This is a genomic window from Candidatus Tisiphia endosymbiont of Ditula angustiorana, assembly GCF_964026425.1.
Lineage (GTDB): Bacteria > Pseudomonadota > Alphaproteobacteria > Rickettsiales > Rickettsiaceae > Tisiphia.
Genome location: NZ_OZ032143.1, coordinates 1 through 57,671, shown reverse-complemented (window position 1 = coordinate 57,671; position 57,671 = coordinate 1). Strand labels below are relative to the sequence as shown.

Annotated in this window: 54 protein-coding genes, 1 tRNA gene and 1 pseudogene (1 of these 56 running past the window's edge); 30 read left to right on the top strand and 26 right to left on the bottom strand. The window is 32.0% G+C overall.

Annotated elements, in window-relative coordinates:
• The 3 genes from AAGD29_RS00280 to AAGD29_RS00270 all read right to left on the bottom strand — a co-directional run.
• Window positions 1–6,949: the 5' portion of a non-ribosomal peptide synthase/polyketide synthase gene (locus AAGD29_RS00280; protein WP_341758081.1), read on the bottom strand. 33,047 nt of this gene lie to the left of the window's left edge; the window shows 6,949 of its 39,996 coding nt (coding positions 1–6,949); its start codon is at window positions 6,947–6,949; the stop codon falls past the left edge of the window.
• Window positions 6,950–7,048: 99 nt separating this feature from the next.
• A complete protein-coding gene (tnpA, locus tag AAGD29_RS00275; protein ID WP_341758080.1) occupies window positions 7,049–7,480 on the bottom strand; it encodes an IS200/IS605 family transposase in 432 nt (143 codons plus the stop codon).
• A 96-nt stretch (window positions 7,481–7,576) separates the two neighbouring features.
• Window positions 7,577–8,323 (bottom strand): 4'-phosphopantetheinyl transferase family protein, encoded by a 747-nt coding sequence (locus AAGD29_RS00270; RefSeq protein ID WP_341758079.1) that lies wholly within the window; start codon window positions 8,321–8,323, stop codon window positions 7,577–7,579.
• Window positions 8,324–8,897: 574 nt separating this feature from the next.
• Here AAGD29_RS00270 and AAGD29_RS00265 point away from each other — a divergent pair.
• The 14 genes from AAGD29_RS00265 to AAGD29_RS00200 all read left to right on the top strand — a co-directional run bounded on the left by AAGD29_RS00265 (window position 8,898) and on the right by AAGD29_RS00200 (window position 27,218).
• Window positions 8,898–11,906, top strand: coding sequence for a LuxR C-terminal-related transcriptional regulator (locus AAGD29_RS00265; RefSeq protein WP_341758078.1), 3,009 nt, complete (start codon window positions 8,898–8,900; stop codon window positions 11,904–11,906).
• Window positions 11,907–12,176: 270 nt separating this feature from the next.
• Window positions 12,177–12,554 (top strand): hypothetical protein, encoded by a 378-nt coding sequence (locus AAGD29_RS00260; RefSeq protein ID WP_341758077.1) that lies wholly within the window; start codon window positions 12,177–12,179, stop codon window positions 12,552–12,554.
• Window positions 12,555–13,122: 568 nt separating this feature from the next.
• Complete coding sequence (gene ltrA / locus AAGD29_RS00255; protein WP_341758076.1) at window positions 13,123–14,658, top strand: group II intron reverse transcriptase/maturase; 1,536 nt, start codon at window positions 13,123–13,125, stop codon at window positions 14,656–14,658.
• Window positions 14,659–14,711: 53 nt separating this feature from the next.
• Window positions 14,712–15,119, top strand: coding sequence for a hypothetical protein (locus AAGD29_RS00250; RefSeq protein ID WP_341758075.1), 408 nt, complete (start codon window positions 14,712–14,714; stop codon window positions 15,117–15,119).
• A 414-nt stretch (window positions 15,120–15,533) separates the two neighbouring features.
• On the top strand, window positions 15,534–16,775 hold the full coding sequence (locus AAGD29_RS00245; RefSeq protein ID WP_341758074.1) for a hypothetical protein: 1,242 nt from the start codon (window positions 15,534–15,536) through the stop codon (window positions 16,773–16,775).
• A 632-nt stretch (window positions 16,776–17,407) separates the two neighbouring features.
• Window positions 17,408–18,457 (top strand): MobA/MobL family protein, encoded by a 1,050-nt coding sequence (locus AAGD29_RS00240; protein WP_341758073.1) that lies wholly within the window; start codon window positions 17,408–17,410, stop codon window positions 18,455–18,457.
• A 131-nt stretch (window positions 18,458–18,588) separates the two neighbouring features.
• Window positions 18,589–19,404: a hypothetical protein gene (locus tag AAGD29_RS00235; RefSeq protein ID WP_341758072.1), complete on the top strand. Its 816-nt coding sequence runs from the start codon at window positions 18,589–18,591 to the stop codon at window positions 19,402–19,404.
• 63 nt (window positions 19,405–19,467) lie between these two features.
• Window positions 19,468–20,529 carry a zinc-dependent alcohol dehydrogenase family protein gene (locus tag AAGD29_RS00230; RefSeq protein WP_341758071.1) on the top strand — a complete coding sequence of 354 codons (1,062 nt, stop codon included), beginning with the start codon at window positions 19,468–19,470 and terminating at the stop codon, window positions 20,527–20,529.
• Window positions 20,530–20,800: 271 nt separating this feature from the next.
• Entirely contained in the window at window positions 20,801–20,989 is a 189-nt protein-coding gene (locus AAGD29_RS00225) for a hypothetical protein (RefSeq protein WP_341758070.1), read from the top strand.
• 289 nt (window positions 20,990–21,278) lie between these two features.
• Window positions 21,279–22,385, top strand: a complete 1,107-nt coding sequence (locus AAGD29_RS00220; protein WP_341757404.1) for an ISAs1 family transposase — start codon at window positions 21,279–21,281, stop codon at window positions 22,383–22,385.
• Between the two features lie 86 nt (window positions 22,386–22,471).
• Entirely contained in the window at window positions 22,472–22,666 is a 195-nt protein-coding gene (locus AAGD29_RS00215) for a hypothetical protein (RefSeq protein WP_341758069.1), read from the top strand.
• Between the two features lie 276 nt (window positions 22,667–22,942).
• Window positions 22,943–24,685 carry an ABC transporter ATP-binding protein gene (locus AAGD29_RS00210; protein ID WP_341758068.1) on the top strand — a complete coding sequence of 581 codons (1,743 nt, stop codon included), beginning with the start codon at window positions 22,943–22,945 and terminating at the stop codon, window positions 24,683–24,685.
• 249 nt (window positions 24,686–24,934) lie between these two features.
• On the top strand, window positions 24,935–25,102 hold the full coding sequence (locus tag AAGD29_RS00205) for a hypothetical protein (protein ID WP_341758067.1): 168 nt from the start codon (window positions 24,935–24,937) through the stop codon (window positions 25,100–25,102).
• Window positions 25,103–25,409: 307 nt separating this feature from the next.
• Window positions 25,410–27,218, top strand: coding sequence for an AAA family ATPase (locus tag AAGD29_RS00200; protein WP_341758066.1), 1,809 nt, complete (start codon window positions 25,410–25,412; stop codon window positions 27,216–27,218).
• Here the strand turns inward: AAGD29_RS00200 and AAGD29_RS00195 are convergent.
• Entirely contained in the window at window positions 27,215–28,792 is a 1,578-nt protein-coding gene (locus AAGD29_RS00195) for a recombinase family protein (RefSeq protein WP_341758065.1), read from the bottom strand. The genes AAGD29_RS00200 and AAGD29_RS00195 overlap by 4 nt on opposite strands.
• 372 nt (window positions 28,793–29,164) lie before the next feature.
• A complete protein-coding gene (locus AAGD29_RS00190) occupies window positions 29,165–29,362 on the bottom strand; it encodes a hypothetical protein (RefSeq protein ID WP_341758064.1) in 198 nt (65 codons plus the stop codon).
• 237 nt (window positions 29,363–29,599) lie between these two features.
• Here AAGD29_RS00190 and AAGD29_RS00185 point away from each other — a divergent pair, with 237 nt between their 5' ends.
• The 5 genes from AAGD29_RS00185 to AAGD29_RS00165 all read left to right on the top strand — a co-directional run bounded on the left by AAGD29_RS00185 (window position 29,600) and on the right by AAGD29_RS00165 (window position 32,359).
• Window positions 29,600–29,860 (top strand): hypothetical protein, encoded by a 261-nt coding sequence (locus AAGD29_RS00185; RefSeq protein ID WP_341751286.1) that lies wholly within the window; start codon window positions 29,600–29,602, stop codon window positions 29,858–29,860.
• 491 nt (window positions 29,861–30,351) lie between these two features.
• Window positions 30,352–30,816: a DUF1376 domain-containing protein gene (locus tag AAGD29_RS00180; RefSeq protein ID WP_341758063.1), complete on the top strand. Its 465-nt coding sequence runs from the start codon at window positions 30,352–30,354 to the stop codon at window positions 30,814–30,816.
• A gap of 23 nt (window positions 30,817–30,839) precedes the next feature.
• Window positions 30,840–31,100 carry a hypothetical protein gene (locus AAGD29_RS00175; RefSeq protein ID WP_341758062.1) on the top strand — a complete coding sequence of 87 codons (261 nt, stop codon included), beginning with the start codon at window positions 30,840–30,842 and terminating at the stop codon, window positions 31,098–31,100.
• 193 nt (window positions 31,101–31,293) lie between these two features.
• Entirely contained in the window at window positions 31,294–32,109 is an 816-nt protein-coding gene (locus AAGD29_RS00170) for a hypothetical protein (protein WP_341751284.1), read from the top strand.
• Between the two features lie 16 nt (window positions 32,110–32,125).
• The gene (locus AAGD29_RS00165) at window positions 32,126–32,359 is read left to right on the top strand and encodes a helix-turn-helix transcriptional regulator (RefSeq protein WP_341751283.1); all 234 of its coding nucleotides are present in this window, start codon (window positions 32,126–32,128) and stop codon (window positions 32,357–32,359) included.
• 552 nt (window positions 32,360–32,911) lie between these two features.
• On the opposite strand, the gene AAGD29_RS00155 is transcribed toward AAGD29_RS00165, so the two are convergent.
• The 5 genes from AAGD29_RS00155 to AAGD29_RS00135 form a co-directional block, all read right to left on the bottom strand.
• Window positions 32,912–33,400, bottom strand: a complete 489-nt coding sequence (locus tag AAGD29_RS00155) for an IS3 family transposase (protein WP_375332096.1) — start codon at window positions 33,398–33,400, stop codon at window positions 32,912–32,914.
• 31 nt (window positions 33,401–33,431) lie between these two features.
• On the bottom strand, window positions 33,432–34,883 hold the full coding sequence (locus AAGD29_RS00150; RefSeq protein ID WP_341757292.1) for an IS4 family transposase: 1,452 nt from the start codon (window positions 34,881–34,883) through the stop codon (window positions 33,432–33,434).
• 120 nt (window positions 34,884–35,003) lie between these two features.
• Window positions 35,004–36,266 (bottom strand): group II intron reverse transcriptase/maturase, encoded by a 1,263-nt coding sequence (gene ltrA, locus AAGD29_RS00145; protein ID WP_341758061.1) that lies wholly within the window; start codon window positions 36,264–36,266, stop codon window positions 35,004–35,006.
• A 498-nt stretch (window positions 36,267–36,764) separates the two neighbouring features.
• Entirely contained in the window at window positions 36,765–37,064 is a 300-nt protein-coding gene (locus AAGD29_RS00140; RefSeq protein WP_410521217.1) for an IS3 family transposase, read from the bottom strand.
• 160 nt (window positions 37,065–37,224) lie between these two features.
• Window positions 37,225–37,662, bottom strand: coding sequence for a transposase (locus tag AAGD29_RS00135; RefSeq protein ID WP_341758060.1), 438 nt, complete (start codon window positions 37,660–37,662; stop codon window positions 37,225–37,227).
• Window positions 37,663–37,758: 96 nt separating this feature from the next.
• Between AAGD29_RS00135 and AAGD29_RS00130 the strand changes: the two genes are divergently transcribed.
• The 3 genes from AAGD29_RS00130 (at window position 37,759) to AAGD29_RS10165 (ending at window position 38,856) form a co-directional block, all read left to right on the top strand.
• Entirely contained in the window at window positions 37,759–38,067 is a 309-nt protein-coding gene (locus tag AAGD29_RS00130) for an HU family DNA-binding protein (protein WP_341751282.1), read from the top strand.
• 541 nt (window positions 38,068–38,608) lie between these two features.
• Window positions 38,609–38,764 carry a hypothetical protein gene (locus AAGD29_RS00125; protein WP_341751281.1) on the top strand — a complete coding sequence of 52 codons (156 nt, stop codon included), beginning with the start codon at window positions 38,609–38,611 and terminating at the stop codon, window positions 38,762–38,764.
• A complete protein-coding gene (locus tag AAGD29_RS10165) occupies window positions 38,764–38,856 on the top strand; it encodes a Mu transposase C-terminal domain-containing protein (protein ID WP_375331615.1) in 93 nt (30 codons plus the stop codon). Before AAGD29_RS00125 ends, AAGD29_RS10165 begins: the two co-directional genes overlap by 1 nt.
• A 15-nt stretch (window positions 38,857–38,871) precedes the next feature.
• Here the strand turns inward: AAGD29_RS10165 and AAGD29_RS00120 are convergent, their stop codons facing one another.
• The 4 genes from AAGD29_RS00120 to AAGD29_RS00105 all read right to left on the bottom strand — a co-directional run bounded on the left by AAGD29_RS00120 (window position 38,872) and on the right by AAGD29_RS00105 (window position 41,931).
• Complete coding sequence (locus tag AAGD29_RS00120) at window positions 38,872–39,597, bottom strand: hypothetical protein (RefSeq protein WP_341758059.1); 726 nt, start codon at window positions 39,595–39,597, stop codon at window positions 38,872–38,874.
• Window positions 39,598–39,848: 251 nt separating this feature from the next.
• Window positions 39,849–40,463, bottom strand: a complete 615-nt coding sequence (locus AAGD29_RS00115; protein ID WP_341758058.1) for an SCO4402 family protein — start codon at window positions 40,461–40,463, stop codon at window positions 39,849–39,851.
• Between the two features lie 120 nt (window positions 40,464–40,583).
• The gene (locus AAGD29_RS00110; protein WP_410521216.1) at window positions 40,584–41,519 is read right to left on the bottom strand and encodes a recombinase family protein; all 936 of its coding nucleotides are present in this window, start codon (window positions 41,517–41,519) and stop codon (window positions 40,584–40,586) included.
• A complete protein-coding gene (locus tag AAGD29_RS00105) occupies window positions 41,503–41,931 on the bottom strand; it encodes a hypothetical protein (protein ID WP_341758056.1) in 429 nt (142 codons plus the stop codon). The genes AAGD29_RS00110 and AAGD29_RS00105 overlap by 17 nt, the downstream gene beginning before the upstream one ends.
• A gap of 257 nt (window positions 41,932–42,188) precedes the next feature.
• Here AAGD29_RS00105 and AAGD29_RS00100 point away from each other — a divergent pair, with 257 nt between their 5' ends.
• Window positions 42,189–43,055 carry a Dam family site-specific DNA-(adenine-N6)-methyltransferase gene (locus AAGD29_RS00100; protein ID WP_341751276.1) on the top strand — a complete coding sequence of 289 codons (867 nt, stop codon included), beginning with the start codon at window positions 42,189–42,191 and terminating at the stop codon, window positions 43,053–43,055.
• A 141-nt stretch (window positions 43,056–43,196) separates the two neighbouring features.
• Here the strand turns inward: AAGD29_RS00100 and AAGD29_RS00095 are convergent, their stop codons facing one another.
• Together AAGD29_RS00095 and AAGD29_RS00090 are read right to left on the bottom strand one after the other, a co-directional pair.
• Window positions 43,197–43,463, bottom strand: coding sequence for a hypothetical protein (locus AAGD29_RS00095; protein ID WP_341758055.1), 267 nt, complete (start codon window positions 43,461–43,463; stop codon window positions 43,197–43,199).
• Window positions 43,464–43,952: 489 nt separating this feature from the next.
• Complete coding sequence (locus AAGD29_RS00090; RefSeq protein ID WP_341758054.1) at window positions 43,953–44,606, bottom strand: hypothetical protein; 654 nt, start codon at window positions 44,604–44,606, stop codon at window positions 43,953–43,955.
• Between the two features lie 279 nt (window positions 44,607–44,885).
• On the opposite strand from AAGD29_RS00090, the gene AAGD29_RS00085 reads away from it, so the two are divergent.
• Genes AAGD29_RS00085 through AAGD29_RS00075 form a run of 3 tightly spaced genes read left to right on the top strand, consistent with a single transcriptional unit; the run spans window position 44,886 to window position 46,864 of the window.
• Window positions 44,886–45,311 (top strand): hypothetical protein, encoded by a 426-nt coding sequence (locus tag AAGD29_RS00085; RefSeq protein ID WP_341758053.1) that lies wholly within the window; start codon window positions 44,886–44,888, stop codon window positions 45,309–45,311.
• Window positions 45,299–45,631, top strand: coding sequence for an IS66 family insertion sequence element accessory protein TnpB (gene tnpB, locus AAGD29_RS00080; protein ID WP_341758052.1), 333 nt, complete (start codon window positions 45,299–45,301; stop codon window positions 45,629–45,631). The genes AAGD29_RS00085 and tnpB overlap by 13 nt, the downstream gene beginning before the upstream one ends.
• A gap of 36 nt (window positions 45,632–45,667) precedes the next feature.
• Window positions 45,668–46,864: an IS3 family transposase gene (locus tag AAGD29_RS00075; protein ID WP_341758051.1), complete on the top strand. Its 1,197-nt coding sequence runs from the start codon at window positions 45,668–45,670 to the stop codon at window positions 46,862–46,864.
• Here AAGD29_RS00075 and AAGD29_RS00070 read toward each other — a convergent pair.
• Together AAGD29_RS00070 and AAGD29_RS00065 are read right to left on the bottom strand one after the other, a co-directional pair.
• Window positions 46,843–47,352, bottom strand: a complete 510-nt coding sequence (locus AAGD29_RS00070; RefSeq protein ID WP_341758050.1) for a hypothetical protein — start codon at window positions 47,350–47,352, stop codon at window positions 46,843–46,845. The two genes, AAGD29_RS00075 and AAGD29_RS00070, sit on opposite strands and share 22 nt — an antisense overlap.
• A 302-nt stretch (window positions 47,353–47,654) precedes the next feature.
• A complete protein-coding gene (locus AAGD29_RS00065; protein ID WP_341758049.1) occupies window positions 47,655–47,903 on the bottom strand; it encodes a hypothetical protein in 249 nt (82 codons plus the stop codon).
• A gap of 157 nt (window positions 47,904–48,060) precedes the next feature.
• Between AAGD29_RS00065 and AAGD29_RS00060 the strand changes: the two genes are divergently transcribed.
• Window positions 48,061–48,705 (top strand): hypothetical protein, encoded by a 645-nt coding sequence (locus AAGD29_RS00060; RefSeq protein WP_341758048.1) that lies wholly within the window; start codon window positions 48,061–48,063, stop codon window positions 48,703–48,705.
• Here AAGD29_RS00060 and AAGD29_RS00055 read toward each other — a convergent pair.
• The 4 genes from AAGD29_RS00055 to AAGD29_RS00040 all read right to left on the bottom strand — a co-directional run bounded on the left by AAGD29_RS00055 (window position 48,694) and on the right by AAGD29_RS00040 (window position 51,128).
• Window positions 48,694–48,770: transfer RNA gene (locus AAGD29_RS00055), tRNA-Asp, on the bottom strand. The two genes, AAGD29_RS00060 and AAGD29_RS00055, sit on opposite strands and share 12 nt — an antisense overlap.
• A gap of 234 nt (window positions 48,771–49,004) precedes the next feature.
• Window positions 49,005–49,769 (bottom strand): phosphatidylcholine/phosphatidylserine synthase, encoded by a 765-nt coding sequence (locus AAGD29_RS00050; protein ID WP_341758047.1) that lies wholly within the window; start codon window positions 49,767–49,769, stop codon window positions 49,005–49,007.
• 37 nt (window positions 49,770–49,806) lie between these two features.
• Window positions 49,807–50,502, bottom strand: coding sequence for a phosphatidylserine decarboxylase (locus AAGD29_RS00045; protein WP_341748140.1), 696 nt, complete (start codon window positions 50,500–50,502; stop codon window positions 49,807–49,809).
• A gap of 155 nt (window positions 50,503–50,657) precedes the next feature.
• Entirely contained in the window at window positions 50,658–51,128 is a 471-nt protein-coding gene (locus tag AAGD29_RS00040; RefSeq protein ID WP_341758046.1) for an RT0821/Lpp0805 family surface protein, read from the bottom strand.
• Between the two features lie 114 nt (window positions 51,129–51,242).
• On the opposite strand from AAGD29_RS00040, the gene AAGD29_RS00035 reads away from it, so the two are divergent.
• The 3 genes from AAGD29_RS00035 (at window position 51,243) to AAGD29_RS00025 (ending at window position 53,512) form a co-directional block, all read left to right on the top strand.
• Complete coding sequence (locus AAGD29_RS00035; RefSeq protein WP_341758045.1) at window positions 51,243–52,151, top strand: cation diffusion facilitator family transporter; 909 nt, start codon at window positions 51,243–51,245, stop codon at window positions 52,149–52,151.
• A gap of 10 nt (window positions 52,152–52,161) precedes the next feature.
• The gene (locus tag AAGD29_RS00030) at window positions 52,162–52,605 is read left to right on the top strand and encodes a nucleoside deaminase (RefSeq protein WP_341758044.1); all 444 of its coding nucleotides are present in this window, start codon (window positions 52,162–52,164) and stop codon (window positions 52,603–52,605) included.
• 274 nt (window positions 52,606–52,879) lie between these two features.
• Entirely contained in the window at window positions 52,880–53,512 is a 633-nt protein-coding gene (locus AAGD29_RS00025) for a 2OG-Fe(II) oxygenase (RefSeq protein WP_341758043.1), read from the top strand.
• A 284-nt stretch (window positions 53,513–53,796) separates the two neighbouring features.
• Here the strand turns inward: AAGD29_RS00025 and AAGD29_RS00020 are convergent, their stop codons facing one another.
• The 4 genes and pseudogenes from AAGD29_RS00020 to AAGD29_RS10160 all read right to left on the bottom strand — a co-directional run.
• Window positions 53,797–54,438 carry a histidine phosphotransferase family protein gene (locus AAGD29_RS00020; RefSeq protein ID WP_341758042.1) on the bottom strand — a complete coding sequence of 214 codons (642 nt, stop codon included), beginning with the start codon at window positions 54,436–54,438 and terminating at the stop codon, window positions 53,797–53,799.
• A 4-nt stretch (window positions 54,439–54,442) separates the two neighbouring features.
• A complete protein-coding gene (gene sdhA, locus AAGD29_RS00015) occupies window positions 54,443–56,233 on the bottom strand; it encodes a succinate dehydrogenase flavoprotein subunit (RefSeq protein ID WP_341758041.1) in 1,791 nt (596 codons plus the stop codon).
• Between the two features lie 486 nt (window positions 56,234–56,719).
• Window positions 56,720–57,310, bottom strand: a complete 591-nt coding sequence (locus tag AAGD29_RS00010) for a HEPN domain-containing protein (RefSeq protein WP_341758040.1) — start codon at window positions 57,308–57,310, stop codon at window positions 56,720–56,722.
• A 10-nt stretch (window positions 57,311–57,320) separates the two neighbouring features.
• Window positions 57,321–57,671, bottom strand: a pseudogene (locus AAGD29_RS10160) (IS4 family transposase); the annotation flags it as partial.

The window sequence follows — 57,671 nt, the reverse complement described above, 5'->3', positions numbered from 1 at the left end:
TTAAGTTTATATCTAATACATAGCACCTTGCATTAGAAATTGCAGATCCTATTAAATTAATATCTCCATCTATTATTTGTTTACTAGATGCGTATATAGTTTCCGTTGGTCCATAATAATTATATAGTTTATAATTACTTGACCAATATGTACCTGTACCAATATCGCATGGTTCTCCTGCATATATTATTCCATACAATGTTTCATATTCTATTCTTGGTAAAATCGATAATAATACGGGAGGTAAATATACATAATTAATGCCATTATCTATAATGTATTTGCTAATCAGCAATGCATCCGTCCTTACTTTCTCACCTAATAGATAAAGTACTCCAAATCTAAATAATACGGTAAAAATTTCTGATACTGATACATCAAATACATAGGATGTAAATACAGCTACCTTATTTCCTTTACTTAAATCATATACATCATTTAAAGATAATACGGCATTCACTATCCCTCTATGCTCCATCATTACCCCCTTAGGATTACCTGTAGTACCTGAAGTATATATAACACAAGCAAGGTTATTGCTGGTAGTAGAAGTTGCAGGGTTAGATGTTAGATGGGATGCTAGTAAAGTTTGTACTTGCTGATCATCAATTGCTAAGATCGTTGCTTGACTAATTGTGCTAATAGCTAAGCTATCTAATCTTTGTTTATGTACTTCATTAGTCAATACTAAGTTACTATTTGTATCTTCTAATATGTAGCTTATTCTTTCATCAGGATAACTTGAATCCATTGGTACATATGCTCCTCCTACTTTTAATACAGCAAGGATCGCTATTAGCATATGTTCACTCCTGTCTAAACATAAGGCTATCAACGTATCGGGGCTAATCTGATATGTCTCTCTTAAGTAATTGGCTAACTGATTGGCTCTCTCATTAAGTTGCCTGTATGTTAGCTTAGTTTCCTCATAGACTATTGCTATGTTATTTGGTGTCCTTGCTGCTTGTTCTTCGAATAAAGCTTGTATTGTCTTATCGCTTGGATAAGTTTTATCTGTATCATTCCAATTATTAATGATTTGTTGGTATTGTTTTTGATCTAAATAGCTTAAATTCTGTACTTCCTGGTAAGGATTGCTTACTATTTGTTCAAGTAAGCTTTTAGCTATCAATAATAATTGCTCTATACTATCATTACTGAATAACTCCCCAGCATATTTGATCATAAATGTTAATTGATTATTTACTTCATATGCTATTACTGCTAATGGATAATCTAGTTTCTCTACTGATCCTGTAAACCTTATCTTAATTCTACTTTGCTGTTCTTCATTGGCTGGATTAGGATAGTTCTCATAAACAAATAAACTATCAAATAACCGCTCACCTCCTTTTTGTAATTTAACTAAGCTGATATCACTTCTACTATTGATCTCATTAATATCACTTTGAATAGCCTTTATTGACTCTATTACACTTGTTATTGTTTTATTTTGATGCTCTACTATCAATGGTAAAGTATTTATATACAACCCTACTGAACTCTCTATGTCATCTATTGGAAGATTCCTACCTGATACGGTAGTTCCTACTACCGTTTGATTACTATTACCATAAATACTTAATACTTTGTGCCATACATATTGTAATATTGCATTTAATGTTACACCTTCTTCTTGACTGAACTTTTTTAAATTGTCATATAAGTTGCCTGTAATTGTTAATACTTGTTCTGCTGGATTTGTTATATGTTTATGTTCACTTATTCTTAACTGTTTCTGTTTATTGTTACTTAATAACAAGCCACTGAAGTCACTTCGCTCTTCTATTTGAGATATATATTTATTCCAATATTCCTTGTTATCTTCTTGATGCTTTTGTATATATTTCTGTGCTTCTTTATAACTTTGATCTTCCTTTAACAATATTATTTCTTTATCTTGCAATTTTAAGTAAGTATCATGAATATATTCTAATAATATTGGATTACTCCAACCATCTAATATTGCATGGTGATTACTAAAAATACATGTATATAAATCTTCCCTCTGTTTAATTAAATATACTCTAAATAAGTTACCTTGTTGTAAGTCATATATTTCCAGCCGATCTTCTTCTTGAATTTGTTTAATCTCGAATTCTTGAATTGTAAAATCTTGTTCTTTACTTAAGTCAATATATCTCCAATCTAAATTACCTTCTTTATCTATTACTTGGATTAATTCTTCCTCCCAGTTTAACCTCAGCCTTAGGCTACTGAATCTTGCTTGAGCATAACCCCAAGCTTCTTTTAATTTATTAAGTGCTAACTGATTATTATATTGCCAAATAATTTGTACTCTGTATGCATCATCAATATCACCTTGATTTAAAGTATGATAAATAAAACCTTGTTGTAAGCTATTTGCTAAATATACTCCTTCTATCTCTCGATGTTCTTGTAACCTATCTAGATATTCCTGACTTATTACATTATCTATATCACTCACTGTTAAGTAGCTTCTAGTCTGCTTGACTGTATAGCTGATTATATCTTCTAACTTCTGTTGAAATAAATCAGCTAGTTTATTGGTTATATTTGCACCTAACTTACTTGCTATACTAAATTTAAGTTTACCATCTACAACTAAACCATTGATATTAACTATATTGTTGTCTTGGTTAGCGGGATGCATTGATATACCGCTATTCTCACTAATAATATTCCATAAATCTTTATCTGTTGTCGCACCTTGCTTGTCAAACTGTCCTAGATAGTTAAAGCTTATTCTTGGTAAATCACTCTGATATCCTATTACTATCCCGTAACCTATTCCTTTATTTGGTACTTGTCTTAAATTCTCTTTGACAGTCTTAAGACTATTACCTAACTCCTCACTTATCTCTAATCGTATTGGATAGATAGTAGTAAACCAACCAACTGTTCTTGTTATATCAATATTATTATCTATTTCCTCTCTACCGTGACCCTCTAATACTATATGGTTAATTTTATTGCCTGTTATTTCAGCTAAACTATAACCAAGGGCAGTAAGCAAAATATCATTCACTTGGGTATTATAAGCTCTATTACTGTCTCGTAATAACTGACCAGTCTGTTCTTTGCTTAATTGTAGGCTAGCATAGCTATAAGCATCTTCGCTTACTATTAACTTATTTAGTTGATTACTATCATAATCAGATAGGATATTTGACCAGTAAGTTGTTTCACTCTTATGAGTAGTTGCATATTCTCTTACTACATTTACCCATTGTCTATAACTACCTCCTTTACTACCTAAATCTTTAGCATGGTAAAGATTTCTTAAATCTTCAGCAATTATCCGCCAACTTACCGCGTCTACTATTAAATGATGCAATGCACAATATATCCTGCTACTTCCATCTTCATAACCAAAAATATAACCTATACTATAGGTTGGTCCATACTCTAAGTCAAAATCACTCTGCCAGCTAGTTAATATCTCCTGTAGTTTAAACTCAAATTCTTTACTACCTTTTTTAACATCCAATTTGTTTATGTCTAATATCTTTAATTCTTCTACCTTGGCATCATTATTATAATATTGGCAATAACTCTGTACCAAATCTGTAGCTTTCCTGTATCTTAGTCTAAAACTATCATGATGTTGAACTAATTTAGTTATGCTTAGCTGTAGCCTATTTATATCTAAGGTCTCGGTTCTTAACAGAAATGACTGATTCCAATGATTAGGAATTATAAAATTATGCTTAAAGAACCACTGTTGCACTGGTAATAATGGTACTTCTCCACTTAATATACCTTGTTCACTTCTTAAATCTCCTTGAGTACTGCCTTGTCCTTTGCTTAAAACATTATCATAGAGTCTTTCAATAGTTTTATAACCAAAGATATCCTTAACAGTAACATTTAACCCTAGCCTTTGTCTTAACCTACTTACCAACTGGATACTTATTATACTATCCCCTCCTAGTCTAAAGAAATCATCATGGATACTTACTTTATCTTCAGGCAATCCTAACACTTCTGCCAAAACCCTACAAACTTGATTCTCTAATTCATTCCTAGGGGTTACATATGTTTCAATATTAGTAAACTCAGGATCGGGCAATGATTTTCTATCCAACTTACCATTAATGGTTAATGGCAATCTCTCCAAATGCACTAATATAGCAGGTATCATATATTCCGGTAATCTTGCCTGTAGGTAATTTAATATAGCCTCTTCATTTAACTTAGATTCTGATACATAATAACCCGCTAAATACTTACTTCCTAATTCTCCTACTCCTTGTTGTTCTTTAGCTAGCACTACACTTTGTGTTATTCCTTCGTAGCTTGATAAAACACTCTCTATTTCTTCTAGCTCTATCCTATAGCCTCTGATCTTAACCTGAAAATCATTACGTCCTATATATTCTAAATTACCATCTGCTAACCACCTTACCAAGTCTCCAGTTTTGTATAATCTTGCATTCTTCTCTAACTTCTTTTCTGCTGTACTTTGAAATGGGTTAACTATGAACTTCTCTGCTGTTAAGTCAGGGCGATTTAAATACCCTCTAGCTAATCCTGCTCCTCCTATATATAATTCTCCTATCGCTCCTATTGGTAACGGAGTTAAGTTAGTATCTAATACATAGCACTTGGCGTTAGAAATTGCAGATCCTATTAAATTAGTATCACCATCTATTATTTGTTTACTAGATGCATATATAGTTATTTCTGTTGGTCCATAATAATTATATAGTTTATAATTACTTGACCAATATGTACCTGTATCAATATCACATGGTTCTCCTGCATATATTATTCCATGCAATGTTTCATATTTTATTCTTGGTAAAATCGATAATAATACTGGAGGTAAATATAGATAATTAATGCCATTATCTATAATATATTTGCTAATCAGCAATGCATCCGTCCTTACTTTCTCACCTAATAGATAAAGTACTCCAGATCTAAATAATACGGTAAAAAATTCTGATACTGATACATCAAATACATAGGATGTAAATGCAGTTACCTTATTCCCTTTGCTAAAGTCATATACTCCATTTAAAGATAATACAGTATTCACCACTCCTCTATGTTCAATCATTACCCCCTTAGGATTACCTGTAGTACCTGAAGTATATATAACATAAGCAAGGTTATTGCTGGTGGTAGAAGTTGTAGGATTAGATGCTAGATGGGATGCTAGTAGAACTTGTACTTGCTGATCATCAATTGCCAAGATCGTTACTTGACTGGTTGTGGTAATAGCTAAGCTATCTAATCTCTGTTTGTGTACTTCATTAGTTAGTACTAACTTACTACTTGTATCTTCTAATATATAGCTTATCCTTTCATCAGGATAACTTGAATCCATTGGTACATATGCTCCTCCTGCTTTTAATACACCAAGTATCGCTATTAGCATATGTTCACTCCTGTCTAAACATAAGGCTATCAACGTATCGGGGCTAATCTGATATGTCTCTCTTAAGTAATTGGCTAACTGATTGGCTCTCTCATTAAGTTGCCTGTATGTTAGCTTAGTTTCTTCATATACTATTGCTATGTTGTTTGGTGTCCTTGCTACTTGTTCTTCAAATAAAGCTTGTATCGTCTTATCACTTGGATAATCCTTATCTGTATCATTCCAATTATTAATAATTTGTTGGTATTGCTTGTGTGATAATAGATTATAATTTTTGATATGGTGTAATTGCTTTGTATCTTCCAGTTCTACTAACTCATTTAGCACCCCTATAAATAATAGCTTATAGTAATCTATAAAATTAGTTAATAAATCGATATTAATCTTACTTAATTTATATCTTACCCTATAGTTAATTTCTTCATTTCGGATTTCTTGCTCAAATAATAATTCATTTGTTAAATCAATATTTGTATCCTTATTAACCTTAACTTTTATATTTCCAAATTCGAAAACTTTATATTTTAAATTTGTTTGAATAAACGAGCAATTGAGAATACCTTTATTTGATACTGATACTATATCAGATATAGGTAAATAGCTATGATTTACATCAATACACTTTAATGACTTAAGAAACTGTCGTGATTGATTTACTACATCTATAATATTATTTGTTTTGTTTAAATTATAAGCAATAACATTTGTATTAATGTGAGCACCATATATAAAATCTTTTCCTTCTGTTACTGCTATTGGATAATTTATACAAAATCTGTTTTGTTCTGTATATCTATTAAGTAAAACTGCAAATATATTTTGACCATATAAATATGGTGTTATGTTATACTTTTTTTTCAATTGATTTAATTTAAACAATACTTCTTTGTTAAACTTAAACCTTATTTCAGTTACATCACTTAATGTTTGTACCGATAATTTCGTTTTTTCTAAATTATTTCGTCTTGTACTAACCTTTAAAAAATTTATATCTAAAAATTCAATATCTGATAATCTTTCTTTCCAAAAGAATTTGCTCCTTTCTTTATTTAACTCTACATATTTTGATAGTTCTTTTGATAACTTTGTTATACGTAATAGTTGAGTTTTTATTGTAATACTATTTTTGTAATATGGATCATTATAATACTTTGATAGTTCATTAACAAAGTAATCAAATGAAGATCCATCTATGATAATATGATGTAAAACAATTATTAATCTATATTTATTAGAGTGATATTTTATCAAGCTACATCTATATAATGGTCCTTCTTCCAAATTAAATGGTTTTTGTATATACGCAAAAATATCTTTACTGGATAGTTTCTTTTCAAAAAACTCTACTCCATATATCTTGTTATTTTTTACCCAATATAATTCTTCATTTTTATCCTCTATATGGCTATTTAGTATTACATAATCTGATATAAATCTCTTTATTGCATTATTTAATCTTAGTATATCTATATTACCATTAAGATTTTGATCAAATACTATATTGTAATCGCTCCTATTTTGATCTAATTTCCATTCAGTGTAAAATATTCTAGTATAAGGAGAAAGTAGAACCCGGTACATAATATATCTCTTTACATTTGTTATTTGGTTCAGTCAGAACGCCCTCGCTAAGCGAGGGGCTTGACGGTATTGAGCAGCCCAAAGGGCTGCCATTGTTAATTAAAATTCTCCTGTTTCGTCAGAACCTAGACTATCAAGTTGCTCTTGGTTCTTAATGTAGTGTTTGATCTGATTCTCTTCAAATCCCACAGTTGAGACCGCATAACCTCTAGCCCACAACTTCTCTCCATTAAAATTACGCTTTCGTCCACCAAACTGCCTAGCAACAGCTATAGCACTTTTCCCCTTGATATAACCTATTACTTCGGCTACAGAATATTTAGGAGGAATTTTGATGAGCATATGGACATGATCTTGTACCATATGACCTTCTATTATCTTACTCCCTCGTTGAAAAGTTAACTCATGGAATACGTTTCCAAGATATTTTCTAACCTTCCCGTACAATTCTCTTTTTCGACACTTTGGAATAAACACAATATGATATTTGCAATCCCATTTAGAATAATTTAAACTTTCGTATGTTGTCATATATTTTCTCCTTTGACCGTCAAGCCAAAGAAGTTATATATGATAACTTCTTATTTTATACTAAATCTAAAGGCCAAGCCTTGATGGTCTCACTAGTCAAACTAGTGGCTTACCTATCATTGAGTTATTAAAGTATTTTATGTGACTAGATTGTTCTAGTAGTGCTAAAGTCCCAATATATTGTTCAGGAATATGTTGTAGGTCTATCAAATAATAAGGCTCATAAGATGTATGTCGATTATTTACCAACTTTATCTTTTTATCCTCAGTAAAGGCTATTTCTATACTATTTAGAGGTATAGAAAGTCCTATCCCTAAAGCTTTTAGATAGGCTTCTTTACCTGACCATAATTTATAAAAAATTTCTCTTGTATTGGAACTAACCAAATCCTTAAATAAATTAATTTCATTATTGGTAAATATATCTGCATTTATCAGCCAGCTAACATCTTCTTCTTTAGTTAATTCTATGTCGATACCCACTTCATTATGCCTAGTAAATGCTAGAACTATAAAATCATGAGAATGCGAAACATTAAATGATAATCCTATTATGTCGTTTTTTAACTTAGGCTTGCCATATTCATTATATTTAAATTGTACCTCGTTCGCTGATATTCCGGTATAACCAGCTATTATGTATCTCAATAAATATCGTCCCTGAATAAACTTTATTTTATCTCTTGCAAAATAAAATCTTTCTGCCCGTTCTCTCTCTTCTGTTGACAGGCAAGAATATTGTAAATTTAAATTTTTTGGATTTTCTAGTAGATAAGTACTCCAAATATGAACCTCATTTATTTTAAGAGACTCAGTATAGACCTTTTCATTGTAATTGCTCATTTTATTGGATCTCATTTAAGTTTTTCAATAGTCATTACTTCTATATAAATTTTGGTTCTATGTTATTATTCTTATCAATTATTTCTTACACGCTCCTCTTGGCTCATCAATAAAAATCCAACAATATTTTTAAATCCTAGTTTATAGGGTCAATTAAAATCTTAAAAAATAAATATTTTTTAATCTTATTGTATTCTTATGACAATAGGAGCATGCTCAATCACTACAAAGCACCAAACAAAGTGTTAAAAGCATTTATGTAATAACATAAACAAACTGTTGGTGCTGAACTATCAAAGTTATAGTGTTTACAACTATCCTGTGTTTAAGTTAGCCGAGTTAGTAAGAGATATAGCCAACCTTCTTAATAGTGCAGTATTTCAAAACATTAAATTAGAAAATTATTATTATCAATGCTCAGAAAATCAGTAGGTACTGTACGTAAGTAAAAAATACTTAGAAATAATTTTAAAAATCTTTCTATTTATCTTTGCATTTAAAACAGATACCTATAATCTTAAATTAGAAATTTTTAACCTTGTAGGATAATAATAGTTAAAATAAATTAGATTTTATGGAAGACAAAGAGATACTGTGTCCACAAGAGATTTATGAAAAATATCTGATGACTATTGACGGCATAAGATTCACGCCAAGGGAAATAGATATAATAGCATGTATTATGCATGGGAAAAATGCGAAAGGAACAGCCAATTTTCTATCAACTAAAGATAAATCGCTCGAAACCAAGACTATCGAAAGTCATATTCTTAATATTAAACGAAAAATAGCAGCAAATTCCCGAGAAGGAATTATAAGTTTTATAGAGAAATCTGATAAATACAAACTAATACACCGTTATTATTTGAGCTTATTAATCCAACAAGAATTTAATAAAATTCTACAGGAAATTTTAATATTAACAAAATCTGATAAGTTGTCCTTTCTAATTGTTTTACCAAGGTTAGGAAAGGATAACTTAAACTTGCTGGTCAATAAACTATGTATTGATTTACGACTTATAGGCATAACAGTTTCTATAGAGTTTCAAGAGAATCCTAATACTACTCCTATAGTAGTATGCTTAAAGCATAAGGAGATCAGTTCTACAGGCATACAATTAAAACAATGCACAATCTATGTTCTAGCTATAAATGAAGCTAATATACCCGACCAAGAGGAACATTGTTCTATCATTGTAGATGATGATAAAGAGATATCTAAAGTGTTCTTCCTTTTAGAAAAAGAAGAACAATGTATAAAAATATTATCTCAACAAACGAGTCAAACTAATTTTGAATATATTAATCCCTCACAATACAAACTATATCATTTTCTGTTTCTTGAAATCATCACAAGACTTTTCCCTAATACAAATATCGAGAATATTATCCGTAAGTTTAAGGAAAGATATAGTAGTATAATAGAAAATTCTAGTTCAATTTACCCTATATCTCCTTCGGTAAATAGAGATATGCAAAGTGACACAAAAAATATTTATATATTAGTATTTTGCGTAATTAGCATAATTGTTTTGATAATGTGTGGTATTTGCTTTTTTACACTTGAACATAAAGTAAATGTTAGTAAAACTATTAGTAGTCAAGGAGAAGAATCACTATCACTTACAGCACAGAAACCAATAATATCTACAAAAAACCTGACAACTTGGAATGTACCTAGACAAGATTATATTTTTATCGGCAGAAAAAATTTATTGGATGATTTATATAATAAATTACATCACCATCATACACCCCCAACAATCAGTAGTTTAGCAATTAGTGCCTGTGCTGGGCTTGGGGGAATCGGTAAAACACAATTAGCCTTGCAATATATCACTCATACAAAATATCCTTATACGCTTAAAGTTTGGTTTCCTGCTGAAAATGTTGATCATTTATATAACAAGTATGTTGAGTTTGCCAAATTATTAGGATACGCAGAAGTCAATTATACCAAAGAAAGCATTATTGCTTATGTTAAACAATGGCTAGTTGACAATCCTGGATGGCTTTTAGTTTATGACAATGTCAACAACTATCGTGAAATTGAAGCATTTTTACCAAAAGCTGGCGGATATGTTATTTTAACAACTCGTCAACGTTATTGGCCAACAAATTTTTCAATACTGCCTATTGATGTTATGACAGAACAGGAGGCTGTAAAAACAATAAGGTCCTTAATACAGCAAGATACAGCCGAAGAACAAAATGAAATAAAAAAATTAGTAGAAATTTTAGGATACTTACCATTAGCACTAGTACAAGCTGGTGCTTATATTAGGCAAAACCATATAACTATACTAGAATATTTATATCTTTACAAGAGTCATGAAGCAGAGTTACTAGCAAGCAATATTTTACCTGAAGGAACAAATAACCACTCCGTTGCCATAACATGGAATATTAGTTTAGAAGCAATTGTTAGAGAGACTAAGATTAATAATGAACCACCAATAGCTATTGAACTTTTAACAGTTTGTGCTTACCTAGCACCCGATAAAATCTCTCGTAAACTATTACTCGCATGGCTTCAATCAACTTATCCTAATTTATCATCGCCACAATTAACGTTAAACAAGCACATTGCTCTATTGTCGCAATATTCCATGATCAATTATAATGGTAATGATCATATTGCTATTCATCGCTTAGTGCAGGCAGTGTTACGTCACCAACTCCAGCAAACCCTAGACAGTAAAAATAATATTTGTTCTACATTAAATTTAAGATGGTTTGAATCATTATTGCAGTTTTTTATAGATAATGAACATGAGTTTAAGCTTACTAATTCCTTTCAACAACTTATTGAAACTAACCAACAATTTAAAAGTAAATTTAAGGATAACTATAATAAAAATCTTGCGGCAATGGATTTAATGACTTCTTCTGTCTATTTTCATCAAGAAAAATATCAAGAATTTCTAAAGATTCTTGATGAGGTCAATAGATATTTGCAGAAAACTGACGGTTTAGAAATGTTAAAATGTAAAATCTTATATTTATACTCAGCATATTTTTGTAAAATGGGTAATTATCAAAAGGCAGAAGAAAAAATAAATGCAGCAATTAACAGATATAATGATATAAAAGTAAGTAAGTCAATAAAGGATAATGATCTAAAAAATTTAAAGGCAAACTTATTGTTTAATAAGGCTACTTTTGGTTTAGTCAAAAATAAAACAACAACTAAGATTAATAGAAATAAACTAGAAATAGAGATTTCCATTAAATCAATTCAAGAAGCAATAACACTATTTAACAAGACTCATAACACTAGAGGTTATTTGCGATCAATAGCATTGTATGGAAAATTACTTATGTTAACAAACCAAGCTAATAAAGTGATAATAGAGTTTAATAAATATAATAACCTAATTGAGGAAATAGCTGATGATGGGACAAAAATGTTTTTTTATTTAACTTATTCCGATGCTTATCTCAGCAATGGAGATTTCAATAAAGCCTTGAATTATTGTAACAAGGCAAAACAACAAGCAGAAAAACTACATCTTGAACAAGAACTAAATAATATTTATAACAAAGAAAAAACTATTAAAATTTTATTACAGAAAAGTTAGCTAAATTTTACTATAACTATTTATTCCCTGACTATAACAATAAATTTACCCACTGTCTCCGTTTTACCGCTGATCTATCGAATTTCAAAAAAAATACCCTAGGTGCTAAAACTTCTCTGGACTCTGTTAGTGATGAGGGTAATATATTAGTAGTGACCCACGTGGTGTGGTGTTCAAGCACCGAGGTTAGAAACAAAGAATCAGAAAATTTTTAAAATCTAACCCCAGTGCCACTATTTTCTAAAAGAGCAAAAAATAGGAGTTAATTCTATGTTTACCAATATTAAAAATCAACAAAATAATAATAAACAAGATAAATTAACAAGTGATATTTCTTTTGAACTAGAACAAGCTAAGCAAAAACTACAAGCTGATGAAAAATTGACCTATCTAAATCTTAGCAACCATGATATTGGTAGTAGTATCAAACTGCTTAACGAAGCTTTAAAGAATAGTGAAACGGTAACCTACTTAAATCTTCATAATAGTAATATTGACGATAAGGGAGCAAAGATAGTTGCAAAGTTTTTGCAAGACAACAACATAGTAACCAAAATAAATCTAAGCAACAACAATATTAGTTATGAAGGGATAAAACATCTTGTTAAAGCGTTAAATATTAATAACTGCGACACGAGGCTATGTTAAGGAGTTGTCCTCCGCTTCAGAGAGGACCATTCGTACCACCGGATGATGCTAGGGGTCTGAATAAAGCAGCGACCCTGACAAAGTAACGAAACATAAGCAATTATGTGGGGACTGAATCGCGAGAAGATGTTCCTCCTGATAACGACATATTGGGTGAGTGCAAGCAAGCCGGTATGGTGAAGGCAACTGAATCTGTGATAAAGATCGTAAATATAAACAAGTGAAAGTCGTTGATACACTTGAACCAAAATGGTAATGGAAATCGGAGCAATGCATTTATTATACATTCTCGTGGTCATTATATTTCCCGGTCGAAAGCAGACACCTAACCCGGCATACTTCTAACATGGAACGTGGAAACCCTGTACGATTCCTAAAGAGCAATCTTTAGGAATGCATCTCGTGAGGGATACTGATAATCGTGCAGGTTTGGGATGCTGGAAAAAGCTAATGCTGCTTTGTAATGAGGCAGATACTGGTCAAATGATCAGACACGAAAGTGTGCCTACGTCCAGCTGGTTCTAGATAGCAAGAAAATTTGGAGAATCGAAATAATGAAGAAACGCAAATGACAGAAATAGCAATATTTACTGATGCCTCTTCAGCTCTTACAGCTAAAACATGGGATGATCTCTCATGGCAGAAGATTGATAAGCAAGTAACTCGACTACAAATGCGTATTGCTAAGGCAGAACGAGAAGGGAAGAAAGGTAGGGTGAAAGCCTTGCAGAGAATCCTGACTTGCTCATTTTATGCTAAATGTTTAGCGGTAAAAAGAGTTGTACTCAATAAAGGTGGCAAAACACCTGGTGTTGATGGTATTATTTGGAAAACATCAAAACAGAAAATACAAGCTGCTCTATCACTTAAGCGACATGGATATAAACCATTACCGTCAAGGAGGATATATGCGTCTAAGAAGCAACAAGGAAAATTTAGACCAATTTCAATCCCAACTATGAGAGATAAAGCAATGCAAGCCCTGTGGCACATAGCTTTACTACCAATAGCAGAAGAAAGAGCTGACTTAAATTCCTACGGCTTCAGACCGAAAAGATCCACGAAAGATGCAAGTGAACAATGCTTTACTGTACTATCTAGAAAGCGATCTGCTGAATGGATTTTTGAGGGGGACATACATGCCTGCTTTGATAAAATCTCACATCAATGGCTACTAGAAAATATTCCTATGGATAAACAAATCCTTAGGAAATTTCTAAAAGCTGGATTTATGGAAAAGCAAAGGTTATATCCCACAGAGCTTGGAACTGGTCAAGGAAGTATTATTTCGCCAACTTTAGCATTGATGGCATTATCTGGAATCGAACAGAAAATCAGAAGCAGCAATATAAGAATGAGAGTCAAAGAAAAGATCAACTTTATCTCTTATGCGGATGATTTTGTTATTACAGGAAGTTCACCTGAAGTGCTAAAAGAAAAGGTAATACCAATTGTAACAGAATTCCTAGCAGAAAGAGGATTAGAGCTATCGCAAGAGAAATCTAAAATAACCCACATCGACGAAGGTTTTAATTTTTTAGGTTTTAATGTACGTAAGTATAAAGGAAAACTATTAATAAAACCTGCAAAGGAAAATATTAAAGTATTTCTAAAGGACATTAGGAGTAAAATTAAAGATAATTATTCAGCAAAGACAGAAGATTTGATAAACCTATTAAACCCTAAAATAAGGGGATGGGCTAATTATTTTCGTAATGCTGTGTCGTCGAGGGCTTTCTCATATGTGGATTACATGGTTTATACAATACTTAAGTCCTGGATATTACGAAGACACCCTAATAAAAGTAAATCTTGGACTACTAAGAAATACTACATTAGACGTGGGCTAAATAATTGGAATTTTCATGCTATGGTTAAAGATAAGAAAGGAAATAAAATTCCTCTCTACCTATACAAAGCAAGTGAAACTTCTATAAGACGGCACATTAAAATCAGGAGTGAAGTAAGTCCATTTAATCCTGTGTTTAAAGATTACTTTAAACACAGGGATAAGACGGACAATATTAGACTAACAGTGGATGATCTTAGTCCTGAGTTGAGTATAAAACTGCTGGGTGGCAATGCTGCCTTACCTAGAACTTGAGCCGTGTGCAATAAAAGTTGCAAGCACGGTTCTTAGAGGACTGACTCTCAGTAATGAGAGTTGGTTACTCGGCTACTTTGGACGAAATAAACCTTGCACATAATGATATTGGCGATCAAGGAGCAGACATACTAGCTGAATTTTTAGCAAATAATGGGACTCTCAAGCGAATACATCTCAATGATAATAATATTGGTGCTAATGGGGCTTTTCAACTTTGCATGGCTTTAGAATTTAATAGGACTCTAACCGAAATAACGCTTGGTTACGCTTTTTTTTATCATCATGAGGCAGAGGAGCTTGTAAAAAGTCTACAGAATAAAAAGATTGTCAGCAAAATAATGATAAGTTTTTTCGGTCACGAAAATTATGATATTAATTACGATTATATTAATTCTAATTATAATTATTCTACACTATCAGAGTTATTAATCGAGAATTTAAGAGATAACTACAGATAAACTGATGGTATAAATATAAACTAGATATAGATTCCACTACTTTTTCAGTTAGTCTTGTATTGTTATTTTCCTGAAGACTAACTGAAATCCAAATTTATTGGTTTTATTGACGTCATTACCGAGCTTACTTACCTTGACCAATCTCAGATAAAAAATCTAAAATAATTAGCCCCTAACTATAACAATAATTTTACCCACTGTCTCCGTTTTACCGCAGACTTATCGAATTTTATAAAAAAACACCCTAGGTGCTAAAACTTCTCTGGACTCTGTTAGTGATGAGGGTAATATATTAGTAGTGACCCACGTGGTGTGGTGTTCAAGCACCGAGGTTAGAAGCAAAGAATCAGAAAATTTTTAAAATCTAACCCCCGTGCCACTATTTTCTAAAAGAAAAAAACAGGAGCTAATTGTATGGTGACCAATATTAAAAATCAACCACAAAATAATAAACAAATTAAATTAACAAGTGATATTTCTTTTGCACTAAAACAAGCTGATGAAAAATTAACTTACTTAAATCTTAGCAAACATAATATTGGTAGTAGTGGTGGTATCAAGCTACTTAGCAAAGCATTAGAAAAGAATAAAACACTAACCCACATAAATCTTCGTAATAGTAATATTGACGATGAGGGAGTCAATATAGTTGCGAAGTTTTTGCAAAACAACAACACAGTAACCCGAGTGGATTTAAGCAACAACAAAATTGGTGATATAGGTATGCATAGGTTTGCTGAAGCCCTAGAAAACAATAATGCTGTAAGTCACATAGATATGTGCCACAACAAGATTACTAGTAGGGGGGCTATTAGATTTGCCAAAGTTCTAAAAATAAATAAAAATTTATGTCAAATACAGCTAGCAGCAAATCATATTGCTCAAAATGGAGGATTTAGGCTTGCGGAAAGTTTGGAGAACAATAATAATATAACAGCAATAAACCTTAGTGAAAATCATATTGGAAATTGGGGAGCTAGGGAACTTGCTAGGGTTTTAAAACGTAATAACTCTGTAAAATACCTAGATCTTAGAGATATTGATATAGGGGATTGTGGAATAGAGTCGTTAAGTAGTATGTTACGGTATAACGATACTATAACCCATATTAATCTTGCTGGAAACTATATTTGGCCAAAAGGAGCTGAGATACTTAGTAAAGATTTAGAGTATAATGAGACTGTAACCAACATAAATCTTGGTGAAAGCAATATTGGCTATAAAGGAGTAAAGTACCTTGTTAAAGCGTTAGAGTATAATAATACTGTGGACGAAATAGACCTTGAACATAATGATATTGGTGAACAAGGAGCAATAATATTGGCTGAATTTTTAGCAAATAATAGAACCCTTAAGCGATTACATATTAATGGTAACAATATTGGTAATGAGGGGGCTTTACAACTTTTCAAGGCTTTAGAAATTAATAGGACTCTAACCGAAATAACACTTGGTCACAATATTTTTAGTCGTAAAGTAGCAGAGAAACTTGTAAAAATTCTAAGTAATAAAAATATTGTCAGCAAAATAATGGTGAGTTTTGGCGACAATGAAAATTATGATGTTAATCTTAATAATATTGATCCTAAACTAGAGTTATTAATTGAAAATCTAGAGAACAACTATATAGAAACTGATGGTATAACTATAAACTAGAAAAAACCCCACTACTTTTTCAGTTAGTCTTGATATTGTTATTTTCTTAAAGACTAACTGAAATGCAAATTTATTGACGTCATTGCCAATTCTACTTACCTTAGCAAATTTCAGATAAAAAATCTAAAATAACCAACCCAAAAGGAGTCTTGTACGAGTTCAATCTACCTTGTCAAGCAGTTTTATATTATTACAAAAATATTAAATATTTCCAATATATCTGTAATTTTTTGCCTTTTTAAACAAAGAAGTATTTTTATTAAATTTTCTAACCAATTTTCACGTTTGAGTTATTATTACAAAAAGCTTACTTTTAATAAAGTAATTTATAATATTTTCAACTTACTACCAGTTCAATAAAATTATAGATACTTTTTCTTAAATTTATACAGTTCGTTTATTTTACAATCAATTAATATTTTCCACCTATAGCTATTTTTTAGATAAACCATTTTCTTTTTTTACCTCTCTTTTCTTCACCCACCTACCCTACCTAAACAACCCACTTAAGGAGCATTCTGCTGCCTATATAAAGCTTGCCAATAAAATAAACTATGTAGTTACAAGTTAGGTTTTAGCATTTGCTTTTAGAATCCCTCTACCCGCACTTGGGCAAACTAGGTTTACCTAGTTTGCCTGCCCTCAAAGATTCAGTTTTTGTCATTGCTATTACCCAAAACTTACAGCTTATAGCGGTAATAGCAATGGCAATATATCACTGTAATAAATCAGAAGTACGAAGAAGCAAAGGACAAAATGCAGTTGCAGCAAGTAGCTATATTTCAAGAAGTAAATTGCAGTTTTTTACAACTGACCGTAAAACAGGAGAAAAACGCACTATTACCTATAATTTTACCAGTAGAAAAGGACTCGCTCATAGCATAATTCTAGCTCCAAATGATGCTCCTAGTTGGGTGTATGATAGACAAGAATTATGGAATAAAGCAGAAAGTAGCGAAACAAGAAAAAATGCTGAAACCGCTAGAAAGCTAACCATAGCCTTACCAAAAGAATTAACTCAACAACAGAATACTGAACTGACCGAACACTTTGCTTCTGAGTGCCTAGTTAGCCATGGCATGATAGCAGATATAAACATTCATTATGACAATCCAAATAATCCTCATGTTCACATTCAGATGACTACTAGAAAACTACTACGTTTAGAAAATGGCGAAGTAATTTTTGGTGAGAAAGGACGTGATTGGGGAAGAAGAAATTCTTTATATTATTATCGGGAAAATGTAGCCTATTTCATCAACCAATATTTAGAAAAATATGGTCATTTAGCTAAGGTATCGCATTTATCGCATAAAGCAAGAGGAATTGATTTAATACCGACTATCCATGAAGGAACAGCGTGGTATATAAAAGATTCGAAGCTAAAATTAACAAATGTGCAAATACTAAAAGAAAATGCCGCAAAGATTAAAGCAAATCCAGAATTAAGAGAGATAAGTAAACAATTAGTAGCAGAAGATTTAACAACAGAAAATGTTAAGGAAAGTTCTGTCCAAGATTTAACTATTTTAGCAGATGGTAGTAGGCAAGATAGTGAGGTATCTAGCACAACTAGTACGGTAGAAGAATTTAATAATTTTAGCCACTGTCTCCAGTTCAACACTACTAATAATAAATTTTATAAAAAATCACTAATTATGAGCAAAAAGGTGTACTTCTAGGATTAATGAGGATATCTGTGAAGATGACACTACGTGGTGTAGTTGAACACTGAGATTAGAAGCAACAATCGCAAAATTTTTAAATCTAACCTCAGTGTCTATTCTCTATAAGCAAAATAGGAGTTAATTTTATGACTAACGATGTTAAAGATCAACAACAAAATAATTTAATAAATGAAAAAATAAATAATATCACTAATATTGCGGCACAAATACTTAGAGAAGTTTTGCAGAGCAATAATATAGCTTATATAGAACTTATCGATGTTCGTATAGGTTTAGAAGGAATTGAAATACTTGGCAAAGTTTTAGAACATAATGAGCTTATAACCGCAATACGTCTTTGCGACAACGATATTGACCTTGAGGGACTAAGTCTGCTTATCGAACTGTTAGAGAATAATCATAGTTTGATTAATATAGATATTGAATATAACAACATTGGGGTTCAAGGGCTAATCATACTAGATGAATTTCTAGAGAATGATAAAACCATAAAGCAAATAAGTCTTAGAGGCAATGATATTGGTGATGAGGGAGCAGATATACTGGCAGGAGTTCTAACAAATAATGAAATTGTAAAGCAAGTGGATATTGGTAACAATAATATTACTGATAAAGGAGCAATCATATTAGCAAGACTTCTAAAAAACAATAACACTATAAAGAAAATATCTCTTAATAATAATGATATTGGTGATGTTGGGATTGTCCAGCTTGTTAAAGCTTTGGAAACTAATAGAACCATCAGCCAAATAGACCTTAGCTATAACAATATTACTGACAATGGGGCAATAACACTGGTGGGACTTCTAGGGTCTAATAATAAAATTACAAGCAAAATAATAATAGATTTCACAGATTTTGACAATGAAAATATTAGTTATCAAGTAGAAGAGCTGTTAATTGAGACTCTAGAAAGCCACAACAAAAAACAGGGGGTATAATTTTTAAAATATTCATCTTTTAAAATTTAGAGATTAAATAGAAAATGGAGTGAGAAATTGACTATGAAGAATTTTAACCTACCCCAAACCTATAAAGCAGTCATGTATAATTTGTTTGGTAATCCGTCTGAGGTATTAAAAATTGTTAGATTAGAAATACCAACACTTCAGGATAATGAAATATTAGTTCAAATGCATGCATGTGCTATTAATCCTTCGGACTTACTAACTATTAGAGGAAGATATCCTGACAGAGTAGAGTTCCCTAAAATAGCTGGTTTTGAAGGAGTTGGAACTGTTTGTGTTGCTGGTAATGCTAATAATAATCACCTAATTAGTAAAAGGGTACTGGCGTTAAAAGGAAAAGGTACTTGGCAAGAATATAACATTATTCCAACTCAAGAAGCTATTTTAATACCTGATGAAATTGATAATCGAACAGCAGCACAATTATATATTAACCCTCTTACTTGCTGGTTAATGTTAGTTGATAAATTAAAAATTGATAAAAGTGACACTCTTGTAATAAATGCTGGAAATTCAATTTGTGGACATATTATTGCTGGTTTTTCTAAAAGCTTGGGTTTTGATTTGATTTCAATTGTAAGGAGTGTTGAGAATAAAGTTAAACTGGAACAACTTGGTTTGAAGAAAGTGATTAACTCAAACGAAGAAGATATTACTAAGGCTATTTTAAAATTTACAAATAACAAAGGGGTTGATTATGCTTTAGATGCAATTGGTGGTGATGCAGGAGCAACACTGTTAAAAGCAGTTAATCCTGGTGGTAAATTCTTGCAATATGGTTTAATGTCTGGACAACAACTTCCAGCCTCTTTCTTTACTGACGCAATGGAGAAAAATGTACAATTTGAATTTTATCATTTGCGAGATTGGGTGTATAGTAAACCAGTAAGCTATAGACAGCAAATATTTAAACAAATGATAGAGAGTTTTGTTATGGCAGATATAAAAATGCCTATAGATACTGAGTACAATATAGATCAAATTGCAGAAGCTGTTATTATGGCAGAATCCGAGGGAAGAAATGGTAAAATCCTACTTAATTTTGAGCTTAATACAAGTAGCAATACCGCAGAAAAATGCATGTACTATTGTTGGTGAGAACTATGAAGTATATGATTCATAAGGGAGTTTGGGCTTGTGTAATTCATAGACCTTGTTACAAAATAGTAAATAATATTGATGCAATTAAAAAGGTATCTATTGCACCAAGAAATATCATGTTTTGCTTGCAACAATATCACGGTACTCAAATGAAATCTTAAATATTATAGAAAAGATTTCTTGTATATAGGTGAATTTGCAAAATTCTTTTTGCAATATCTATGCTGATTGTAGTAATCTACATTATAGATAGCTGCATTACAAATATATGAAAACTGTTTTACCTGAACGCTCCCTGATAATTCAAGAAAGACTTGATAATATTGTTAGAGAAATTCTAAATGTATCAAAGCATAAGATTGCGATGATTATTTTATTTGGCTCTTACGCTAGAGGAGATTGGGTACAAGATGAGTATAAAAAACAGGGCGATTTAAAAGTCGCAACTAAAGATTAAATATCTGTTGGAGTTATAATCTAATATTAGCTTGGGTTTAGAAGGGAAAGTGATAGAATTGTAGTAAGAATATTTGGTATAAGCTTGAAAAGTTTGGATAATATTTTGCCGTTGTAATGATTATATTGCAAGGATTGTAGCCTGAACGTTAATTATTTCTGGCTAATATGTAGAACGATTAAAAATTTTTAAAAAATTAGATGAAAGTAAAGAAAAATCTAGAATATAATAGATGATAATAGTATAAGTACTCCGTTAAAGATTTTTCAACTATAAATAACGGAGCATTATGAGTATATCTTTATCTCTAGAAAAAGTCAAAGATTTTAGAAAAGCTCGTGGTAAGAGATATAGTGCAGCGAGTGTTATAAAACTTATAGTAGTAGGTTTATTAAGTAATAGAAATAATTTAAAATCTATTTCTAGATTTGCTAAAAGTTTTAGCCCAAAAGAATTGGTAATGTTAGGTTTTAATAGGAATAAAGCACTTTGCTATAGTAATTTAACACTAATTATCCGTAAAATTTCTCCAGAGAGTTTAAGGGAAGTGATATTAGAACTAATCCAATATATATGCCAAGTTAAGAACATAGGTTATGATGTTATTCATATTGATGGAAAAACCCTGTGTGGTAGCAATAGCCATGGGAAAGAAGAGCAAAGGCAAATTTTGACTGGGTTTAGTAGCCAGCTTAAAGCTATTACTGGCTTTATAGAAATAGAAAATAAAAACGAGTATGGTTCTATGCTAGAGTTTTTATCAGAATACGATATTAAGGGAAAAATTGTGACAGCAGATGCATCATTTTGTCATGAAGATATATGTGAAGAAGTTGTTAAACAAGAAGGAGAATTTGCTTTTACTCTGAAAAGTAATGAACCTAATTTGCATTATTATAGCAGCAAAGTTTTTGATGAAATAGCAGAAAAAGGGCAAGAAGTCAGGAGTTTTGAAGAAAATACCGATTTACAACATGGGAGAATAGAGAGAAGAAAAATTGAGGTAATTGATATGCCATTTGAATATCTGAACGGCTTTCGGCACATCAAACAAATATGTAAAATTAGCCGAGAGCGAGATAAGAAAAATAAAACTAATAGCTATGAACAAGAGAATGTGTTTATGATAACAAGTCTCGGAAGCGAGTTTAATCCAAAGAGCTTGCTAAAGTTCAATAAGAATCATTGGTCATGTGAGAATAATTTAAATTGGGTCAAAGATACAGTTTTTGGGGAAGATAAGTCAACTATAAGTATAGGAAAGGCTCCCTTGGTAATGTCATTACTCCGGACAATAACTATTTCTGTAATAACTTTATTTTCAAACAAAATTACTGAAACCAGAGAAAATTTTAATAATTATAGACACAAACTATTTAAGGTTATGACAACTTAAAGTTGCGACTTTTAAATCGCCCTGATATACTACTCATAAATGAAGGGTTGCAAAGATAGGAGAGATATTATAGAGTATATGACATTATGAGCAAGAATGTATTGACAGAAGAACAAAGAGAAAAGTTGAAGGAACGTCATAAGACAGAACGAGACGGACGGATATGTGATCGTATTAAGGCAGTTTTGATGTATGACGATGGGTATAGTAATGTAGAGATTGCTAAGGTACTACTCCTGAGCCACGAAGCGATAAGAAAACATATTGTTGATTATAGCTAATTTATTTGATCTCAAAATGCCCCAAATGGTAAAATCTGCAAATTATAACATGTAGTCAGTAAAGAAAATTTAATTTTTTAGACATTGTACCTCATACTAATCCCGTCTCGTAGCATAATTTTTGTTCCTCTCCATCTGGAAGATAAGACGCGAATGTCCCGAAGTTTTGTGGAGCCAATTCTTTAAAGCAGAAGAGTATAACCGAATTTGGAATAATTTGTTATATCAAGTTCAGGTTAAAATTAGTTATTCTAATTCTTAAACAAAAAATAACTTATGCAAAATAAATACATTATTGCATTTTTCTGGCAACATATAAAACCATATAAATGGTTTTACTTGGTTATGCTACTTGCCCCTACTATAAGTAGTTTTTACCCGTCTGCCAATTATTATGCGATTAAATTATTTCTTGATACAATAGTAGCACAAGAGAATCTAACTTATAAGTTAGTTTTACTACCGATTATAATATTCACGTCTGCACAAGTGATTTTACCTTTGGTGTGGCGTATCGGTGACATAGCAGAATGGAAGGCTGAGCCTTATGTGCGACGTTCTATATTGCTCCAATCATACGACTATGTTCAGCACCATTCTTATTTGTTCTTCCAAGAAAGTTTTACAGGAGCCATAAGCAGCAAAATCAAAGGTATTTTGGATGGGTATGATAAATTTTGGGCGGAAATGCATCACGGATTGCTGCAAAAGTTTCTTAAATGTGTTGTGAATTTTTGTACCCTTAGTCTTGTTAACACAAATCTTGGCATATTTGTACTAATATGGTGTAGTTTTTACGTACCAATTATGTATAAACTCTCAACTAAATTAAACCAACTATCTTGCTTAGAATCCGAAAGTAAGCATTTTATAATTGGGCAGATTGCAGATAAAATTACTAATATTATTTCGCTTTTTTCTTTTGCTTCTAGGGCAAGAGAATTAAAGGCACTAGATAATAATATATTAAATGATTTTATTCCCAAACAGCTAAAAGTATACAAATATAACTTTAAGACTCAAATAGTAGGTGTGTGCTTCTATTTTGTTTTGTTTGGTTTTATTCTATTCTATATGCTGTATTTAAGAATACATGGCTTAATTTCTGTTGGAGATTTTGCTTTTGTTTTTGGTATTGTCTTGGTTGTTGCAGACGATATCTGGAATGCAACAGTTTCATTGCAGGATTTTACTAGATCAATGGGTGATTTAAAAAGTGCGTTGTCAATAGTTACTATCAACCAGCAAGATTTGGATAAACTTAGTGCAAGTCCGCTAATAGTTGATAAAGCTATTATTGAATTTAAAAATGTAAATTTTGGTTATAACAAAGAACTGATCTTTAAAGAGCTAACTTTTTCTATTAGTCATGGTGAGAAGGTAGGAATAGTCGGTCATTCTGGTAGTGGCAAATCAACACTTATTAATCTCTTGTTACGTTATTTTAAAGTTACAAATGGTCAAATTTTGATAGATGGACAAAATATTGACGATGCTACTCAAGACTCATTACGACAAAACATCGCGGTAATCCCTCAGGATACTTTGTTATTTCATCGAACCCTGATGGAAAATATTAGATATGGAAAACAGGAAGCAACTGATGCAGAAGTAATTGAGGCAAGCAAAAAGGCACATATCCATGAATTTATTACAACATTGCCAGAAGAGTATAATACTTATGTTGGAGAACGAGGTATCAAATTATCTGGTGGACAACGGCAAAGGGTGGCAATAGCGAGAGCTATTCTAAAAGATGCACCTATTCTTATCTTAGATGAAGCAACTTCTGCACTTGATAGTCAAACTGAGCGTTTTATCCAAGATAGCCTTAACTTCCTAATTCAAGATAAAAGAAAGACTGTGCTTGCAATTGCCCACCGCTTATCCACTTTAAAACATATGGATAGGATAATTGTCTTAGATAAAGGTGTAATGATTGAAGAAGGCACACATAATACATTAATTCGTAATAAACATAGCCTATACAAAAAATTATGGAAGCTACAGGAAATTTAGGCCATGGCGGGATATAATATCAATTGAACTTTGGGGGATATCGGAAACGTCAATGGTATTCGGTTAAGCATTTAATCCTCTTGAATTACGTAAGGTTGACCATTTAACACCTAATATGTTGTCACTATATTTCATTTTATTTTTTTATAAAAAAATAAAAAATTATAAAATATTTTGCTAATTACCTCTTAGTGGATAATAAAATAAGGAGTATAATGATATTATAGTTAGAAGAAACACGTGAAAACAATGACAGAAGAAAAAAATAAAATTAACGCTAATTATCAACCAACCATGCTAGTTGGTACTGATGACTTTAAGAAATTATTGCTTAATAGCAATGTATTTGTTGATAAGAGTCTAATGATCAAAGAATTATTGCTTGATACTGGAGATAAGGTGGTTCCCTTTGTCTAGACAAAAATTTAGATAAATAGAGATATAATTCACAAAAATTAAATTGTTGTTTTTATACAATATTTTTTTCAAAATATACACATTCTGGAGTTTTATAATCCAAAGCTTGATGCATCCTTTGTCTATTGTCAAAATAAACCAATAAAAATTTTGTCGATCGCAGCATAATATAATATGTTGTCACTATGTTTCAGTTTATTTGTTTATAAAAAAACAAAAAATTATAAAAATTTTGCTAATTACCTCTTAGTGGATAATAAAATAAGGAGTATAATAATATTATAGTTAGAAGGAACACGTGAAAACAATGACAGAAGAAAAAAATAATGTTGATGATCAGCTAAGTATGTTAGTTGGTACTGATGATTTTAAGAAATTATTGCTTAATAGCAACGTATTTGTTGATAAGAGTTTAATGATCAAAGAACTATTGGTTAATGCTGGAGATGTAACACTCATCACCCGTCCAAGGCGGTGGGGGAAGAGCTTGAATATGGATATGGTGCGGAGATTCTTTGAGATAGAGGTGGATGAGCATGGGATACCCTTGCCGCAAGAACAAAGAGTTAATCATAAGCTGTTTAGCGGAGGAGAAGTGGATTTAGGATTTGATGAGACTAAAGAACTAAAGCCATTAAAAATTGCTAATGTAGCAAACTCTATGAAACGTCAAGGTCAATTTCCAGTTATTATTATAAGTTTTAAGGGAATTAGGGGTAGTAGTTATGAAGAAATTGAAAGTAAAATCAGCTATCAAATAACTAGACTATTTAGTAATTATCGTTATTTAAAACGTTATGTAAGTGAGAAAGAATATTTATTGGAAGAAGCGGAAAAAGAGCAATTAACTAGATATTTTTCTGGAAAATTTAACAAAGTAGAGCTTGAGAATAGTTTAAAATTTCTAAGCGATTTACTTTATAAACATTTTAATCAAAAAGTTTACATATTAATTGATGAATATGATACGCCAATTAATAGTTCCTATGTGGAATTTGGTCATAAAGAAGAATTTAATCAGGTACTTAAACTATTTCGTGCAATATTTGGTAATAGTCTTAAAACCAATGATTCATTACAAAAAGGCGTTATTACTGGCATATTACGGATTGCTAAGGCTAATTTGCTTTCAGATTTGAATAATTTAACTGAATGTAGTCTATTAGATAAAAAATTTGCTCGTAGTTACGGTTTTACTCAAGTGGAAGTTGATGAATTATTAACTAAAGTACCGCTTAAAACTAATCCAGAAGAAATTAAAAATTGGTATAATGGGTATAATTTTGGCGGAGAAACCATTTATAATCCATGGTCAATTATGCAATGTTTATCAAGACAAGGTGAGCTTGACCATTACTGGATTGATAGTGGCGGCACTGGTTGGATTGATCATGTGCTGCTTTCCGATGAGATGCAACAAGACTTAAATACATTGCTAGAAGGAAAATCTATAGTTAAGAAGGTGTATAAACAAATTTCTTTTGCTGACATTAGCGATAACTATAATGTATTTTATAGTTTATTATTATTCGCTGGCTATCTTAGCCCGCTATTAGCTAATGATAATAAAGAAGATCCTAGATATAGTTTAAGCATACCAAATCGAGAAGTACGTAATATTTATGTAGAGCGGGTGATTCAATGGTTTACTAAAAAGTTAAACATTAAAATGAATGAATATGATAATTTCATTGATTTATTAACCAATCACCAAATCGACAAATTTGGCGAGAAACTGCAATCATATCTGCTTGGATCAACTAGCTATCATGACTTAACTGAAGAAAAGGATTACCATAATCTAGTAGGCGGGTTACTAGCCCCTCTTACTACCAGATATAATATAGAGTCAAATAGAGAGGTTGGGCATGGTAGGTGTGATCATATATTAACCTCTATAGTTGGCAGGGGAGATAATGCGATTATCGTTGAGTACAAGGTAGCTAAATCTTCGGAAGATTTGGCTCAAATAGCCAAATCTGGCTTACAACAAATTATTAATAAAAAATATGATAGTAAAATAAAAGAGCATTCACATGTAAAACAAATATTAAAAATTTCGATGGCATTTTGTGGAAAAAATATGGAGTTAGAATATGAGGTAACGAAGCTCTAATAATAGAGCGTCAGCACTTGTATAATAAGCAATTTGGTATCTGACTGGGTTCGGAAATTGTTCACTACGCCCCGCCATTCGGTACAAGTTGTCGTTTTTTCAAAAATATCGAACGGGAAACGTAGAGAGGTCTCAAGTTTTTTGCCCCTTAGTTTGAGGTTCTGAAATACGAAATTTATCATTTTGCGTTTTTGGGGCATTTCAGAACCTTTAAAAGTTTCATAGGCTTCAGATGCTAGAGTTATTAGCGTTGTAGCGGTATCAGTAAATTTATCGTCTGCTTCCTCATAAACTTTAATTAAACGAGCAATTTCATATTGGCGATCTTTTAATTGTTGTTTTTTTCTTTGAAATTCTTCTGTGCTAAGTTCTCCATTGAGTCGCAAATCTATTAATGAATTTAATCTATTCTCATTTTCGGTATGTTCTTTCTTTAAAGTAGCTGTTGCTTGCCCATGCTCATCTTTCTTTAGCTCATTTGTGTTTTTTAAATAGGCTAGAGTCTCTTTTAGCATTTCTGGGTCTCTTATACCTATTCTTTTAAAAACCTCTTCTACCTGCTTTAAAACCTCATCTTCTCTTACATAAATCTTTTTGTTTGGATTCTTTGAATCCCATGTACCTAAATAAGTCCATTCGTCCACTTTGCCATCTGAATATGTTTTGCTGTGAGTTTCAGCTGTTACAACTTTACCAGTTACTGCACAGGTGATTAATCCTCTAAAAAGAAAATCCTTACCACCATATTTAAAAGGCTTCTTCTTCCACCCTAAACGTACATCTTTACATGCCATAAAAGTCTCTTTTGTTATAATTGCTTGGTAACCATGTGACCACATCTCTCCTTTTACTCTCATTTCACCGTAATAAAATGGTTGTTGGATCATTCGATGCACTACTGTTTTATTGACGTAGCAATTGTTTTTGCTTCTAAGACCAAGCTCCTTAGCTTTTTCAGTCAAATAATTAAGAGTATACATTCCTGTTGCATATTCTTCAAAGAGTTTTTTTATGATAGAACCTCTTACAGGATCGAGAATTACTATACTGTTTCCTCTTTCATCTCGACTATTTAGGTAACCAAGAGGGGCTGGTCCTATCCACTCTCCTTTACGCAATTTATGATCTAGGCTTCTTTTAACGTTATCACTTAAACTATCAACGTAAGATTGTGCCATCAATACGTTCATCCCCCACATTAGCTTTGCATGAGACTGAGAATCTTTATCTATTATGTAACCTTCTGTTCTAAAATGTAATTCTATCTTACCAGCTTTTATTGGTTCTTCTAGTAATGAAATTTCTGAGATTCTTCTTTGTACTCGATCTACTTTATCAGCAACTATAGCAATTGTTTCTCTATGGCTTTTAGCAAATTTGATCATCTTTTTAAATTGTTTGCGATCACCTCTGCTTGAAGATTCGATAATTTCAAAAGTTTCGATAACTTCAAGATTTTTACGTTGGCAATATTCTACTAATCTATATTTTTGAGCTTCAATTGAATACCCTTCTTCTTGCTCCCTTGTTGAAACACGAACTAAAATTATTGATTTTGTTGCTTTATCTGTCATATTTTCTCCTTAGATAATAAATTTTGCTTTAATTAGAAAGTAGTATGTACTCAAAGAGCAGAGATATATCAAGCACCGCACAAGTCAAGTTGAATTATTATTAAATTACCCCATCTCCTTCAGTATTAGAGCCAAGTGTAACATTTTTTTAGTATTAATAATTTTTGGTTATTGTAAATAAATTGTTCTGACACGTAGTAGTGTGCTACATCAGTTGGTTTGTTATTAAACTATTATTTTAGCTCTTTTAAGGCTATTACACGGCTTTTTAGTGTTCTTATGGTAGGGAAAATCAGTTTTTTAAATTATTACGCTCTAAGTCTAAATATGGGCTTTTTTTAAATCATATTTCATCTTACTTTGCTCATCCCTTTACTTTTTTATCTTATAATCGGTAATCTCCTGACAAAAACCTATTAGGTTTCTAGCTGCTGTGTGAAGTTCTTGGTCTGTAAGTTTACCTTTAGACATAATTGTTAGTTTGCTAACAATTGCTGTGTAAATTTCTTCAGACGAACGTTTATCTCTGTCTATTTCTTTTATCATCTGCTGTATATAAGCATTTTGCATAATATTCCCCTGTTGTTAAGCTTTTAGTCCTACTGTTTTTATATTACTGTTAACTATTTTTTTTTGATTTACAATAGCCATTTCATAACGTGAAATGATCTATAACTGATAAATTCCTGTCTTATTTGGTTTTATATATAAAAAAATTTCATGATTTGAAAAATTTTCTTAAATTCTTTGTATTTAGACAACTAATAGTGTTTTGTTAGTAAGGATTAAATATTAATGCTAATCGTTATGAAATTACTCACATGGTTAGAACTGTCTAAAGTGTCCGTACGAGAATTTGCTAAAATGATAGGTAAGAATCAAAGTTTAGTACATAAATATGTCTACGAAGAAACAATACCTGGACCTAAAGCTATGATCAAAATTTACACGGTTACTAAGGGAGCAGTTGATGCCAACATTTTTTTTAAGCTTTCTGACCAAATATTTGAAGAAGAATTAAAAAATAAAAAGAACCCTCCCAAACCTGAAATAGATTTTAGCTATTAATACTATCAGTTCGTTATAAATCTCTATTTTTATCGACCAATTACTTAAGCTAGTTAAGTGGTAGAGAATAATCTTATATTTACTAGCTTATCTATAACATTGTACTTCTAGGTTGTTATTTTTATTACATATAATCATTTAAGTTGATTATATGTTTTATAGCTAAGCGAAATAGCAAGGTTATTATTAGTTGTAAATATCAATAAAATCTTCTTAATTATAGGTATTAAGTGATAAAAGTTATCCACAAAATCCGTGCATTAATTTGTGGATGAATATGTGTATAATATGTGGATATCACGTGGATAAGTTTTTTTACCCTGTGGATAAGAGGTGAAATTTGGATTTTTTTATAACTTTTTTGGGATTTTTTTTGCATTTTTTTAGGTTTTTTTTTGATCTATACGCTCGTATAGTTTTTTTTTGCCATTTTTTGAGAGTTTTTTTATGAGTTTTTACAGCTAAATTATCTAAAATTATAGGAGATTATTATGTTAAAATCTAAGAGCAAACCCTTTTCTCTATCATCTTTTCTTCATGGCACTAATTTACTTAGACATGATGAATTAGGAATTTACATTAGACTACTTGAACATATGTGGATAAGTGGTGGAAAATTGCCAAATAATGACCAAAAATTAGCACATTTTCTAAATATTTCGCTAAAAAAATGGCAAAATTATAAAAAAATTTTGCAAAAATTTTTCATTTTTTCTGATAAAACCTTTACACATTTGGAGTTGAAAAACGAATGCCAAAAACTCATAAAAGTATCACAACAAAATTCCTTGAATATAGCAAAGAGATGGGAGAAATATCGTAGTCAACTGATCGAATCTGCAGGGGAAAAAGATACCCCCTCTAATGATACGACCGTATATACGAACGTATATACGACCGTAATACGATCGTATTACCACGCGCACGCGCGTCTAAAGATAATTATATTGATATAAGATTAGAGGATGATGATAGGCTTGTGGATAAGTCACCAGTGATTGCCAAATTAGCAAAAACCGAAATAGCAGAACTAACTCAAAAGCTACAAGGGTTGTTCAATAAGCACGATATGGTTTTACCAGTAGATGCGTCGTTGCTTATAGAATGGCTAGAAAGTGGTATTAGCAAAGATTTTATCTACCAAAAAATCGAGCAAGTAGTAGCTCGCATTTGCCTGCATCAACTTCAACACCCAAGATCATTTGCTTATTTCACCCCAGAGATAAAACGTTACTGTTAGGCAGGGTAGTAGTAAGTGGAAGTTAAAGGTGCATTTGATAAAATAAATTTCACAATATGAAATAATTTAAATTATTTTTTTGTTTTAGTCTTTCTTTTTTATACAAAAGACCATTTCATGCAATGAAAAGCCTATTGTTTTATAAAAAAACCTTGTCATACTGTGATTAATAAAGGCAATTAGAGTAAAAATTATGAACAAAACTACCTTAGAAAAATCTCAACCTCAGCTTGCTTCAATGAAGCCAGTTAATGGACTTCTTGCAGAATTTGCTTCTGTGCAAGGATTTGACGGAGACTCAGAACCTCAATCCGCAGCGTACTCAAATTCTGTTACGGATTTGAGTCTAGACTCATTGTCTAAATCACCAGCAGAAGTAGTATTATGCGAGAAGTCTAATGAAATTTACAAAAATAGTGAGAGTAAGCATGAACAAAATGGTAAAAAAATGATTAAATATCCAATGAGTGAGCGGCTAATGAACCAGTGTTTAATCAATGAAGTTGTGTTTACTGGTTTAGTAAAAAATGTACTACAAGCAAAACTGATTGACCAATTAACTGGTACGTTTAACTTACAGATTCAAGAATTTGGCTATCGTCAATTTTTAAGCAATGGCACAACTATGGGTTTCTGTACCCGGAATTTTTGCACCAAAAATATTGACAATAGCCAAAACAAAAATCTTAGCTACCAATCTCTAATACAATTCTACAGTCAGCAAGCATGTAACAGTTTTGTCATTTACCAAAGAACCAAAGATAAAATTGAAGGGTTTTATTTTTTGCCATCAACTAATAGTCCGGAAATTATTAGCTATTACCTTAGGCACTTTGAATCTTTTGAACAGTTTATTAGTCTTGTAAGTCTTTATGTTAGCCTAGTTCTAGGTAGTATAAGATGCAGTAATTCATACTGCCAAAACTTACACAACAATAACTTATACGTAAAAATTTTTAGCCCCAATAGCTTGGCAGAATTATTTCCTGAAAGGGTTTTAAGCAACTAACTAAAATAACCATATTATGCAAACAACTAAAATTAACGTAAAATATTTAGGCAAGTCTTTCATTCTTACTCAAAGAGCTATGGAATGTCTTACACTTGCAGCTCTTGGCTTTCCTAAAAAGCACATAGCAGCTAGACTAGGCATATCGTACAGAACTGCAGAAAAACATATAACAAATGCTAAAAATAAAATTGGCATCTATCACCACCGACAATTATTAGATTTTTTATTTTCTTACCAACTGTTATAAGTAGCCTACTACCTATTACTGATAATACAAATCAATAGACTTCTTTCGAAACTCTACTTCTACTGGTGATTTGTACGTCGATGCGGTACTCGAATCCTCACGTACATTAGAGTACGCTGCGGTTCTGCGTTCCGCGTCTCCTTCAAATCCCTCAGCACAAGCGAGTTTCGAAAGAGCAATTATCTTTTATCTAAATTTCATAAAGTATCTGTAGTCACCGTATCTATATCGATAAAGACCTTTGTATTTACCAATTAACGGCTTTCCTAATTTTTGTGGCATCGATATTAAATAGTTTTCCACTTTATTATATATTTTTAACTTGTTTTAGTCATTATTCTATCATTAATGACTAAAATTACGCCATTCAATTAGGTAACTTACAGTCAAATAACAAAAATTTATTGATTTAAGGTATTAAAAATTCTAGATTTCGACTATTATTAAGTTTTTAGTGAGAGTAATCACACTAGATTATAATCTCAAGGAGGATACTGGACTGAAAAATCAAGACAAAAAAAATAATAATTTTGTTTCCCATTTTTGCATTTTTCAAGCTGCAATTTGTTCATAATTTTGCATAGAATTTAGATAGACATTCATGTGCTTTTTGTAACCAATACTTGAATGAAATCTTCTATAATTATAGTGATTGATGTAATCATCAATACCACGCTTTAGCTCTTTAACATCTTTAAAATCATTAATAAATATACAATTATATTTTAAAGTTCGGAAAAATCTCTCCATTATTATATTATCAATACTTCTTCCTTTACCATTCATCGAAACTTTAATGTTATGCTCTTGTAAAATTTCAATGTGTTCATGACTAGTATATTGACTGCCCTGATCACTATTAAATATCTGCGGTGCAGGATATTTGTTAAGTGCATCCCGCAATACTTCAGTTACCAAACTTACATCCATACTATTTGACAATTTATAACTCAACACAGCTCTACTATGCCAATCTATAATTGCCGCCATGTACATAAATCCCGAATTAGTTCGAACATAAGGGTGAGTAGACTGAAGCATTGCAGCTTCAGCCCCTCTCAGAACCTTACTATTACCCACAAATATTAGAGTTAGCTAATTGATAACCTTGAACTAGATCAAATAACCGTTGCCATCCTCTCCACAATACAATAGGACCAGGCTCTAGATCATTTTTTCTTGCTAAATACCCACCCAATTTAGCAACCCATATTATAGCATTTTTTATTGTAGGAATTGTATTATTAGGGGGAGCTGCTTTGTGTATCTTTACATACAAAACTCGCCATTCTTCTTCAGCTAATATTACACTACATGGTAGATTAGGATTAGTTCTGCCAATTAAAGTAATAAAAAAAATTCTCCAAGCAATTATGCTCATGATTGTCAAGTATTTTATTAATCTTTCTCCTGTTGCAAGTCTACATTGTTCAACCCTAAATCCAGATTTTAAAATTTTATGAAAAATTTCAATTCTCCATCTTAAACAATACCATCTTACTTTCTCTATAGCTTCTTCAAAATTATTGATAACTATATTGGTTAGTAACATCCATTCTAATGGTGTTGTTCCACTAGGGGGACGACGCTCAATAACATTGATGGCATATACTGGTAAATTTGGCAATGTTTCTGTTTTATGTCTTACATTGTTTACAGGAGGATTCATTATAAATTTTCCAAATCTAACTTCCAAATGTCTAATCCTATTAGCTTTATTTTCTTGACTAGTATCTTTAACTGCTATTTCTCCAGCACACTGGAAACCCGATACTACCTTCCACAAATATTGTCTATCTTTTTTGGAATATTTTGACTTTTTATTTATTTCTCTATCCTGTGCAGCTCTAACTAAAACTTTAGATTTCTGAGCTTGTGCCAATTCAAAAAAATCATATATATCAGCTTCTCTATCACAAACAGTTATAATTTGGGTATTACTATTATTCGTTGCATTAATAGTGTTCTGTAATGCATTAAGCCACTTCATACTTTCTTTATCTTTAATATGTACCGCATTACCATGACTAGTTTTTTTTAACTGTTGTATTTCTTCAGGCACTGCTGGTCTATTGTGAATCTTTTGATCCAACAACCCAAGTGCTAATCCATTGGTAGCAACCGCAAAGGCAGTATGCATTATCAGACCTTTACATTCAATATTTTTAACATTCTTTCCCTCTTTTCTTGATAACACACCCAATCCAGTAGTTTTTTTATGACTAGTATATGTGATATAACTAGTATCTTGTATAACAAGAACTTTATCATGCTCTTTGATTCTTTCTACTGCTTTAGCAATATGGGCTTCTAATATTTTTGATTCCTTAACATTATCGTTTTTAAAAAAACGATATGCTGCTTTTGTTTCTGCCCAATTTCCACATGCTTGATTAATTGAGCTTTCAGGTATATTTGCAAAATTATCAGCTATCTTTATTAACCTATTTGTCAGCCTTTTATCACCCAAAATAGCTCCACTAAATTCCTCGGTCAAATAATTATTTATTATTTCTTGACTCATACTATACCTCTACAATGTAATATTTTAATTGCAAATCAGTATATTATTTTTACTTCTTTTTCACCATTGTTATTTTGTGGGTAATAGTAAGCTCTCAGAACGGTGCGTGAACCTCTCAGCTCACACCGCTCCCACCATTTTAGCCTTTGGATATATTCCTAATTTCCAATGTATAAAAGCTTCAGGATTAAGATTTGCTAATCTATTTAGATATTCTCTTGCACGTCTTTTATGCCATGCAAGTTTCTTATATTTTCTTCTAACCCACCGCTCCAAATACCAATTCAGGTGCTTCCATATGTTGTGCATTGCCGATGGATAAAACTGCCCATAATAGTTATACCAACCTCTTAACTCAGCTTTAAACATTTCCGAAAGTTCAGATAAGGACTTGTCATTCTTAAGCTGAATGTGCCAACTCCTTATGGTTTGTATGATTGCTTTCTTAGAGTTATTACTTATCGCAGGTAAGAAATTTGGATGAACCATGCCTTGTTTGTTTACACATCTTCTTGGTCTAAAACTATATCCGAGAAAGTCAAAGCTGATTCGTTCATATTCATCACGACGATTATTGTCCTTACAATATATAATACCCGACTTATCAGGATGTATCGTAAGGCCACATTCCTGGAATCGTTGTCTAATAACTTGTAACACATATTCTGCCTGTTCTTGACTCTGACAATGGAGTAAACCATCATCAGCATAACGACAAAATGCTACACTTGGCATTTCTCTTCTTACCCATGCATCAAATACATAATGTAAAAATAAATTTGCTAATATTGGACTTATCACTCCTCCTTGAGGTGTTCCCTTATCGTGCATAATAATATTTCCATCTTTATCTTGCAATGGTGCTTTAAGCCACCTTTGTACGTAAAGTAGTACCCATTTGCACTTACAATGTTTCTCCAATGCTTTCATTAATAGTTTGTGATCGATATTATCAAACAAACCTTTGATATCAAATTCAACAACAAAGTCATATTTCCAGCATCTTGCTCTTGTAACTGCTATGGCATCATGTGCAGATTTCTTTGGGCGATAACCATATGAATCTTCGTCAAATATGGGCTCAACTAATGGCTCAAGTACCATCTTCACTACAGTTTGTGCTATTCTATCCGAAATAGTTGGAATCCCAAGGATTCGTTCTCCACCTGATTTCTTTGGAATAGGCACAGCTTTTACTGCAGGAGGAAAATAGCTGCCTGAGGACATACGATTCCATATCTTATACAAATTATCTTTTAGGTTTCGCTCAAATTCTTCCATAGTTTGTTGATCAACTCCTGCTGCACCTTTATTATTCTTAACACATTGGTATGCTTGCCATACATATTGCTTAGAAATTTCAAAAGGCTTTACTGTCTTCATAAGCTCCTCCTAAATAAATTTAGTTGACACTGTGATGAACAGCTAAAATGGTCAGACACCTTCACTCCATTGCCATTACAGCAACTTCATCATTACTACATGTCTGTCCGCCCCTGTGTATACGCATCAGTACTATCAGCCTCACGGTTTTATTTCCGCTTGTACCTTTCCTTTAACATCGTTGCACAGGTTCCCGTGTTCAGCTTGAAAGCCTTGACTTAAGCTCACGCCACCTCTATGCCGGATGCCACCTAGCCAGTAAACAGGTTCCCGCTAAATTTATCCCAAAGCAACATCACCTCCTTGGTTTTGACATCATCTGAAGCGCTTTCGACACTTGAACGGTGGTTCACTGTTGTTCGTCTTCTTAAGTCTATACCTGACACCTCAAGGATGCCTTTTCTGCATCGCTCACGACAATGCCCTTAAACAATTGCCGCATGCAGTGGTTTGCAGCCTATTCCTGTAAATCGACTGCGAAGGACCTACCTTCATCTCTCAAGCCGCTTGGCACGGCACACTGATATCTCCACTCCAAACCTCGTTAGCGTTAGGTACGTGTACAGTCCTAGTTGTACCTAGATTAGTCCAATATTTATCAAGCAAATAACTATAAATTTTATGCTGTTTATCTTTTCCAGATGTTAACTTTTTCCTCTTTGGATAAATAGCCTCTATGCCAATCATGTTCATATATTTTAGAACCCGATCCTTACCAATAAACAAGCCATCTTCTAATAATTGTCTATGGATATAACGATAACCAAATTCAGGATTATCAGTATATATTTCATCTATTTTATTTAAAATATTTAAGTTATATACTGCTCGTAAATGAAGAGTTGGTAGACGAAGATCAAAATCAACAAGTGCTAGGAGTGTCCAAGCCGAGGAGCACAGCGTACATTAGTACGTGAGCACCGCAGGTCTTGGACAACAACAACGCAATTGTTGATTTTCATCGAGTATACCCACTAAATGGTTTTGCTTTATAGTACATTGAAGAACGATTAATCTTTAATAATTCATATTGCCTTGTCTTTGGTAACATTGCTAGCTTGGAATCGACAAGTTCTTTTCTATTTGATAAGTCCAAGCTTTGTAGCTTTCCCACAGCCCAATCTCTCTCTACTATTGTTTTTCCAAGAGTTTTCGCTAATTCATCATTTTGTTCTTTCAGCATATTAATTTGTTCCTGATATTTACTTACCAGTTTTGCTGGTTCAAAAGCCAATGCTGCATTTGATATAAATTGTTTCTTCCAATTACTAATTGTCTTGGAGTTTATCTCATATTTTGATGCTATCACTGATAATGGACTCTCTTCTTTCAGCACTTCTAATACTATCCTAGTTTTTTCTTCAGCACTAAAAACTCTTGCTTTTTCTTTTGTCATTTTTCCTCCTAATTTTTTCTTATTATTTTATCTTAATTAGGAAACTTTTAACTCTATTTTTTTGTCCATTTTCTTCAGTCCATTATAGAGGTTTCCATGCACAAAATAGAACTAATTGAGTATATAGCAAATAGAGAAGGTTGTACTAAAAGTGAAGCTGAAAAGGTTATTAATATCTTTACTAAATCAGTGACTTCTATACTTGCCGAAGGTAAAGAAATAATGCTAGTAGGTTTTGGTAAGTTTTACTCTAGTAAAGTTGCAGCTAGAGCTGGAAAAAACCCAAGAACTGGTGAAACAATTAATATTGCAGCTTATGTGCAACCTAAATTCTCTGCTGGAGAAAAACTAAAATCTGCTTGTAATAGCCATAAAATCTCAAAACCAACAAGCATAAAGAAATAATGAATAATGAAATTGTTTGATTTGCATTATATTGGGATTTAAGATATCATCATTAAGATGCCGATACCAAAAGAAGTAAATTATAATAAAATATACTTCTAATCAATAGATTTGCTTTTTAGAGAATTGCCTGCAAAAGCTAAGTGTATCGGCTTGCAATAATAAACACGAATTCCAGCAATCAAGGACAATTTGTGACTAAGATTAAATGATTATATAAATCAGCTTGGCTAACTTTATTTGCAACTATTAAAGTTGTTATGTAAATTTATTTCTATTGCCTAAATTGAGCCAAATTATTTTGTCTTATTCTAAGTCCTGTTAATCACTCATTTTCAAATTGTTCTATTTGAAATTTAAAATTTTGGTAGAAATGAATTGCGTTAAATGTAATGTGCTACTTACTTCTATCAATTATTAAATTGTCTTCAATACTTTCAAACGAGAGATTCATGCTATCAAGTTGATGAAAAAATGTAATCATTTCTTTTAGTGATTTATCTAAACATAAAAGTTTGCAAACTATTATAGTATCTTCTCTTTGCCTAATAAAATGGTTGATGGTTTGCATAATATCAGCTTTCCAAGTACACATCTTGATACAAAAATCTTTTTACAAGCTACATTATCTAGTAAGAAAACACTTACCTTAAAACAACTAAATGAAATTAGTAAGGATTACGTTACATTAATATAATGCTTGCAGAATATGTTGGTGAATTAGTGGTTATACGTTATCTCCCCTCTGATATTACTTCAATACGTATTTACTATAAAGGTAAATTCTGATAAATAGCATAAAAATCATTTACAAAAATGTTGCTCAATAACCAGCGGTATTTCTGTATTAATCCTATTTTGTAAGTCAGTAAAATATTCTAATTTAGAAACATTATCTTTATAAAATATACAGCTATCACTATTTCTATCTTTACAACGCTCACTCTCAGTTCCAATCCAGTTTTTATGAAACTCTGAAGTTTTATGTAATATATAATCATAATGATTTAGTAGTGTATTTATCCTATTATACTCTTTCTCATCAGCAGTTTGTTTTAATCCAACCCATTTATAATTTAAAGAATTAGATTCAAATATATGGATACTACTGATATTTCTAAAAACGATATATATCAAGGTTTCTTCATTTGGAACAAGAGTATTTTTTGTAATTTCTATTTTATCATATTTCCCAAATAACTTCTCAAAGAAAGAAGGAGTAAGGTTACATGTTTTATCTGTTAAGTTTTTTATTTTTAAAGTCGCACCAACATAACGTCCTAGGTTATAAGGGGTATCTTTATTCTCTGTACTGATCAATTTATTTACTTGATCTATTTGTAAGATTTTTGTAATGGTGGAAAAAAGTATAGAATAGCTCTTAGTTTCATTATTAGATTTTTCTAATTCTTTAATAAGTTGATTGGTAATTGACCTATCTTCAAAAAATACATAAATAGGGGATATTGTGAATATTAAACAAAAGCTCATAGCTATTGAAGCAAGGAATTGCTCTAGAATAAACTTCAATTTCAACCATTCAAATGTAAATCTTATTATTAGGAAATATATAAATCCTATTGCTAGGAAAGCAATAAAATAAACAATCGTTATAATATTATACTTTTTTTTAATTAATTACATTACGCGAAAATGGAGTATGCCCATCCAAAACTGGGGCGAAGCCATGACCCATTTTCTGATAAAATTTGAGGACCGAATTTAGTGCCTATTTTTAAATTTACACAGTTAAAAATCCAGAGCCTTTTATAATAAAAAATCTATGCGAATACATCTGTAATTAAATTATTTAAGTTTTTGTCTAATTCAGATCGTTTATAAATTATTGGCTTCTCGTATGGTATCATTTCATTTCCTGCTTCTGCATTTTTACGTTCTACATACGTTCCATACTCATGAAAGTCCATGTTATTAAACTTTTCATAACACTCTTCGTAAAAATTATACTTTTTATTATTCTTACCCATCATATCATATATATTTTTAGACCATCTCCATACTTTTGACCATTGAGGATGGTTAATATAAGCATAATCTGGTTGCAAATCTCCTATTTCCTCAGTTAAATTATCAAGAAAACAAGCAAAATTATAAACCTCATTTACTTCTTCTCGAGTGTATAATATACGAATTAAGCTCTGCCTTGCTCCCATAGGGATTTCCAACCCCTCATCATATAAATCGTTAAATATATAATAGCATAAATTATCCCAATATCCATGTACTGCTCCTCCTATCCACTCTTTCAATTGCCTCTCCTTATTAGATAATTCTTCAAAGGTACTAAATATATTATGTCTTAAATATGGCGAAGTGATCCAAATCATTTTTTCCCTAACATAATGTTCTTGTACTGTGTTGATAGTATATACCAAATATAAGAATTAAAGTGTACAAAACTTACGCTATGTGAGGTTCTAAATAGCGTAAGTTTTGATACTTTTTACCATTGTAAACTACTAATTTTAGCATAGTCTAGTATAGAAACACTTTAATTATGCTAACTCTGCTTGCCAGTTATAAAGGGTTTGTCTAGAAATTTTTGCCATTTTTGCTATATATGATACTGGATAATTGCCAGTTTTCATCATTTTTACATATTCCTTTCTTACGGATTTATCTGATGAATGAACTCGACCTTTATACTTTCCTAGTTCTTTTGCTCTTTTCACCCCTTCATAAATTCTTCTATTTATTAAGCTTCTTTCAAAATCAGCTATAGAACCCATCATATTGAACATCAACATTCCTGCGTCTGTTCCAGTATCCATTTGTTCCTTTAGACTCTGAAAATTTATAGAATGACTTTTTAAGTGGCTAATTATATCTATCAAATCTTTTAAACTTCTACCTAACCTATCAATGGAAGCAATAACTAAAGTATTACCAGCTTGAATGCTATCTAATAGTTTTGTTAGCTCAGGTCTTTTAGAATTCGTACCGCTAATAATTTCAAAATAGACTTCTTTACATAAACTAGCATTTTGCTTTATTGATTTATGATAAACCTCTATTTGCCACCGTTTTTGGTAGATTTCGTATAGATGATCAGCATCATGGTTAAGATCATTTGAAACTAAATAGAGAATACCAGTTGAGTTATCTTCGTTTATGAAGACTTTTTTAATGAGCATTACGGGAAATTCTAGCCCCTTAAGCCACACCTTAATCGACTGACCATCTTTCAGATTTAATGATGTCACTTGTTGAAATTGACCTTTTATTTTATCTTCTAGCGACAAAGCAAGAGTACGATTTGACTTTATACCGATTATAAAATACTTATTCAAATTATGTATATATTCCAAATTATCTTTTGCTCCAAACCAGTTGTCGGCTAGCACATATTCAAACAACACTTTGTTTGCCATACTTTGTTTTATCAAATTACGAAAATGTTCGTTTCTAGTTAGACTAGCTTTCTTCTTGATTTTTTTTACTGGCTATATCAGAAAGAACTACATCCTTATGGACGATCTCATATCCTATTGGTAAGGTAATATCTCCATAACGAACAAGGCATGATAGTATGTTTACACCTTTAATATGCCTAGATTTAGCATGCGAATAATGCCAACACATAATCTCATTCTCATCAGTATATGGCTTCTCTTCAATTGAATCGTCTAATATTAAAATACCACCTGCTTTCTTCTCATTTCTCCTAACTTCGGCTTTGATGTAAGTCCAAAGTTCTGCTGATCCTAAAGCCTTACCATTTAAAAATCTAGTAAACTTATCATGACTTATCTCGCCGCATAATAAATCAGCTAATCCAGTAGCTGTTGCTTTGTTATTTTGGCAAATTAAATAATCACTATAGATATCTAAGGTTTCATACATTTTTATTAATCTTTATTTGATACAACTAACTATATTTTAACCATTATTTTTATCCAGCTTTTCTTTACTCTGCGTAAGATGAGATATTAAGTGTTTTAATGTTACAAATTAACCTCAAACGTTAAAATCTAGCTCTGCTCTTATAAATTAATTGGCAACTCGGGTTAAACAACAAAATAAATGGGTAAAAATGTCAACTATTCGTTTTTAGTTAATCTCTTATGCTTTTCTAGAGAATAATTGAAGGATAAATTAAAATGACCCAGCAGCAAATTACTAGAAATGAAAGCATCAACACGGCTACTAAAATAACTGCTATTCGTACTACAGTTAATCCCATTATTAGTCCATTTTTTCAATGGGTAGGAGGGAAAAGAAAATTTATTGATAAATTGCTTGAACGCATTCCATTAGATTTAAATGATTATTATGAACCTTTTCTTGGCGGTGGAGCACTGTTTTTCCAAGTAAAAGATAAATTCAACAAGTGTTTTTTATCTGATATTAATCTTGAACTTACAACAAGCTACAATGCTGTCAAAAAGAATCCAACAAAAATTATTGCATTATGTGAATTATATAAGCTAAAACATAGTAAAGAGTATTATTATCAAGTCAGAGATAATAATATTAATAGTAATGATCCTCTAGAGATTACTGCAAGATTTTTATATTTAAATCGATATTCTTTTAGAGGGGTATATCGAGTAAATAAATATAACCAAGTACAAATGTCTTATTCTACAAGGAAATATTGTCAATCTAATAATTTTGCTACCATACTTAACCAATGCAGCAATCTTTTACAAAATACTCTAATTTACACAAGTGATTTCTCTTTTATTGAACCTAAGACCAATGATTTTGTTTATTTTGATCCACCTTATCATAAATCAGGTGAAACTTTTTATACTAGGTTACCATTTGGTGAAAATGACCAAGTAAGACTTAGTAATTTTGCCAAAGAATTAAGTAATAAAGGTGTAAAACTTATGCTCTCTAACAGTGATACAAGCTTTATTAGAGATTTATATAAAGGTTTTAATATTAGCACTATTACCGTTAAATATTCTATGTCAAATTATAGAAAAATATCTAATGAATTATTAATAACAAATTATTGAACCAAAAATCATTATATAAATATTTCTAAATAATAATTTTAGTTAGAGTAGACGTAAAGGATACCTTTTCCGTCTACTCTACTAAACCCTACTTTGTTATCTTAATATCACAGGTTAAAAAAATAAAGATAAGTAATTTTACTAAAATTTACCAGCTAAAGCATCGATAATCACTTCATTATTAATAATTATGGCATCTAAATATTTTATGACTTGCTGTAAATACCATATAATGGTTGTAGAGCTATCACCGGAATATTCATATATTTTTTTCATTAACTTATCATTAGAACAAGCTGTTTTTAAAACCCTTTCTAAGAGTAGTCGTGCTTCCACTAATTGTGGTTGAAGTTCGTACAAATTAGTAATTTCTTTAACTTCTTGTTGATTTTCATCATTATTGGACATATGATTTTCCTACTGTTTTTTGAGGTTATGAAAAACGGTGTATCACAAGGTTAGATGAGTAAAATTGGTGTTTTAATTCTAACCTTGTGGTACTTACTTTGATGTTACTTGCAACTACAACGCAACAACAGATACACATTTATCTGATATAATCCTAAGAGTACAGTGAGATCGTGGAATAAATATGATTATTTCTTGAAAATATGAAGAACAGCTGCAAAGATGAGACATCAGTAAATAATCGCTATAATTAAATCAAATTTCACTTATTACAGTTATTATTATAGTTATGGTTAAATAGCTAGATAAGTAATTAGCCATTGTGGCTAATTGCAACATTATTGACATTTTTTGGAGTATTTATTATTGATGTAACTGTTTAAAATTTAAAAATTTTAAACAGTTGTTAAATGTTATTCAGTTAGTCCTTATAAAAGTAAAAATATAAGATTAACTAAAAAGGAGGAGGAGTGGTGGAAACCCTATATCTCAGTTATAGTTATCCACCAGTTTTTTATTATTTTCCTCTAGCACTTTAATTAATAGCTCTAACACTTCATAACTAATATCATTGTTTTCAAGATCTATATAATCCATTATTATTTCGCTACTAATTTTATTAGTATTTAAACTTTTTACCAATTCCATTACCCCCTTATCACTAATATTATTATAACTAAGCTTTACTTGCCTTATAGTCCTATTAATTTCTAAGACCTTGAAAAGTTGTACAAACCCCTCATCATTAATATTATTGACATTGAGATTTATTCGCTTGATGGTTTTATTATTTGTTAGGAATTGTGCCAGTATGATTGCTCCTTGATCTCCAATATTGTTGTATTCAAGGTCTATATCAGTTAAAGTAATATTATTCTCTAATGCTTTAACAAGATGCTTTATCCCCTGATAACCTATATTAGTTTCGGTAAGATTTATATAGGTGGTAATTTTATTATTTTCAAGAAACTTGGCAACTAACTCAGCTCCTTCTGCTCCAAGTCTAATTTGTTCAAGATTTAGCTCCGTTCTATTGTTGCTTTGGAAGATCTTGCAAAACAGTCGTATAGAGACTTCACTGAGATTATTTATTTCTTCATTTGTTAAGTAGTTTTGTTGTTGATCTTTAATATCGCTCACCATATAATTAACCCCTATTTTTGTCTATAAAAATGGACACTGAGGTTAGATTTAAAAATCATCCTATTTCTTGTCTAACCTCGGTATTTGACACCACCCTGCGTAGTATCCACACCACATTTAATCCCACTAATTGACAGAGTCTAGAGAAAGTTTTTGCCTAGGGTATTTTTTTGCGAAATTTAATAGATCAGCGGTAGAATGTATACTTGCAGCAAAACTGCATAACTTTATCTAATTTTTTTGTTAGTATGAATTTTTTATACATTTGGGTTTCATACTATGCAAATACCATCGATTACTATTGAGCAAGTAGCTCAGCAATTTAAAGCTTGGCGTCAAACTAAAACTAATAAGTTTGATCCTATACCAAACCATCTAAAGGAATTAGTTCACCAATTACTCCATCATTATTCTTACCAAGAGATAGCTAAACATCTTAATATTAATAAAGCAACAATTAGTTCAACTAAAAAAGCCCATGAACCTACCATCAAAACTTCTTCTGTCTCAACTTCAAATCAATCCCTACAACAAAATATTAATTTTCTCCCATTTCAACTAGTAAATTCTATAGATACCGATCCTGTAGCTGCTCCCAAGCAAAATCACTATACTTGTCACATTATTAAACCAAATGGTACCAAGCTTATTATCCAAACACTAGAGCCAAAAACTATAATTCAGACATTTTTATGCTGCAACTAACCCCGGCGTCAGTTATTTTTGTTGCCACTATTGCCATCGATTTTCACAAGGGTATCGATGGCTTAATCGCTGTTTGTAGACAAAAACTTTCTTCTGACCCTCTTAATGGTTCCTTGTTTTTATTCTATAATAAAAACAGAACTGCCATTAAAATTTTGTCCTTTGACGGTCAAGGCTTTTGGCTATGCTCTAAACGCCTATCCAAAGGTAAATTTACGGCAAAACTTTCCCCATCTGATAATTCATCTTATCAAATTTGTTATAGAAACTATAATGGACTGAAGAAAATGGACAAAAAAATAGAGTTAAAAGTTTCCTAATTAAGATAAAATAATAAGAAAAAATTAGGAGGAAAAATGACAAAAGAAAAAGCAAGAGTTTTTAGTGCTGAAGAAAAAACTAGGATAGTATTAGAAGTGCTGAAAGAAGAGAGTCCATTATCAGTGATAGCATCAAAATATGAGATAAACTCCAAGACAATTAGTAATTGGAAGAAACAATTTATATCAAATGCAGCATTGGCTTTTGAACCAGCAAAACTGGTAAGTAAATATCAGGAACAAATTAATATGCTGAAAGAACAAAATGATGAATTAGCGAAAACTCTTGGAAAAACAATAGTAGAGAGAGATTGGGCTGTGGGAAAGCTACAAAGCTTGGACTTATCAAATAGAAAAGAACTTGTCGATTTCAAGCTAGCAATGTTACCAAAGACAAGGCAATATGAATTATTAAAGATTAATCGTTCTTCAATGTACTATAAAGCAAAACCATTTAGTGGGTATAACTTAAATATTTTAAATAAAATAGATGAAATATATACTGATAATCCTGAATTTGGTTATCGTTATATCCATAGACAATTATTAGAAGATGGCTTGTTTATTGGTAAGGATCGGGTTCTAAAATATATGAATATGATTGGCATAGAGGCTATTTATCCAAAGAGGAAAAAGTTAACATCTGGAAAAGATAAACAGCATAAAATTTATAGTTATTTGCTTGATAAATATTGGACTAATCTAGGTACAACTAGGACTGTACACGTACCTAACGCTAACGAGGTTTGGAGTGGAGATATCACTTATGTTCGAACTAATTCGGGATTTATGTACATGGCGGCAATTATAGATTGGCATAGTAGAGCTGTGTTGAGTTATAAATTGTCAAATAGTATGGATGTAAGTTTGGTAACTGAAGTATTGCGGGATGCACTTAACAAATATCCTGCACCGCAGATATTTAATAGTGATCAGGGCAGTCAATATACTAGTCATGAACACATTGAAATTTTACAAGAGCATAACATTAAAGTTTCGATGAATGGTAAAGGAAGAAGTATTGATAATATAATAATGGAGAGATTTTTCCGAACTTTAAAATATAATTGTATATTTATTAATGATTTTAAAGATGTTAAAGAGCTAAAGCGTGGTATTGATGATTACATCAATCACTATAATTATAGAAGATTTCATTCAAGTATTGGTTACAAAAAGCACATGAATGTCTATCTAAATTCTATGCAAAATTATGAACAAATTGCAGCTTGAAAAATGCAAAAATGGGAAACAAAATTATTATTTTTTTTGTCTTGATTTTTCAGTCCAGTATCCTTACGATTCTTTAGTACGTTACCTATATTTTCTCCACCATGCCTATTACCGGTAAAATATAAAACTATCACCTCATTATTTGCAGTCTTAGCACATATTGTAGTAGTATAACAGCTGCGTCCTTTCTTATTTTGAGTACGTAATTTTTTATTGGCTATAGTAATTTCTAAAATCCTAGCTCTAGTATCATCAAGGTTCAGTGAACTACATTCGGCAGCCATTTCCAATAATACCCCGTAAATTTCAGCTCCACCACCTTCTTGCCAAACATCTAAATATTGTTGCCAGAGCGAGCTATGTGCCACAGGAACACCACTTAAACTTTGCAGCCTAGATAAACGGTAGAAAGGAGTACCATAGGTCTTTTGTAACACTATTGCACTTCTGCTACTATTTGTCCATTTGTTGATATTTTTATTGTTCATAACTGTATAATCGCAAGCATTACAGCGTAACGTTTTCTTTACATATCTGTTGACTGTAATTGGAGCATTACCTGTAAATTGTAGCAATTTTCTAGCTTCACTATTATATAGTTTGCCATTATAGCAGTGAGGACAGCTATCACCACTACAAAAATTCTCAGGAGTTAAATAGCTGGTATTCGCATCCTTATAATCATCAAACCCATATTTACCTTGCCAATTACTACGATCTATCTTTTTGGGCTTATCGCACTCTCCTTCATTACCACCATTCCCGTTATCAGATTCACCTGGCGGTTCTTTTAATGAATCTGAACTATCTTTTTTTTGTGATCTGCCTTAAAACCAATCAGCATTTCCTTAAGCTTATTTATACTGATATTTGATGATGCTAGCTTGTCTATTAGCTCGTTACAAAATTTCACAAGCTCTACTATCGTTTGCTGTTCATCTCCCGTTAATGAACTTTCCTTGACATGCTGTATTAGTTCTTCTCGTTCTTCAGCACTTAAGGTCGCTACTTTTGGTTTTTTCATTTGATTAATTATCATTATTATTAATATTTCAAATATTATAATATGACTGCTACTTTTTCAACTAGTTTTTTATTAATCTGTTTTTTATTAATCGGTGATATTTGCATAGTAGAAATCCAAATTTATACAATAAATTCATACTAGCAAAGAAATTAGATAGTGTTACGCAGTTTTGCTGCAAGTATACGATAAACTAATTACTGCTGATACTAAAACCAAAAGATACAAGAATGGTAAAGTATCAGAATGGACTTATTTACGCACTTGGAATCCACAAAATCCTGAAAAGATGATTTGGGTCAGAGAAGAGCAAATAGTGCTGCAGCTTGAAGAAGTACTGAAAAGGTTAAAAATCAAAGATCCTGAAATATTAAAGCAGACGATGGAATATCTTATGAATGTTAATCACGGAAAGGCACATGAATTTAACCGTGAAGTTGGTGCATTAAAGCAAGAACATACCCAAATTCAAAATAAACTTGACTCGATTGTAGACTTAGTTACAGAAGGGGTTTTAACTAGGGAAGAATTTTTGCGTAAGAAAACACAATTAAGAGATAGGCAATATGAATTAAGTGAACTGATTAAAAGTTATGACAAGGTAGATGACAAATTATCAAAAAAGCTTGTAGACCTAATAGGTATTACTACAAACGCCTATGAAACTTTTAGGGATTCGACGATAGCTGAAAAACGGGAATTACTAAATTTTATGTTTGCGAACCTAAATCTTAATGGTTCAAACCTAGAGTACACCTTGGCTTTTCCCTTCACGGAACTAGCAAAATTAACCAATTGTCCCATTTGGCGGGAGTGACGGGACTTGAACCCGCGACCTTCTGCGTGACAGGCAGACGCTCTAACCAACTGAGCTACACCCCCTTTATCAGGATTACTATGACATATAGGTAAGCCGTAATATATATAAAGTCAACTCCCCTGTCAAGAACTCATCAGTAACTAATTTAACTAAAGATTCTTCTACAATTTCTTAGGCTTTTTCGATAGACCAATTCTCCAAAGCGTTCGAGTATACTATATTTATACTCATAGACTGTAAAAAGTAAGTCCTTCTCCTTGACTAACTTACTTGTCCCTAGTTATTATGCAACAAATCTAATAGAATTTCTTACTAATAAAATAGCACATTGGTATAGATAACATGTATATAAAGGCAATGGATGGTAACAAATACCATGGATATATAATAAGACTTATAATGATAACAGCAAATACCATCATCGCTAATGATAAATATTCGTGTTTTATATTAATATTTTTTGTTGAGAATGTTGGTAGGCTGCTGGCAAGTAAAAAAGCAATTACAACAATATATAAATCTATCATAATGGTATGTTCACGGATATTGATACCTAAAACGCTACTCACTTCAAAATCCAAAATCATTGGCATTAGAGCAAGTAAAGCTCCACAAGGTGCAGGCACGCCAGTAAAAAAATATTCTATTTTCTTATTATGTATCTCCTGAAAAATAGTAGTATTAAACCTTGCAAGCCTTAAGGCCATGCATACCATAAACAATAATATAGAACCCCATGAAAGTACTTTATATTCATATTGTTGGAAAGACCATAAATATACAAGATAAGCTGGGACTACTCCAAAATTAGCAAAATCACATAATGAATCCAGTTCAGCACCAAAAGGACTGGTAGCATTTAGCATTCTTGCTATCCTACCATCAATTCCATCTATTATAGCTGCAACTAAGGTGCAATATACAGCCTTTTCCCACCTACCATCTAATCCAAATTTAATAGCACTAACACCAACCACAAGACCCAATAAAGTGATAAAATTAGGAAGCAATTTTATAAACGGAATTGGTTTTGTTATTTTAACTTTGTGTATTTTAAGCAATTTATACCTGTATACTTATATTAAAGCAGTAAGAGTATTATCTTTTTTCAAACTTAAGTTCAGATGTTTTCTTGATCCTAAAATCAGCAATAATAGTTTCTCCACCAACTGAAGTCTGTCCCTCAGTAACACAAAGTGCAGTTTTAAGCGGCAAATAGACGTCAGCTCTACTACCAAAGCGGATGATACCATACCTATCGCCAACCCTAACCTCAGTATCTTCTTCTAAATCACATAATATTCTTCTTGCTATTAATCCTGCTATTTGAACAAAAGCAATTTTATGACCACTATTTGTTTCCATTAAAACAGACTGACGTTCGTTATATATACTTGCCTTATCAAGAGAGGCATTGAAAAATTTTCCTGGATTATAATGTAGGGATAAAATCTTTCCATTAGCTGGAATACGATTTACATGAACATTAAAAATATTCAAAAAAATACTAACTCTAATCATTTCCTGATTACCAAGACCAAGTTCTAGCGGAGGAACTGCTTCAGTTATTTTTTGCACTGTTCCGTCTGCTGGACTGACTACTAGATCATCACTAATAGGGGTAAATCGATCCGGATTCCTAAAAAAATATATACACCAAATGGTTATAACTAATCCTACATATCCAAAACTATTATGAACAGTAGAAAGCAAAAAAGTCACAACTGCAAAGCTTACAATAAATATGTAGCCTTCACGATGAATAATCTTCGAAAAATCACTATATTGCTTCATTCTCACTCTCTAATTTTGTTACGTTATCCCATTTACTTAAGGGTAATTTAAAAGTTGGTAGGGCTTACAATAGAAACAATCAGGCTTAGTACTAGCCTGATTGTTATATTCTAAACGGGGTATAAAGGTCAACTAATGATAAATTTTGATAGAGCTTAACGCACAATTTCCCATTGCCCGTCTGGTCTACGACAAGCTTTCCCATAAGCTTTTTCTTGCTTACCACCCACAACAACTACCTGAGTATACTCACGGCAATACTGACCACTATCGTCTTTGAAAGCTTTGCTTGGTGTTACATATCCGTAATTACCACTATCTGGGTTACGCCACTCTACACTCTGACCACTAGGAGTAGCCTCTAATGCTTTCTGAGAACTTAGCTCTGCCAATTTCCTATCATGTTCATCCATAGTTTGACCAATTTGACCACCAATAAGGGCACCAGCTAAAACACCTATACCAGTTGCGGCAAGACGACCAGTCCCTTTACCAAATTGTGATCCTAAAAGTCCGCCAGCTACACCGCCAATTAGCGTTCCACCACCTTGTTTATTCATACTAGAACAGCCGTGTAACATTGTTGCTGCTAAAATAATTGCTATAATTTTGCATGTTAAATTCATAAAAACCATATGTTTAAGAGTTACGTTATTTGACACACCCTAGGGTTAGTATATACTATACACTAATATATACTAACCCTAATACATTTTATACTATAAAATCGAAATTTTTCTATGACTAATTCAGAGCATCAAATTTTAATCAAGTCTGCATCTTACTTGTCTTTTAGTATAGCTGTATTCATTTTATTTATTAAATCTTATGCGTGGCTTGTAACTGATTCTCAATCTATTCTAGCGTCTTTAATTGATACTATGCTTGATATTTCATCATCTCTTATTAATTTGATTGCTATTCGTTTTGCACTGCAGCCACCTGATTATCACCATAGATTTGGTCATGAAAAAATCCAAGATTTAGCAATTTTTTCACAAGCAGTATTCTTTTTTGTTTCTAGTATATTTATTGGTTTTTCTTCTGTAAAGTCCCTTATTGATGGATCAGTTCCAAGCAATATAGAATCTGGCATTAATGTACTATATTTATGCATTATCCTAACTATTATTTTGGTGGCTTATCAAACTTATGTGATAAAAAAAACTGGTTCTGAAATAATTAAAGTAGATAAATTACATTATTTTACAGATTTACTAACAAATGTTGGCGTAATTGTTTCTATAAAATTAAGTACTCATTTTTGGTTTATAGATTCATTATTTGGCATTGGTATTGCAATATATATAATATATGCCTCTTATGCTTTATTCAGAAAAGCTTTTAAAAATCTTATTGATGAAGAAATGCCTGAAGAAGATAGAAAAAAAATTCTCTCAATAATTACTAGATTTAAAGAAGTAAAAGGTATACACGAAATGAAGACTAGATATGCTGCAAGTAAGCCGTTTATACAATGTCACATAGAAATGGACGGAGATATGTCATTGTATAGTTCTCATTATCTTAGTGATAAAATTTATAGTGCATTGCTATTAGAGTTTCCAGGTGCAGAAATAATTATTCACCTAGATCCATATGGTTATGAGGAAAAAGTGAATTACCGTGAGAACATCAAGCAAATTTAACAATTTCTTCATGGAGGAGGCTTTAAAGCAGGCACAACTTGCTTTTAATGAAGATGAAATTCCGGTAGGTGCTATTATAGTTAATAGAGTAAGTAACAAAGTTATTTCAAAGGCTCATAATATTGTTGAACAAACAAAGAATCCGCTACTCCATGCTGAAATTGTCGCAATAAATCAATCTTGTCAAATTCTATCTAGTAAGAATCTATCAGACTGTGATATGTATGTTACTTTAGAACCATGTGCAATGTGTGCTGCTGCAATATCTTTCGCTAGAATAGGCAGATTATTTTATGCAGCAAATGACCCAAAACAGGGAGGAGTTGAGAATGGAGGACGTTTCTTTAACAGTAAATCTTGTTTCTACCATCCTGAGATATATAATGGTTTCTCAGCAGAAATTTCTGAGAATTTAATGAAGGAATTTTTTAAAAAAGTCAGATCACTGGAATAGATAGGGTAGTTTAAAAATCACATTAAATCAAAGACATGATTAATTTTAAATAAAAGAAGATAAAAAGCCAGTTCGGGATAAGAATTAGTTAATTCTTATCCCGAATTCGCGTAATTTGTTCAAAGCAAACTTAACGATAAGAGGGTACTTATTCTGTCTACTCGATAATCAAGTTTTTATTAAGTTATATAATTCGGGGCAGTTTAAAAGTCATGAAAAGAAGCCGAAAAGATGTCATTCCCGCGTAGGCGGGAACCTAGAAGAAATTAATTTTATGTCTTTTGCATTACTAAATTTAGATGAATTGGAATCAGCTTTGGTATCTAATTCTCCTTATACTTATATGGTTGCTAAAAATGTAATTAATATAGATAAAAAAGATATCATTTCTAACGATTATCCCCAAATAAAGAGTTCTGGTTTTTTTCCTCTTGAAAGTATAAAGTATGAGGGAGTTTTTAAAAAATTAATCCAAGAATTGCAAGCTCCTAAACTTGCTGATATCTTGACTAAAAAACTAAAGATTGAGCTTAAAGATAAGCCTTTTATGATAACTATAAGGAGGTGGTCAGCAAAATATGATGGCAGGATTCATAATGACAGTAAATCTAAAATTGTTACGGCTTTATTATATTTAAATGACAACTGGCCACACGGTAAGGATGGGGGTAGTTTTCGGGTATTAAAGGATAAAAAAAATTTTGAAAGTGCAGCAGCTATTATTCATCCGGAATTTGGTTCTTTTGTAGCATTTGTTCGCTCTGAAAATTCGTGGCATGGTCATATGTCGTTTGAAGGGGAGAGGCGAGTCATTCAAATAACTTGGCTTAATAGTATGGAAGATCTTGAGTGTAAGAATAAAAGAGGAAAATTAGCATTGTTTTTAAAAAATATGTTTAAGTTGTAGGTCATAGTACCCTACATTTTTTTATAATCGTCATCGCGAGGCATCTTTAGATGCCGTGGCGATCCAGCTAAACAGCGAAGCTGTTTTTTCTAGTACGCTTCGCGTATCTTGGATTGCCGCGTCGCCGCTTTCAGCGACTCCTCGCAATGACACTCGGAAGACCTCTTAACAGCAGCGGCATAAAAAATGTAGGGTACTATGGTTGTAGGTTCTAGATAGCATAACATTCTTTCTGTAAATTGAATGTTAACCCGCTTACTCACGTTAAATTTACAGAAGAAATGTTACACTATCTTCTTTGTGTTATTTGCAATAAGTGCGACAAAATCGGTTGATGGAGTAATAGCTAACTTATAACAATATTCCGTAATTAAGTAGTAAGTGTAATATTCGTGAACATTTTCTATACTTACATCATCAATAGTTCTTTTTCCAAGCAAAATATCTGCTCTATCCTGATCAAACCTGAGGTTTGGAGCTGTTACTACAATTTTTATACCAATAAAATTGTCATTTTGTATCTCTAGTTCAACCTTAATAACAGCATCTCTGTATATATTACTAGATGCTGCAACAATTAAACACATAATAATCTGAGCTATATTGTCATCGATATTTGTGCTGATTAACCTTGTGAACACTAGTTCAATATTATGATTTTTTGATTTTAAAAAATCAGTACTTAATCTATCAATTTCTGCAATAGCAATTTTGTTCCCCTCAGAAGGTAGAGAGTATAAATAACGATAAAACTGTAAATAGCTCATGAGTCTATTTGTACTATCCTGAACCAGTTTAGTAGCTTTCTCTTGATACTCTATAGTTTTTATTAACCCAATAGCATTATCTATAGCACCTATTGATCCTGCAAAATCATGACATATTTTTTCATTTAAAGCTTGGCATAATTTTAATGAATTTAGCATATTCTTAATAAACTCGTTTAGCTGGCGAAATGCTATCTACTTCATCTGTCAAAGTTGTAAGAGTTACAGGTTTGTAATCTAACTTCACCTTACCTTGCTCATCAATCCAAGCGAGTGTATGTTTCATCCATTCTTCATCATTACGCTCTGGGTAATCTTCCCTAGAGTGAGCCCCCCTACTCTCTTTTCTAGCCGCTGCGCAGTGCACAGTAATTACCGCTTGATCTAATAAATTAGCTAGTTCTAATGCTTCAACTAGGTCGCTGTTCCAAATTAATGATCTATCATTAACCTGAATATTTGCATATTCCTTTCTTACCTGGTCAATCATTTCTATTCCTTCATCTAGAACCTCTTGAGTTCTAAATACCGCTGCATGATTTTGCATAATTTTTTGCATTTTAAGTCTTAAGTCAGCTACTGGTAGACCTCCTTTAGCATGACGTATACCATCAAATCTGCTAATTATTTTATCCAATATAGACTCCGGCAAGCTTTTATGCTTTTGCCCTACTTTAACAATTTCAGCAGCTTTTTGTGCTGCGGCTCTACCAAATACTACTAAATCAAGTAAAGAGTTTGATCCCAAACGATTCGCACCGTGTACTGAAACACAAGCTGCTTCACCAATTGACATCAACCCGGGAATAATCTTATTATGATTATCCTGACCTTTATCAATCACTTGACCATGGTAATTTGTTGGTATTCCCCCCATATTATAATGTACTGTTGGTAACACAGGTATTGGCTGGATGTTAACATTAACCGAGGCAAAAATTTTGGCTGTTTCCGAAATACCGGGTAAACGTTCGTGAAGAATTTCCGGCGGTAAATGATCTAAATGTAAGAATACATGATCTTTATGCTCACCTACCCCCCTACCCTCTCTGATTTCCATGGTAATAGCTCTTGATACTACATCTCTTGAAGCAAGGTCCTTAGCAGCGGGAGCATATCGTTCCATAAATCGCTCTCCATTAGAATTTACTAAATACCCACCTTCTCCTCTAGCACCTTCGGTAATTAAGCAGCCAGCCCCATATATACCAGTTGGATGGAATTGGACAAATTCCATATCTTGCAAGGCGATAGAACTTCTTGCCGCCATGCCACCTCCATCACCAGTACAAGTATGAGCACTTGTCGCAGAAAAATAAGCTCTACCATACCCGCCAGTAGCTAATACCACTAAGTGAGCATGGAAACAATGAATTGTTCCATCATCAAGATTCCAAGCAACTACCCCTACACATTCTCCATTATTCATTAATAAATCAAGGGCAAAATATTCGATAAAAAATTGGGCTTTATTTTTTAAAGCCTGTTGATATAAAGTATGTAATATTGCATGACCAGTACGATCTGCTGCAGCACAAGTCCTTTGAGCTGCTTGTCCCTTACCATAATTTGTTGTCATACCACCAAAGGGGCGTTGATAAATTTTGCCTTCTTCTGTTCGAGAAAAAGGTACTCCATAATGCTCAAGCTCTAGCACTGCTGCAGCTGCATGTTTACACATATACTCAATTGCGTCTTGATCACCCAACCAATCCGAACCTTTTACTGTGTCGTACATATGCCAACGCCAATCATCTTGCCCCATATTACCAAGAGAAGCACTAATGCCACCTTGGGCAGCCACAGTATGACTTCTAGTTGGGAAAAGCTTGCTAATGCAAGCAGTATTTAAGCCCTCTTTCGCCATACCAAAAGTAGCCCTAAGACCAGCTCCACCTGCTCCAACTACCACTACATCAAATTGATGGTGGATAATATTATAAGATTTAGACATTTATATAAATTCCTTTTGTTTATAATAATCCTTTTGTTACAGAATATATAGGGTAATTTAAAAGTCACACTCTGGAGTTGAAATAAATAATTATTAAGAATATCGAACGTCATTGCGAGAAGGCGTGAAGCGCCGCCGAAGCAATCCATTTCTAATTACTTTATGGATTGCTTCAACCACTACGTGGTTTCGCAATGACGAATATAGGTACATTACGTCATTGCGAGGAGTGCGTAAGCACGACGAAGCAATCCAGGAAACGAAAGAAATAAATTACCGTATTTTTGCTGGATTGCTTCGTCGACCTACGGTCTTCCTCGCAATGACGTTACCCTATTTAAAACCCCTTCCTCTTCGAACTTTCAACAGTTGTGAGCAAGCAACCTCCTCGCAATGACGCTTGTAATCACATATCCACCTAAAATTACTTCAGTTTTTCAATTTTAAAGTGTGACTTTTAAATTACCCTGAGAATATATCATATATTTATTCTTGACTAAGCTTTTCCAAACAAATTTTTTCAGTAATTTTTTGCAATTGCTCTACTCGGTCAATTAAATAAAGCAACTGCTCCTTAGTGATCCTGTAGTTTTTGTCATATCTTGCTTTAACATAAGCATCACGAAGTAATGTGAAACATTTTTTTTGCTCTTCACTTTCATATGGAAATATTCGACAAAGATCATGATAAAAAATCCGTGCAGTTTGGTTTAGTTCTAATAGATCATGTAATTTAGGTTTATAACCATCAAATACTAACAAAATAGCATTATAAAAACTCTCAGTAGCTTGATGAAGCAAAAAAGCTGATTCGCGATAATTGTCATCTTCAAAAAAAGCCTTGATTCCAATAAATAGTTTTTTTCCTCTACCAAACCAATTTTCATATTCTTCTGCAGCTATTGGTCTGCGTTCCGACCATGGCAAGTCTTTAGCTTCCGATAGCCCAAATTCCTCACTATCATATAGTAGAATTCCTTCTGTTCTAATATCACGAAAAAAATACTTACCTTTTTCAAGTTGGTCATTTACAAAGTGGATAGACTCAACTATTAGTGTCACGGATGGTTGTGTCATGGCCTTACTATTACCCACAAATATTAGAGTTAGCTAATTGATAACCTTGAACTAGATCAAATAACCGTTGCCATCCTCTCCACAATACAATAGGACCAGGCTCTAGATCATTTTTTCTTGCTAAATACCCACCCAATTTAGCAACCCATATTATAGCATTTTTTATTGTAGGAATTGTATTATTAGGGGGAGCTGCTTTGTGTATCTTTACATACAAAACTCGCCATTCTTCTTCAGCTAATATTACACTACATGGTAGATTAGGATTAGTTCTGCCAATTAAAGTAATAAAAAAAATTCTCCAAGCAATTATGCTCATGATTGTCAAGTATTTTATTAATCTTTCTCCTGTTGCAAGTCT

Bases quoted from the DNA above. Each gene is read 5' to 3' on its own strand.
- AAGD29_RS00225 (WP_341758070.1), top strand. From the start codon at position 20,801: ATGAAAACTGTTTTACCTGAACGCTCCCTGATAATTCAAGAAAGACTT.
- AAGD29_RS00025 (WP_341758043.1), top strand. From the start codon at position 52,880: ATGTCTTTTGCATTACTAAATTTAGATGAATTGGAATCAGCTTTGGTA.
- AAGD29_RS00170 (WP_341751284.1), top strand. From the start codon at position 31,294: ATGAACAAAACTACCTTAGAAAAATCTCAACCTCAGCTTGCTTCAATG.
- AAGD29_RS00045 (WP_341748140.1), bottom strand. From the start codon at position 50,502: ATGAAGCAATATAGTGATTTTTCGAAGATTATTCATCGTGAAGGCTAC.
- AAGD29_RS00040 (WP_341758046.1), bottom strand. From the start codon at position 51,128: ATGAATTTAACATGCAAAATTATAGCAATTATTTTAGCAGCAACAATG.
- AAGD29_RS00165 (WP_341751283.1), top strand. From the start codon at position 32,126: ATGCAAACAACTAAAATTAACGTAAAATATTTAGGCAAGTCTTTCATT.
- AAGD29_RS00100 (WP_341751276.1), top strand. From the start codon at position 42,189: ATGACCCAGCAGCAAATTACTAGAAATGAAAGCATCAACACGGCTACT.
- AAGD29_RS00230 (WP_341758071.1), top strand. From the start codon at position 19,468: ATGAAGAATTTTAACCTACCCCAAACCTATAAAGCAGTCATGTATAAT.
- AAGD29_RS00195 (WP_341758065.1), bottom strand. From the start codon at position 28,792: ATGACAGATAAAGCAACAAAATCAATAATTTTAGTTCGTGTTTCAACA.
- AAGD29_RS00270 (WP_341758079.1), bottom strand. From the start codon at position 8,323: ATGAGCAATTACAATGAAAAGGTCTATACTGAGTCTCTTAAAATAAAT.
- AAGD29_RS00095 (WP_341758055.1), bottom strand. From the start codon at position 43,463: ATGTCCAATAATGATGAAAATCAACAAGAAGTTAAAGAAATTACTAAT.
- AAGD29_RS00215 (WP_341758069.1), top strand. From the start codon at position 22,472: ATGAGCAAGAATGTATTGACAGAAGAACAAAGAGAAAAGTTGAAGGAA.
- AAGD29_RS00065 (WP_341758049.1), bottom strand. From the start codon at position 47,903: ATGATAATTAATCAAATGAAAAAACCAAAAGTAGCGACCTTAAGTGCT.
- AAGD29_RS00020 (WP_341758042.1), bottom strand. From the start codon at position 54,438: ATGCTAAATTCATTAAAATTATGCCAAGCTTTAAATGAAAAAATATGT.
- tnpB (WP_341758052.1), top strand. From the start codon at position 45,299: ATGCTGCAACTAACCCCGGCGTCAGTTATTTTTGTTGCCACTATTGCC.
- AAGD29_RS00105 (WP_341758056.1), bottom strand. From the start codon at position 41,931: ATGTATGAAACCTTAGATATCTATAGTGATTATTTAATTTGCCAAAAT.
- ltrA (WP_341758061.1), bottom strand. From the start codon at position 36,266: ATGAAGACAGTAAAGCCTTTTGAAATTTCTAAGCAATATGTATGGCAA.
- AAGD29_RS00250 (WP_341758075.1), top strand. From the start codon at position 14,712: ATGAGAGTTGGTTACTCGGCTACTTTGGACGAAATAAACCTTGCACAT.
- ltrA (WP_341758076.1), top strand. From the start codon at position 13,123: ATGACAGAAATAGCAATATTTACTGATGCCTCTTCAGCTCTTACAGCT.
- AAGD29_RS00030 (WP_341758044.1), top strand. From the start codon at position 52,162: ATGGAGGAGGCTTTAAAGCAGGCACAACTTGCTTTTAATGAAGATGAA.
- tnpA (WP_341758080.1), bottom strand. From the start codon at position 7,480: ATGACAACATACGAAAGTTTAAATTATTCTAAATGGGATTGCAAATAT.
- AAGD29_RS00150 (WP_341757292.1), bottom strand. From the start codon at position 34,883: ATGAGTCAAGAAATAATAAATAATTATTTGACCGAGGAATTTAGTGGA.
- AAGD29_RS00210 (WP_341758068.1), top strand. From the start codon at position 22,943: ATGCAAAATAAATACATTATTGCATTTTTCTGGCAACATATAAAACCA.
- AAGD29_RS00235 (WP_341758072.1), top strand. From the start codon at position 18,589: ATGACTAACGATGTTAAAGATCAACAACAAAATAATTTAATAAATGAA.
- AAGD29_RS00035 (WP_341758045.1), top strand. From the start codon at position 51,243: ATGACTAATTCAGAGCATCAAATTTTAATCAAGTCTGCATCTTACTTG.
- AAGD29_RS00070 (WP_341758050.1), bottom strand. From the start codon at position 47,352: ATGAACAATAAAAATATCAACAAATGGACAAATAGTAGCAGAAGTGCA.
- AAGD29_RS00220 (WP_341757404.1), top strand. From the start codon at position 21,279: ATGAGTATATCTTTATCTCTAGAAAAAGTCAAAGATTTTAGAAAAGCT.
- AAGD29_RS00245 (WP_341758074.1), top strand. From the start codon at position 15,534: ATGGTGACCAATATTAAAAATCAACCACAAAATAATAAACAAATTAAA.
- AAGD29_RS00010 (WP_341758040.1), bottom strand. From the start codon at position 57,310: ATGACACAACCATCCGTGACACTAATAGTTGAGTCTATCCACTTTGTA.
- AAGD29_RS00260 (WP_341758077.1), top strand. From the start codon at position 12,177: ATGTTTACCAATATTAAAAATCAACAAAATAATAATAAACAAGATAAA.
- AAGD29_RS00135 (WP_341758060.1), bottom strand. From the start codon at position 37,662: ATGACAAAAGAAAAAGCAAGAGTTTTTAGTGCTGAAGAAAAAACTAGG.
- AAGD29_RS00155 (WP_375332096.1), bottom strand. From the start codon at position 33,400: ATGCTTCAGTCTACTCACCCTTATGTTCGAACTAATTCGGGATTTATG.
- AAGD29_RS00075 (WP_341758051.1), top strand. From the start codon at position 45,668: ATGACAAAAGAAAAAGCAAGAGTTTTTAGTGCTGAAGAAAAAACTAGG.
- sdhA (WP_341758041.1), bottom strand. From the start codon at position 56,233: ATGTCTAAATCTTATAATATTATCCACCATCAATTTGATGTAGTGGTA.
- AAGD29_RS10165 (WP_375331615.1), top strand. From the start codon at position 38,764: ATGCTTGCAGAATATGTTGGTGAATTAGTGGTTATACGTTATCTCCCC.
- AAGD29_RS00205 (WP_341758067.1), top strand. From the start codon at position 24,935: ATGACAGAAGAAAAAAATAAAATTAACGCTAATTATCAACCAACCATG.
- AAGD29_RS00185 (WP_341751286.1), top strand. From the start codon at position 29,600: ATGAAATTACTCACATGGTTAGAACTGTCTAAAGTGTCCGTACGAGAA.
- AAGD29_RS00085 (WP_341758053.1), top strand. From the start codon at position 44,886: ATGCAAATACCATCGATTACTATTGAGCAAGTAGCTCAGCAATTTAAA.
- AAGD29_RS00200 (WP_341758066.1), top strand. From the start codon at position 25,410: ATGACAGAAGAAAAAAATAATGTTGATGATCAGCTAAGTATGTTAGTT.
- AAGD29_RS00130 (WP_341751282.1), top strand. From the start codon at position 37,759: ATGCACAAAATAGAACTAATTGAGTATATAGCAAATAGAGAAGGTTGT.
- AAGD29_RS00190 (WP_341758064.1), bottom strand. From the start codon at position 29,362: ATGCAAAATGCTTATATACAGCAGATGATAAAAGAAATAGACAGAGAT.
- AAGD29_RS00090 (WP_341758054.1), bottom strand. From the start codon at position 44,606: ATGGTGAGCGATATTAAAGATCAACAACAAAACTACTTAACAAATGAA.
- AAGD29_RS00265 (WP_341758078.1), top strand. From the start codon at position 8,898: ATGGAAGACAAAGAGATACTGTGTCCACAAGAGATTTATGAAAAATAT.
- AAGD29_RS00180 (WP_341758063.1), top strand. From the start codon at position 30,352: ATGTTAAAATCTAAGAGCAAACCCTTTTCTCTATCATCTTTTCTTCAT.